A 57,671-nucleotide genomic window follows, 5' to 3' on the forward strand; every position below is an offset into this window, starting at 1 on the left:
TTTTTCTCCACTTTCGACCGAGATGATCGAACCGCCAAAAGAGCCAAACAACACCGCTCTTTCAACTCCTTCTGGCTTCGATGAACTGAAGCGCAACCGCTGCCGAAAACTGCGTAACTCTTTGTTTACCAAGGAGTTTTCCGTTTCGACTGCGCCGGAAGTGGGGCGAATTATAGACGTCCAGAATCTGCCGTCAACCTCTAATTACGCTTTTCTTGCAGAAGGGGGCTTTTTAGCTGTTAAACGTGGAATCCGGCGGATTACAGGCGGCAATCTCAGTACCAACAACAACGCACCTATAGATGCATAGATCGCCCACTCCTTCAAATCGGCACGAACGATCCACAACATATGCAGCAATCCGAGCCCGAGAACCACATAAACCAATCGATGCAGTTTCTTCCAGCGAGAACCTAAACGCCGCTGACTGTAGCGATTAGAGGTAACCGCCAATGCCAGCAAACAGAGAAATCCCAGCACCCCGACAATAATGTAGGGCCGCTTTCGCAACTCGATACCCAGTTGCGACCAATCAAAGCCAAGGATAAACGCGGTGTAACCGCTCAAATGCAGAACAACATAAGCGAAGCACCACAACCCCAACTGCCGCCGAACCGCTATCCATCCCGGCCAACCAGTGAGCTTCTGCAATGGCGTCATGCTTAATGTAATGAGCAGCAGCACAAGCGTCCCCTGCCCCAGACGGTCAATCAATACCTTGCCTGGATCAGGTCCCAGCACATCCGCCCAAGCCTGATACAACCAAAGCACTGGCCAAATCGCTGCAGTGATGAAGACGCCAATACGCCAAAACGGATATCGCATCAGTAATGCTTCCGCAAATCGAGCCCTGTATAGAGAGAAGCAACTTCATCCGAGTAGCCGTTGAACATTTGCGTGTCCCGCACATTGGGCTTGAACAGACCGCTCGGCAAACGCCTTTCCCGTGCCTGGGTCCAGCGCGGGTGATCGACTGTCGGGTTCACGTTCGCATAAAAGCCATACTCATCCGAGGCGATACTCTGCCAGGTAGTTTTCGGCTGCTCACTGACCAAGCTGATCCGCACGATGGATTTAATGCTCTTGAAGCCGTACTTCCAGGGCACCACCAGTCGCAGCGGCGCACCATTCTGATTCGGCAACTCACGCCCATACATGCCCACAGCAAGAATCGCCAATGGATTCATTGCTTCATCCAGACGCAACCCTTCTACATAAGGCCAGTCGATCAAGGCAAAGCCGGAACGCTGCCCGGGCATACTTTTGGGATCCTGCAAGGTTTCGAAGCGAATGAACTTGGCTTTGGACGTCGGCTCGACCTCCTTGAGCAACGCCGAAACAGGAAAACCGATCCACGGAATGACCATCGACCAGGCTTCCACACAGCGAAGACGATAGATGCGCTCTTCCAGTTGATAAGGCTTCATGAAGTCTTCCAGCGCATACCGCCCCGGCTTACCCACCTCCCCGTCCACCACCACGCTCCAGGGTTCGGTTTTCAGCGCACCGGCGTTGGCCGCGGGATCACCTTTATCGGTACCGAACTCATAGAAGTTGTTGTAGTGGGTCGCATCCTTGAAAGGTGTGATCGCCTCGTCTTTGACGTTGACCGCCTCCCATTTGGTAGAAGGAAGCTTTTCGGCAAACCAGGCGGGCGCCTTGCCAGGCTCGACATCAGCATAACGCGCAACATCATCGGCACTCGCCCAACGCGGCAGACTGCTCACCGCCAAACCTGCAACGGCGGCACCTAATACACTGCGGCGAGAAAGGTAGAGGGATTCAGGCGTGACGTCCGACTCATGACAGTCAGACGCTTTGGGGACTTTGATCAGCATGACAACTCCGCAGCTTTGGAGGACAGATGCACCCATAGACTGCGGAGTATGAGGGAAATTACATCACTCGGCTTTTTTGTGGCGACGAAGGCGCAACAGGTACTGCACCGGCCCGGAAGCCGCATAGGCAAGGAAGACCAGCAGCAGGATACGCGGCGGATCACTGAACACAACGGCGAATACCAATACCACCGCGAGAATCGCGACAAAGGGAACACGCCCTTTCAAGTCCAGCTCCTTGAAGCTGTTGTACTTGATGTTACTGACCATCAGCATCCCGGCGGCGGCAACCATCAGTGCAACCAGGAACGACATCTTGGAACCCTGAATGCCGTAATCGCTGAATGCCCAGACAATGCCCGCGACCACACCGGCGGCGGCCGGGCTGGCCAGGCCGATAAAGTAACGTTTGTCTGCGGTGCCGACTTGAGTGTTGAAACGCGCCAGACGTAACGCCGCCCCCGCTACATAGATGAAGGCGACCATCCAGCCGACCTTGCCCATGTCACCCAGGGCCCAGCCGAATGCCAGCAATGCCGGCGCCACACCAAAGGCAACCATGTCCGACAGCGAGTCGTACTCGGCACCGAAAGCGCTTTGGGTATTGGTCATACGGGCAACGCGACCGTCGAGGCCGTCGAGCACCATGGCGACGAAAATCGCGATCGCGGCAAACGCAAAATATTTGCTCGCGCCGATCACATCACCCGCACTCAAGGCACTCTGGGCGCTCATCGAGTTGATGATGGAATAGAACCCTGCGAAGAGGTTCGCAGTGGTGAACAGATTCGGCAGAAGATAGATACCACGATGCCGGACTTTACGACCTTCAGCGTCATGCCCTTCTTCGATGTGTTCATCGATGGGCAGAAGGCTTTCGGCGTCAGAAGCCTGCTTTGGCTCTTCGGGACGTTCGCTCATGGACATTTACCTTGCAACGGGGTGGAAAGTTTCGACAGGTGTCTGGGACAACGGTTCGGCCACAAACAATGCAGCTTTATACCAGAACCGACGGATCCAAACGAAAAAACGCGGCCTAGGCCGCGTTTTCCGTACAAGCTCGGGACTTAGTTCTTGGCTTTGTCGACGATCTTGTTGGCACCGATCCACGGCATCATGGAGCGCAGTTGCTCACCGATGATTTCGATACCGTGGGCGGCGTTGTTACGACGCTTGGCGGTCATCGAAGGATAGCCGGTGGCGCCCTCGCTGATGAACATCTTGGCGTATTCGCCGTCCTGAATACGTTTCAGGGCGTTGCGCATGGCCTGACGGGATTCGGCGTTGATCACTTCCGGACCGGTCACGTACTCGCCGTACTCAGCGTTGTTGGAGATCGAGTAGTTCATGTTGGCGATACCGCCTTCGTACATGAGGTCAACGATCAGCTTCAGTTCGTGCAGGCATTCGAAGTAGGCCATTTCCGGCGCGTAGCCAGCTTCAACCAGGGTTTCGAAACCGGCTTTTACCAGCTCAACGGTACCGCCGCACAGAACGGCTTGTTCGCCGAACAGGTCGGTTTCGGTCTCGTCCTTGAAGGTGGTTTCGATGATGCCGGTACGACCGCCACCAACGCCAGCAGCGTAGGACAGTGCAACGTTTTTGGCGTTGCCCGAAGCATCCTGGTAGATAGCGATCAGGTCAGGGATACCGCCGCCTTTGACGAACTCGGAACGCACGGTGTGGCCCGGAGCTTTCGGCGCGATCATGATCACGTCGAGGTCAGCACGTGGCACAACCTGGTTGTAGTGAATCGCGAAACCGTGGGAGAAGGCCAGGGTGGCGCCTTTCTTGATGTTCGGCTCGATTTCGTTCTTGTACAGGGCAGACTGGAACTCGTCCGGGGTCAGGATCATGACCAGGTCGGCAGCCGCTACGGCGGAAGCAACGTCGGTCACTTTCAGGCCGTGGGCTTCAGCTTTGGCAACAGTAGCCGAACCTTTACGCAGACCGACAGTAACATCAACGCCGGAGTCTTTCAGGTTGCACGCTTGAGCGTGGCCCTGGGAACCGTAACCGATGATGGCAACTTTCTTGCCCTGGATGATCGACAGGTCGCAGTCTTTATCGTAGAAAACTTTCATGAATTTCCCCTCTATATCTGGCCCTTCAGGCCATTCGCTAATTTGGTTTAGATGCTCAGTACTTTGTCGCCGCGGGCAATCCCGGTGACGCCACTGCGTACGGTTTCCAGAATCGAGGCAGTCCCGATCGATTGAATGAAGCTGTCGAGCTTGTCGCTGGTACCGGTCAATTGAACGGTATATACGCTAGCGCTGACATCAACGATCTGCCCACGATAAATATCGGTGGTGCGCTTGATCTCGGCGCGCTGGGCGCCGGTGGCCTTGACCTTGACCAGCATCAGTTCGCGCTCGATGTGAGCACTCTCCGACAGGTCGACCAGTTTTACCACTTCGATCAGCTTGTTCAGGTTCTTGGTGATCTGCTCGATGACTTCATCGTGCCCTACCGTGGTCAGCGTCAGACGCGACAGGGTCGGGTCTTCGGTTGGCGCCACGGTCAGGCTTTCGATGTTGTAGTTGCGCTGCGAGAACAGGCCGACTACACGAGACAAAGCGCCCGGTTCGTTTTCCAGAAGCAAGGAAATAATGTGCCGCATGATTAAGTACGCTCCGTCTTGCTCAGCCACATATCGCGCATGGAGCCGTCTTTGATCTGCATCGGGTAGACGTGCTCGCTGGTGTCGACCGAAATATCGATAACCACCAGGCGATCTTTCATGGCGAACGCCTCTTCCATCTTCGACTTCAAATCTTTCGATTCGGTGATGCGCACGCCAACGTGACCATAGGCCTCGGCCAGCTTGACGAAGTCAGGCAACGATTCCATGTAGGAGTGCGAGTGGCGGCTGCCATAACTCATGTCCTGCCACTGGCGAACCATACCCAGTACACCGTTATTCAGAATGACGATCTTCACCGGCAAACCGTATTGCAGGCAGGTCGACAGTTCCTGAATGTTCATCTGGATGCTGCCCTCGCCCGTTACGCAGGCGACGTCATCATCCGGGAAGCTCAGCTTGATGCCCATGGCCGCCGGAAAACCGAAGCCCATGGTGCCCAGGCCACCGGAGTTGATCCAGCGGTTTGGCTTGTTGAACGTGTAGTACTGCGCAGCGAACATTTGGTGCTGACCCACGTCGGAGGTCACAAAGGCGTCGCCCTTGGTCACTTCGCACAGGGTTTCGATCACGGTCTGCGGCTTGATCACGCTGCCGTCGCCCTTGTCATAAGGGAACAGGCCGCGATCACCGCGCCACTCATCGACTTGCTTCCACCAACTGGCAACGGACTCCTTGTTCGGGGTCTCGCCGATTTCCTTGAGGATCGCGACCATTTCGGTCAGGACACTTTCGACCGGACCGACGATAGGCACGTCTGCCTTGATGGTCTTGGAGATCGAAGCCGGGTCGATGTCGATGTGAATGATCTTGGCATTCGGACAGAACTTGGCCGGGCCGTTGATCACGCGATCGTCGAAGCGCGCGCCGACTGCAAGGATGACATCGGCATGGTGCATCGCCAGGTTGGCGGTGTAGCTGCCGTGCATGCCGAGCATGCCAATGAACTGACGGTCGGTGCCGGGGTAGGCACCCAAACCCATCAGGGTATTGGTCACTGGCAGGTTGAGCATCTTCGCCAGTTCGGTCAGCGGCGCAGAGCCACCACCGAGAATCACACCGCCGCCTGAATAAAGCACAGGACGCTTGGCCGCCAGGAGCATTTCGGCTGCCTTGCGGATTTGCCCGGAATGACCGCGAACGGCCGGGCTGTAGGAACGCAGCTTGGCTTTTTTCGGGAAGATGTATTCGAACTTCTCGGCCGGGTTGGTCATGTCTTTCGGGATATCGACAACGACCGGACCAGGACGACCGGATTGCGCCAGGTAGAACGCTTTCTTCATGACTTCCGGGATTTCCGACGCATGCTTGATCATGAAGCTGTGCTTCACGATTGGCCGGGAGATACCGATCATGTCGGTTTCCTGGAATGCATCGGTGCCTACCATGGTGCTAGGCACCTGGCCGGAAATGATCACCATCGGAATGGAGTCCATGTAGGCCGTGGCAATACCGGTGATGGCGTTGGTTGCACCCGGGCCGGAGGTTACCAGTACCACACCGGCTTTACCGGTGGCACGGGCATAGCCGTCAGCCATATGGGTCGCAGCCTGCTCGTGACGAACCAGGATGTGGGTCACTTCCGGTTCTTTGAACAGGGCATCATAGACATGAAGAAGAGCACCACCCGGGTACCCGTAGATATATTTGACGCCTTCGTCACGCAAAAAGCGGACGAGCATCTCACCGCCAGATAAAAGCTCCACGTTGTTCACCTCTAAAACGCCAGAATACCGCCCACATACAAGAGGACGGGTCTTAATAGGTTTACTTCTCGGCAGAGCATGAGCGACGGTGGTCGCCGACTACGTCAGCACTGACTGAGCAAGTATTGGGATCGTCCCAAGTGTTGCGGGCCTTTCCCACCCAGCGCGAGGTAACGCGTTGCGGGTGTAACAGGTCGGCGCGGATGTGCGCCTCATGATCTACCGAGTGGGTCTGCTTCTGGCAGTCCCTCTACAGCGGACTTTGGATTCTTCTGTTTCGCCCATCGCAAGTCAAGCCGTCAATGTGCTTTATTCGAACTAAGCGCATGAGAACGCAAGAAAAAACCTTTAAACCGCAACTGTGTTAGCTTCGATTGCGCACCCATGACAAGGAAATGGCATGCGAACGTTCTTCTTCACCGCCGGCTTGCTGATCAGCCTGAGCCCTTTGTGCATGGCGGGTCAGATCTATAAATGGGTCGATGCCCAGGGCGTTACCCATTTCGATGCGCAACCGCCCCCAGGCCAGGAGCCCACCCTCGTGGTGACGCCCGCCCCGCCCGTCGGCAAACCGAGCGCGCCGCCGCGCAGCAACGTCGTAGGCGATCAACGGGCCATCGACAACAAAGTGAAAAAGCAGGTCGCCGAGCAGCAAGACCAGCTAAGAGTATTCTGCGAACAGGCCCGAACGAACCTGGCTCAACTGCAGAATAATCCGCGACTACGGGAGGATGTCGACGGTGAGATGCGCCGCCTGACCGACCAACAACGTCAGGAGCGCATCACCGAAGCACAGAAACAGATTGCGAAAAACTGCATGTAGGAGCTGTCGAGTGAAACGAGGCTGCGATCTTTTGATTTTGCTTTTAAGAACAAGATTAAAAGATCACAGCCTCGTTTCACTCGACAGCTCCTACGGCTCCTACAACGGATTGGAGTTAGCGGGAGGCGGTGATCAACAGGTCGAACTCTTTGAGCAAGACCTGAAGCTGCCGATCCTTACCCTGGACGTTGCGGGTGGCGAAGACCATTTCGGCCATCTCCTGGATCCCCGACGCGTTGGGTAATGGCAGGTCTTGCTCCAGGATCAACTTCATTCTTGGCAGGAAGATCCATTGCAGCCATTGCTCGAAGTCCAGCGTATCCACCGAGAACGGCTCGACGCTGGATAGCGCTTCATCGGACGGTGCAACATCGTCCCACCAGCCCTGAACGCGCAGTTCGCGCTCGATCAGCAGCAACTGCTCGGCAATCTTCGGGAAGCGTGCATCCATCACAGCGAGACCTTGGCCTTCTGACGCGCCAACGCTGCACCGGCGGAGTCACCCTGCTTCTCACGAGCCTGAGCGATCAATTCCCACAGGCTGGCCTGAAGGGCCGGACGACCATTGGCGAACGTCAAACCACGACGAGCGAATTGTTCGGCCTGTGCCGCATCGCCTTGAGCCATACGTACCTGGGCCAGACGGTAAAGCACTTGTGGCTCACGCGGCGCGACACGCTGGGCGCGCTCGAGACTGGAAGACGCACCATTAAGGTCGCCACTGGCCTGTTGCTGCTGGGCAGTGGTCAACAACGCCAGGACCGGACCGTCCAGTTGCTCATCGGCAGACAGGCCGCCGGAGCTCGCCGAAGGAATCCCGCTCGGCGTCGATGGCATGCTGTAGCTGCCCTGATTGATCGGTGCCGACTGGACCGGCGAGGTATCGATCGGGCCCGGAGTGATCGGGCCTGGGGTAATCGGCGAAGTGCTGATCGGGGCCGAGGAAACAGCGCCACCTCCCGGCACCATCACGACGACGCCAGTATCACCTTGCGGGATTGCCTGAGTCTGGGCTTGTGCAGGACGTTTTACCGTCGACTGCCGGAAACCACCATTCGCCGAAATCCGTTCACTGTTGGAGACGGCGCTGCCGGAATCCACAACCGGGATCGAACCACGCTGTACGGTGGAGCAGCCGCTGAGCAAAGCCACGGCGGTCACTGCTGGAATCAACCACTTGTTCACTTGAAACCCTCTTTGCTTAATTCATCCAGCCCTTGACCCAATCCATCACCGATTCAGCAGGGCTTTCGCCACCGCAAGCGGGACCGGGAGGCGGTTCGCTGCCGCGAATATACGGCATCTGCACTGCGCCTGGGCAGCTGCCTTCAGAACCTTGCCCGGTGCGCGAATCGACCCAGGCCTGAACAATGTTGTCCGGCTGCGGCATGTCCAGCGGCAGCGGATCGGCCTTGCGCATGAAACTGGTCCACACCTGCAACGCACCGGTGGCACCGGTGAACGGCGTCTTGCCGTTATCATCGCGCCCCAGCCAGACGACTGCCAGCAGATCCTGACTGAAACCGGCGAACCAGCTGTCCCGCGAATCGTTACTGGTACCGGTCTTGCCGGCCAGGGTCAGGGTTTTTGGTAACACGTTGTAAACCGAACTGCCCGTACCTTCACGCATGACCCGTTGCATGGCGCTCTGGATCAGGTAAATAGACGCCGGATCGAATTGCTGCTGAATCTGGAACGGATAACGCTTGAGCGGTTCGCCCTCGGCAGTCAGCACGCTGCGAATCCCGCGCATCGGCGTATTGAACCCGCCGTTGGCCAACGTCTGGTACATGGTCGCCACTTCGATCGGGGTCATACCGCCGGCACCCAGCAACATCGACGGGAACGCCGGGAATTCCCGAGTCACACCCAGGCGCGCCAGGGTCTTCAAGACATTCGGTACGCCCACCGCCAAGCCAAGACGCGCGGTCGACAGGTTGTAGGAATGCGCCAAGCCTTGATACAGGAACACCGTACCGTGGGAACGGCGATCATAGTTCTGCGGTTTCCAGACCTGACCGTCCGCGCCTTTGACCGAGAAGTAGTCGTCCGACAGCCAACTGGTCAGCGTGTACTGGCTTGGCTTCTCGAGGGCTGTCAGATAAACCGCCGGCTTGATCAACGAGCCGATCGGTCGTACTGCGTCCAGCGCCCGGTTGAAGCCGGCAAAACTCGCCTGACGACTACCGATCATGGCCTGGACTTCGCCGGTTTCCGGGTTGGTCACGACCATGGCCGCCTCAACCTCATCGGAACCCTTGCGCCCGGACAGACGCTTGAACGTGTCATTGACCGAGGCTTCGGCCTTCATCTGCAGGATCGGGTCGAAACTGGTGAAGATCCGCAGACCTTCTTCGGTCAAGTCTTCGTCGCGGTAGTCTTCGCGCAACTGACGCTTAACCAGGTCGAGGAAGCCCGGGAAAGAGCTGTCGGCCAACTTGCCGCGAGTGGTCACACCCAGTGGCATTTTCTTCGCCGCCTCAACCTGTTCGGCGGTGGCAACGCCTTGTTCCGCCAGAACATCGAGCACCAGATTGCGTCGCTCCAGCGCCCGCTCAGGGTTGCGACGCGGGTTGTAATAGGACGGCCCCTTGACCATGCCCACCAACAAAGCGACTTGATGCAGTTTCAGCTCGGACAATGGCTGCCCGAAGAAGAACTGGCTGGCCAAGCCGAAACCGTGCACCGCGCGCTGACCATCCTGGCCGACGAACACTTCATTGAGGTAAGCCTCAAGAATTTCGCGCTTGTCGTAATGCAACTCAAGCAACAACGCCATCATGGCTTCGGTGAGCTTACGGGTCAGGCTGCGTTCGCTGGTGAGGTAGAAGTTCTTGACCAACTGTTGCGTCAGCGTACTGCCACCCTGGGTCATCTTGCCGCCCGAGGTGTTGACGTAGATGGCTCGGGCAATCGACTTCGGCGACACGCCCCAGTGGCTGTAGAAATCCCGGTCTTCTACGGCAACCAGGGTTTCGAGCAGATACGGCGGAACCTGATCGATTTTGATCAGGATGCGGTCTTCAAGGTTTTTCGGGTAAATCCCGCCAATCAGCAGCGGCTCCAGTCGCACCACAGAGAGCTTCGAACCGTTGGTCGCCGAGAGCTCGGCCACGTAATCGCCGGAGAAGCGCACGCGCACAGGCTGAGCTGTCTCCATGCCTTCATAGAACTGGAAGCCACGGGTATTCAAGTCGATGGTATTGCCATTGACCGCCGCCGCGCCAGGGCCGTTGCTGACGGCTTCGCGTCGGTAGCCCAAGGCATCGAGCTCGGTGAGGAAGTCTTCCTTGCTCAGCTTTTGGCCAGTGAACAGCTCAAGCGGGCGCGCGTACACCTTGGCCGGGATGGTCCAGCGCTTGCCGGAGAACTTCTCCTGGACCACAGCGTCGAGATAAACCGCGAACCCGGCAAGCACCACAAGGCCGACCAGACTGAGTTTAAGGGCCCAGCCCAGCCAGGGGCGCATGCCCTTGGAAGGTGGTTTTTTGGGGGTGCGGGGGGATCGAGTACGAGTCATGGCGGCGGATTATACGCACTTTATTCATACTCGACAGAAGCCCGCTGAGGTTTGCGTCGGGCAGACTTGCGGCCATAATGGCGGCCTTGAATTTTTCCCAGACTCTGAAGGATCGCCTGTGAGCCAGTCCCTGATCGCTGCCCTGCAAAACCCGGCCCTCTACCCGCATCCCGTAGAAGGGTTTCAGGTCATCGAAACCCATATTTCGTGGGTGCTGCTCACCGGCCCCTACGCTTATAAAGTGAAGAAGCCAGTGAATTTCGGCTTCCTCGACTTCACCAGCCTCGAGGCTCGCGAGCATTTCTGTGCTGAAGAGCTGCGCCTGAACCAGCGCCTGACCCATGATTTGTATCTGGAAGTGTTGCCGATCACTGGCAGCGCCGAGGCGCCGCAACTGGGTGGCGATGGCCCGGTTGTCGATTACGCCCTGAAAATGCGTCAGTTCCCACAAAGCCAATTGCTCAGCACCTTGCAAGCCAACGGCGAATTGACCACCACGCACATCGACGAGATGGCGGCGCAGATCGCTCAATTCCACCTCAGCGCGCCGAAAGTGCCTGCCGAACACGAAGCCGGCACGCCGGACAGCGTGATGGCGCCGGTACGGCAGAACTTCGAACAGATCCGCCCGTTCCTCAGCGACAAGGCCGATCTGCTGCAACTCGAGGCGCTGCAAGCCTGGGCCGAAAGCAGCTTCGAACGCCTCAAGCCGCTATTCGCCCAGCGCAAGGCCGACGGTTTCATTCGTGAATGCCACGGTGACATTCACTTGGGCAACGCTACCGTGATCGACGGCAAAGTGGTGATCTTCGACTGCATCGAGTTCAACGAACCGTTCCGCTTCACCGACGTTTACGCCGACACCGGCTTCCTGGCCATGGACCTGGAAGACCGTGACCTGAAGAGCCTGGCGCGCCGTTTCATCAGCCAATACCTGGAGCTGACCGGCGACTATCAGGGCCTTGAGCTGCTGAACTTCTATAAAGCCTACCGCGCACTGGTTCGCGCCAAGGTCAGCCTGTTCAGCATGCCGGCCGAGGCCGATCCGGTGCTGCGCGCCACCACCCTGCGTCAGTACCGCAACTACGCCAATCTGGCGGAAAGCTACAGCACCATTCCTTCGCGTTTCCTGGCGATTACCCACGGTGTTTCCGCTGTCGGTAAAAGCCACGTGGCCATGCGCCTGGTGGAAGCCCTCGGCGCCATTCGCCTGCGTTCCGACGTCGAGCGCAAGCGTATGTTCGGCGAGCAAACCGTACCGAACGACCCGCAGGCCGGCATTTATAGTGCTGACGCCAGCGCCGCCACCTACAGCCGTCTGCATGAAATCGCCGGTGTCATTTTGCATGCCGGTTTCCCGGTGGTGGTCGATGCCACCTACCTCAAGCGCGACCAACGCGACGGCGCGGCAAAAATCGCCGAAGCCACGGGCGCGCCGTTCCTCATCCTCGACTGCGACGCACCGCAAGCGGTAATCGAGAGCTGGCTGAAACAACGTCAGGCAGACAATAACGATCCGTCCGACGCCAATCTGGCCGTTATCGCCGCCCAGCAAGCCAGCCGCGAAGCCCTGACGCCAGCAGAAATTCTCTGCAGCAAACGCGTCCAGACCAATGAAAATGGCACGCTCGATACCGTCGTTGCGCAGATCCGCCAACGTCTGCCAGGCCTGTAAGAAACTATTTCAACCGTGAAGCCCTCACCGGCTTCACGGCTGTCAAATAGTGGCACTATACTGGCGCCATAAAACCATCAGGTGATGCGACATGAGCCAGCCGAAACTTCTCGACACCCCGCTTTATGCCTTGCTGCACAAAGACGACATCACAGGCTTTAACAACGAGCGCCCGAAAGATGGACCCATCGACATGGTCGGTGGCGACTTCCGTGGTCTCGATCTGCGTGAACTGAACGCCGACGGCGTCGACTTCACCGATGCCTATTTCCGTTCTGCCGACTTGCGCGGCATCGACTTTCGCAACGCTTCCCTGGAAGGGGCGAGCCTGGCCCACGCGCAGATCTCCGGCGCGTACTTCCCGCCAGAGCTGAGTGCCGATGAGATTCTGATGTCGATGAATTTCGGTACGCGACTGCGTTATCGCACCCGCTAAAAGCGACGTTCTACCAAGTCCGGCGCCCCTGCCTTGCGCTGGACTTGTACTTTTTTACCCCCCGAAACTCACACCTTCCGACCGCACTCGCAGCCTTTTCCCACCACTTCCAGAGCCCGCGTCTTAGAAGCTTTTGCGTCGAAACCGACCAAACAATCACGCTTTTCCTACTGATGGCTACACTGCTGAGAGGCTCGCCCACGCACCGTTCGGCTGTCGCAAGGAGGCTTGATGAATGATGAACTGCAACACCTGAAGAATCTTGGCAAGACGTCGGCGCAATGGCTGCATGCCGTGGGCATCCACAGTGCATCGGACTTGCGTCGGCTGGGAGCTGTGGATGCTTATCGGGCCGTGCGCACGCGCGGTTTTCGGGCTTCCAAGGTGTTGTTGTATGCGATCGAAGGCGCACTGATGGATGTTCACTGGAACGACATTCCCGCCGAACGCAAGGAAGCTTTGAACAAACAACTGGACGCCATCTCGTCACGCCACAAGATTTGAACGGGTAATTACGCTTACGCACACAGCCTGAAGAGCAATGATTGCAAGGCCTTCACCAAGGGAACTGGTGAGATCCACAGAAATTGAAAATCAGCGGTTGACTTGGTAATGAGAATCGCTATGATTATCACAACTGGTCGCGAGACTGGTCGATATTCTGAAAAGCCCTTGGTTCGGACTCTCAGATTATCTCCTCATCAGGCTAATCACGGTTATTTGACCCGGCTCTTGCCGGGTCTTTTTTTGCCTGTGGAAAACTCGCCAGGTTTTACTGCCCTGACTGCTTGCCGAACTGTTTACGCATTTGCGCGCAGTAATCCTGCGGTGGCGTGGCGGGCGTATACCAAACGTAATCGGCCATGGCCGGCGTGACCTCAGCACCCTGCTCCGCCAGCATCAATACCATCGGCGCTTCTGGCTCACCCAGATCCAGCACATGGATCGGCACCCCCACATCCTTACGCGCGTGGTACGCGCCGGCAAACAGCAGTGAAGGCGTTGGTGCGGCCAGTAATCGCCCGGCCATCCGCCGATCACGCTGCTGCTGGACGGCAAGCATCGCGGGCATTTGCGATGTGGGCAGCAAGCCGCAGTGGGAATCGCTGATTTGTGCCAGCAACTCATCCTTGACCACCGGCGCGTTAGAGAGCGAACCGCTCAATGCCGGGGGTTTGGCATAGAAAGTACGGACTTCAAGCGTATCCAGATTGGCCGCCAGCAACGGGTACGGCTGAGTCAGGGCAAAACCAACGATCGGCCCATACAGATTCCAGTCCCAACCCGGTTGCCAGGCCAACGCATTGGGCAAGTCAGCGGGTAGCGATGAAGAGTGCTTAACATGATCGACGCGCCCTTGTTGATCCGGCGTGAGCATTTCCAGCAGTAGACTGCCTTGGGGCCGCCGCTCACCCAGCGCCTGTAATAACCACAATTGCAGTTGATGGTGATCACGATTGTCATGCTGCTCGCCGACGATCAACCGCGAAGGCTTGGCCAACCGTGCAAGCAGTTCCTGCGCTGTCAGTGTTTGCCCGCTGCGCAGGTCCCGGATCTCGCCGCTGACGGGTGGCGGCACCACCGGCACATGCTGACAGGCACTCAGTAACAGCACAGCCAGGATCACCATCACACGCATGTTCTCACCTCAATGAAATGCTTAGCGGGCGATGATCAGCGGATGCCCACGCTCCGGGTGCGGCTGCACCAGTACTTCCAGCCCGAACACGGCCTTGAGCGGTTCCGGGCGCAATACCTGCTCCGGCGTATCCAGCGCCACGGGACGCCCACCCTCGAGCAGTAATAGACGATCACAATAGCGTGCCGCCAGGTTCAGATCATGCAGGATCACCAGCACCGCGGCACCACGATTGGCGAACTCGCGCACCGCTTGCAGAGTGGTGTGTTGGTGCAGCGGGTCGAGCATCGACGTCGGTTCGTCGAGCAACAACGTTTGCCCCGCCTCCCCCGGCCACAGCTGCGCCAGGACGCGTGCCAGGTGCACCCGCTGACGCTCACCACCGGACAATGCCAGATAACTACGACCACTCAGGTGCTGCGCATCGGCCGCGTGTAGTGCGGCGGCGACGATCTCGTCATCCCGGACCCGGCCGGTTTGATAAGGCAAACGCCCCATGCCGACCACTTCTTCGACGCGAAAGGCAAAGTCCAGGGTCGACACCTGCGGCAACACCGCCAAACGCTGGGCTCGCTGCGCCCGGGCCCAATGACTCAACTCGCGCTCGTCGAGCCAGACGCTGCCGTGGTCCGCCTGCAATTCGCCGCATAGGGCACCGAGCAATGTGCTTTTACCGGCACCATTGGGGCCCAGCACACCGAGGACTTCGCCCGGTTTGAGCTCAAGGGTAATGTCCGTGAGAACAATCTTTCGACCGCGCCGGATTTGCAGGTTTTGCGTTCGCAACATCAGGCACGCCCTCTGAGCAGAAGATACAGAAAGAACGGTGCGCCGATGAAGGCTGTGACGATCCCGATCGGCAACTCGGCCGGCGCCAAGGCCAGTCGTGCTACCAGATCGGCAAACAATAAGAGACTGGCCCCCGCCAATACCGACGCCGGCAACAACACCCGATGATCAGGGCCGGCCAACAACCGCACCAGATGCGGCACCACCAGGCCGACAAACCCGATCATCCCCGCTGCCGCGACCGCCGCGCCGACACCCAGCGCCGTGCAGAACACCAGTTCGCGCTTAAGCCTTTCGACATCAATACCCAGGTGACCGGCCTCTGACTCCCCCAGCAACAATGCATTCAAAGCCTTGGCCCGACGCGGCAGCCACAGCGCCACACCGGTGCTCACTAGCAACAACGGCCAAAGTCGCGAATAACTGGCGCCGTTAAGGCTGCCCAGGTTCCAGAACGTCAAGGTGCGCAGGGTCGCGTCATCCGCCAGATAGGTGAATAACCCTACCGCTGAACCGGCCAGGGCAGTCAATGCAATACCGGCCAGCAGCATGGTGGCGACGTTGGTCTGGCCATTGCGTCGCCCCAGTCGATAGACCAGCGCCGTTACACCCAGCCCACCGAGAAACGCGCACACCGATAACAGATAAGGCCCGAAGGATTCCTGCAGACCGCCGAACACCGAGCCGCCGACAATCGCGATGGCTGCGCCCAATGCCGCGCCGCTGGAGACTCCCACCAATCCCGGATCGGCCAAAGGGTTGCGAAACAGGCCCTGCATCGCCACGCCGGACAGCGCCAAAACGCCGCCCACCGCCAAGCCCAGCAAGGTTCGCGGCAAGCGAATCCGCCCGAGGATCAGTTCGGCCTGCTCCAACCCGTCAGGCGCGATGGGTAAACCCATCAGCCGCAACGCCGCGCGTAACGTGTCGAACAACGGCAAACTCACCGGACCCAACGCCAGCGACAACCAGATCGCCAGCAAACACAGCAGGCTCAGGCCAACGAATAATGCACGGGGTTTAACCAGAACGGTCATTGGCCGGTCGCACTCAGGCGCATAAACAGCTTCCTTGAAAAATTTTGCCGGGCATCGAGAGAACAGGCCAAGTATCCTCGGCATCCGGCAATCGCCCTGGGGGTGAGCGGCCATTTGATATTTGCTTGCATTTGAACGTCAAGCTTGGACATATCCGCTCACGAGCTGCGGGACTTGAGGATAGACATGAAGCTTCTTTGCACAGGCGTCGAATTGGCTGACGCCAGCAGTCGCGGTTTCGACGTTGATGGTCAAAAGCTCTTCGCCGTGCGCCGGGCCGGCCGGGTGTATGTGTATGAAAATCGCTGCCCGCACCGGGGCGTCGGACTGGAATGGAAACCCGACCAGTTTCTCGACCCCAGCAACAGCCTGATCCAGTGCGCCACCCATGGCGCACTGTTTCTGATCGAAGACGGCGAATGCGTCGCCGGCCCGTGCGCCGGGCAATCCCTGACCACCATCCCCTGTCGCGAAGACGAGCAAGGGATCTGGCTAACCGTTTAACAGCACCTCCAGGCGCCGATCGACCACCATCTCTTGATGGGTCAAGTGCACGCCATACGCCAGCACTTCGACCCCGCACGCCACCGCTTCGCGTAACGCAGCCGCGTAGGCCGAATCGATTTCTTCAGCAGGACGCACGGAGTCGACGCCGGTCAGGTTCACGCAATACAACTGCACGGCACGAATCCCGTCCCGGGCCAAATGCGCCAACTCCCGCAAATGCTTGGCCCCGCGCTGGGTCACTGCGTCAGGAAATGCCGCCACCAACGAGCCATCGAAGCCCAGGGTGACGCTTTTGACTTCTACATAGGCTGGCCCGCTCGGGTAGTCGAGACGGAAATCGATGCGGCTGCTCTCCTGACCGTAGGCCACTTCGCGCTTCAATTCGGTAAAGCCGTTCAGCTCGGTGATGACATTGGCCCGCAACGCCTCCTCAATCAAACCGTTGGCGCGCCCGGTGTTTACGCAGAACAACCGCCCCTGCGGGGTTTCGCCGACTTCCCAGGTGCCGGGCAATTTACGCTTGGGGTCGTTGGAACGACTGAACCAGACCTGCCCGCCTTCGACTTGGCAATTAAGCATCGAACCGGTGTTAGGGCAGTGAATGGTCAGCAACTCGCCGCTAACGGTTTCGATATCAGCGAGAAAACGTTTGTAGCGACGAATCAAGCGACCTTCTTCGAGGGGAGGATGAAAACGCATCAGCCTTGCCAGCTCCGCAAACCACGAGCGATCCGCTCAACCGCTTCCTGCAAACGTGGAAGACTTTGGGTGTAGGCAAACCGCACATGATGCCCGGCCTGATAACGACCGAAGTCCAGGCCCGGCGTAATCGCGACGTGCTCGGTTTCGAGGAAATGTCGGCAGAACGCAAAGGCATCGCCGCCGAACTTGCTGATATCGGCGTACAAGTAAAATGCACCCTCCGGCTCCACAGCGATACCGAAGCCCAATTCCCTCAGGGCTGGCAGCAGGAAATCACGACGTCGGCCGAACTCGGCGCGGCGCTCCTCGAAAATTTGAATAGTGGCGGGTTCGAAGCAAGCCAATGCGGCGTGCTGGGCCATGCTCGGCGCGCTGATGTAGAGGTTCTGGGCAAGCTTCTCCAGTTCACCGACCGCCGCTTCTGGCGCGACCAGCCAACCGAGACGCCAGCCGGTCATGCCAAAATACTTGGAAAAACTATTGAGGACGAAGGCGCTGTCATCGACTTCCAGCACGCTGGCCGCATCCGTGCCGTAAGTCAGGCCATGGTAGATCTCGTCGACCACCAAATGGCCGTGGCGGGCCTTGATCGCTGCAGAGAGCCCGGCCAATTCGTCGCGGGTCAGGATGGTCCCGGTCGGGTTGGCCGGCGATGCCACCAAGGCGCCGACGCTGTCGTGATCCCAGTGGCGCGCCACCAGGTCCGGGGTCAGCTGATAACGCACGTCCGGGCCGACCGGCACCAGTTGCGCCGCGCCTTCCACCAACCGCAGGAAGTGCCGGTTGCACGGGTAACCCGGGTCTGCCAGCAGCCAGTGTTTACCTGGGTCCACCAGCAAGGCGCTGGCCAACAGCAACGCGCCTGAACCGCCGGGCGTGATGAGAATTCGTTGCGGATCGATGTTCAGCCCGTAACGTTGCTGATAAAAGCCCGAAATGGCTTCACGCAGCTCAGGAATGCCGCGGGCAGCGGTGTAACGGGTCTTCCCCGCCGTCAGTGCGGCCTGGCCGGCCTGGATGATCGGCTCGGCGGTGGTGAAGTCCGGCTCGCCGATTTCCAGGTGAATCACGTCGTGCCCGGCTGCTTGCAACTCGTTGGCCCGCGCCAGCAGGGCCATGACGTGAAACGGTTCGATAGCGCGACTGCGCGCACTGTAGGACAGAGCCATTAGCCTTCCTTACAACGGGGAAAAGAATCGATTCTACCCAAGCGCAGGAACGAGCGAGAACCTAAAGCGGTCAGAGCCCATATAGCGCTGGTCTCAAACGGTTCAAGCGTATGCTCCAGGTTTGACTAAAATCAATAATTGATCAGGTCTCCAGAGCCACCAGGCAAGGCTTTGCAATCTTTTGCAAGCGCCACGGGCCGCGGGCTCGACATCCGGGAGTAGCGCGGTCCGATTTGATCTGGTAAGTTCGCCCGCTTGCAGCCGCAGGGCCGGCAGGTGTCGGTGATGGAGCAATCCTGCGCAATGGATTACAAGAGTAGAGGCGGTCCATTTCATGCCCACCCAAGCAAAGCAACAGCAGAACCAGTCGATCAGCGGCTTCGAACCCTACAAAGAAGTGAAGGGCGAAGAGTACATGGGCAAGCCCATGCGCGCTCACTTCACCAAGATCCTGAACAAGTGGAAACAGGACTTGATGCAGGAAGTCGACCGTACTGTTGATCACATGAAAGACGAAGCGGCCAACTTCCCTGATCCGGCAGACCGTGCCAGCCAGGAAGAGGAATTCAGCCTCGAATTGCGCGCCCGCGACCGCGAGCGCAAGCTGATCAAGAAAATCGACAAAACACTGCAATTGATCGAAGACGAAGAATACGGCTGGTGCGAGTCCTGCGGCGTCGAAATCGGCGTCAAGCGACTGGAAGCCCGCCCTACCGCCGACATGTGCGTTGACTGCAAGACCCTGGCGGAAATCAAGGAAAAGCAAGTCGGCAAGTAATCTTGGCGACTTGAACGAAGAACGGAGCGTGCGAACGCTCCGTTTTTTTGTTTCTGACATTTGCTGCGTCTTTAAAATCGCCTTCGCGAGCAAGCTTCGCTCCTACAAAGGCTAGAGCAATCTTCTGTAGGAGCTGAGCTTGCTCGCGAAGGCGGCTTCAAGCCATGCTCAAAACGATTGAACAGCCTGACATCGCCCTTATGACCGCCATCGCCTCCCCCGCCTACATCGGGCGTTTCGCCCCTACACCAAGCGGGCATCTGCACTTCGGTTCGCTGGTCGCAGCACTGGCCTCCTACCTCGACGCCCGTTCGGTCGGCGGCCGCTGGTTGGTGCGCATGGAAGATCTCGATCCGCCACGGGAAGAGCCCGGTGCTCAGGCAGCGATTCTCAAGGCGCTGGAAAGCTACGGGTTCGAGTGGGACGGCGACATGGTCCGACAGAGTGACCGGCACGCTGCCTATGACGAAGTCATCAATCGCCTGTTAAATCAGGGCCTGGCCTACGCTTGCACCTGCTCGCGCAAGCAACTGGAGCCATATCACGGCATCTATCCCGGGTTCTGCCGCAACGCAGGGCACGGCACCGAGAACGCCGCGATCCGCCTGCGTGTACCGGAACTGGAATACCACTTCATCGACCGGGTGCAGGGCGAGTTCCGTCAACATCTGGGGCGGGAGGTGGGTGATTTCGTGATCCGCCGCCGCGATGGGCTCTACGCCTATCAATTGGCAGTGGTGCTGGACGACGCCTGGCAAGGCATCACCGATATCGTGCGCGGCGCCGATCTGCTGGATTCCACGCCGCGCCAGCTCTATCTGCAAGAACTGCTGGGCCTGCCGCAACCGCGCTACCTGCACATCCCGCTGATTACCCAGCCTGACGGCCACAAACTCGGCAAATCCTATCGATCACCGCCGCTGACCGAAGATCAGGCCACGCCGCTGTTACTGCGCGCATTGCGGGCGCTGGGGCACAAACCTGCGACCGAACTGAATGACGCCACGCCACGGCAAGTGCTGAACTGGGGGATTACCCACTGGGATGCATCGCTGATCCCGCGCACACTGACGTTGCCTGAAGCGCAACTGCAGTGATGCCACTTGCAGTGGCGCGCCCATCCGTTACCATCGCCGCACGTTTTCGGGCACGCGCATAAAAAAGAGAGGCCGGGATGTACATCTATCGCTTGGTCCTGCTCCTGGTAGTGGGGATTTATCTGTTCTCCCCGGCCATCATGGATTGGTGGATCGACGCCACGGGCGCCTGGTATCGCCCTTATTTGCTCTGGCTGATTCTGATTGTCGTGACCTTCATCCTGCAGAGCCAAAAAGATGCCGATGAGCTTTAGCCTGACCCAGATGATCCTGATCAGCGCCGCGTACCTGGCGGTGCTGTTCGGCGTGGCCTGGATCAGCGAACGGGGGATGATCCCCCGGGCGATCATTCGCCACCCGCTGACGTACACCCTGTCGCTGGGCGTCTACGCCAGTGCCTGGGCGTTTTACGGCACGGTGGGCCTGGCCTATCAGTACGGCTACGGTTTTCTGTCCAGCTACCTCGGGGTTTCCGGAGCGTTTCTGCTGGCGCCAGTGCTTCTGTACCCGATCCTGAAAATCACCCGCACTTATCAACTCTCGTCCCTGGCCGACTTGTTCGCGTTTCGTTTCCGCAGCACTTGGGCCGGCGCACTGACGACAATTTTCATGCTGATCGGCGTCCTGCCGTTGCTGGCGCTGCAGATTCAGGCGGTGGCCGACTCCATCAGCATCCTCACCCGCGAGCCGGTGCAGCATCGCGTGGCCCTGAGCTTCTGCGCACTGATTACGCTGTTCACGATTTTCTTCGGCTCACGCCACATCGCTACCCGCGAGAAACATGAAGGCCTGGTGTTCGCGATTGCCTTCGAATCGGTGATCAAACTGATCGCGATTGGCGGCGTCGGTCTGTATGCGCTGTATGGCGTGTTTGATGGACCGCAACAGCTGGAACTGTGGCTGCTGCAAAACCAGACCGCCCTCGCCGCCCTGCACACACCATTGCAGGAAGGCCCGTGGCGCACGCTGCTGCTGGTGTTCTTCGCCTCGGCGATCGTGATGCCGCACATGTACCACATGACCTTTACCGAAAACCTCAACCCGCGCTCGCTGGTCAGTGCGAGCTGGGGTTTACCGCTGTTTCTGCTGTTGATGAGCCTCGCGGTGCCGCTGATTCTCTGGGCCGGCCTGAAACTCGGCGCCACGACCAATCCGGAATACTTCACCCTGGGCATCGGCATCGCCGCCAACAACAAAGCCCTGGCGCTATTGGCCTATGTCGGCGGATTGTCAGCGGCCAGCGGTTTGATCATCGTCACCACGCTGGCGCTCTCCGGGATGGCGCTGAACCATCTGGTGCTGCCGCTCTATCAGCCGCCGGCCGAAGGCAATATTTACCGTTGGCTGAAATGGACCCGCCGGGCGCTGATCGTCGCGATCATCATGGCCGGTTACGGCTTCTACCTGATGCTGGGTGCCGAGCAGGACCTGGCCAACCTCGGCATCGTCGCCTTCGTCGCGACGCTGCAGTTCCTGCCGGGGGTGCTGTCGGTGCTGTACTGGCCGACCGCCAACCGCCGCGGCTTCATCGCAGGCCTGTTGGCGGGGATTCTGGTATGGCTGGTGACCATGCTGCTGCCGCTGGTCGGCAATCTGCAGGGTTTCTACATTCCACTGCTTAACATGATTTACGTGCTGGACGACACCAGTTGGCACATGGCGGCAATCGCCTCGCTGGCTGCCAACGTGCTGATGTTCACGCTGATCTCGTTGTTCACCAACGCCAGCCCCGAAGAGGCCAGCGCCGCCGAAGCCTGCGCGGTGGACAACGTTCGTCGCCCGCAACGCCGCGAACTGCACGCGGCCTCGCCTCAGGAGTTTGCCACGCAGCTTGCAAAACCATTGGGCGCCAAGGCAGCGCAGAAAGAAGTCGAGCAGGCGCTGCGTGACCTTTATCTGCCGTTCGATGAGCGCCGTCCATACGCCTTGCGCCGTTTGCGTGACCGTATCGAAGCCAACCTCTCGGGCCTGATGGGGCCAAGCGTGGCGCAGGACATGGTCGAAACCTTCCTGCCCTACAAGGCTGGCGGCGAAAACTACGTCACCGAAGACATCCACTTCATCGAAAGCCGTCTTGAGGACTACCACTCGCGCCTCACCGGTCTTGCCGCCGAACTCGATGCCCTGCGCCGCTACCACCGCCAGACCTTGCAGGAATTGCCGATGGGCGTGTGCTCGCTGGCCAAGGATCAGGAAATCCTCATGTGGAACAAAGCCATGGAGGAGCTGACCGGGATTGCCGCGCAGCGTGTGGTCGGTTCGCGCCTTAGCACCATTGGCGATCCGTGGAGAGAACTGCTGCAAGGCTTCATCAATCTGCCGGACGAGCATTTGCACAAACAGCACCTGGCCCTCGACGGTCAGACGCGCTGGCTGAACCTGCACAAAGCGGCGATTGATGAACCGCTGGCGCCGGGTAACAGTGGCCTGGTGCTGCTGGTGGAAGATTTGACCGAAACCCAGATGCTCGAAGACAAACTGGTGCACTCCGAGCGTCTGGCCAGCATCGGTCGACTGGCGGCCGGCGTGGCCCATGAAATCGGCAACCCGATCACCGGCATTGCCTGTCTCGCGCAGAACTTGCGCGAAGAGCGTGAGGACGACACCGAACTCACGGAAATCAGCGGGCAGATCCTCGAGCAGACCAAACGCGTGTCACGCATCGTTCAGTCGCTGATGAGCTTCGCCCACGCCGGCAGTTATCAGCACAGTGACGAGCCCGTCTGTCTGGCGGAAGTGGCCCAGGATGCCATCGGCCTGCTGGCCTTGAACCGGCGCAATTTCGAAGTACAGTTCTACAACCTGTGCGATCCCGACCATTGGGTCGAAGGCGACCCGCAGCGGCTCGCCCAGGTATTGATCAACCTGCTCTCAAATGCCCGCGACGCCTCGCCTCCGGGCAGTGCGGTGCGAGTCAAAAGCGAAGCCGGCGAACACACGGTCGATCTGATCGTCGAAGACGAAGGCAGTGGTATTCCCTCGAGCATCATGGACCGACTGTTCGAACCTTTCTTCACCACCAAGGACCCTGGCGAAGGCACCGGTCTGGGCCTTGCACTGGTCTATTCCATCGTTGAAGAGCATTATGGACAAATCACCATCGACAGCCCGGCTGATGTTCAAAGCCAACGCGGCACCCGTATCCGGGTAACTTTGCCGCGTCATGTCGAAGCGACGTCCGCTGTGAACTGAGACCGTCGAGAGTATCGAATCAATGCCGCACATTTTGATCGTCGAAGACGAAACAATTATCCGCTCCGCCTTGCGCCGTCTGCTGGAACGTAACCAGTACCAGGTCAGCGAAGCCGGATCCGTGCAGGAAGCACAAGAGCGTTTCAGCATTCCCACATTTGACCTGATCGTCAGCGACCTGCGCCTGCCGGGCGCCCCCGGTACCGAGTTGATCAAACTTGGCCAGGGCACTCCGGTGCTGATCATGACCAGTTACGCCAGCCTGCGTTCGGCCGTCGACTCCATGAAGATGGGCGCGGTGGATTACATCGCCAAGCCTTTCGATCACGACGAAATGCTCCAGGCCGTCGCGCGAATCCTGCGTGACCGGCAATCGGCGCAAGCCAGCGGTGAACCGGTCGTCGGCAAAACGAGCAATGGTGCCGCGAAAAATGGTGTCGACAACAGCAACGGCGAAATCGGCATTATCGGCTCCTGCCCGCCGATGCAGGACCTGTACAGCAAGATCCGTAAAGTCGCACCGACCGATTCCAATGTCCTGATCCAGGGCGAGTCCGGTACCGGTAAAGAACTGGTCGCACGCGCCCTGCACAACCTGTCTAAACGCGCCAAGGCGCCGATGATTTCGGTGAACTGTGCGGCCATTCCAGAAAGCCTGATCGAGTCCGAACTGTTCGGCCACGAAAAAGGCGCCTTTACCGGCGCCAGTGCCGGGCGTGCCGGGTTGGTGGAAGCGGCGGACGGCGGCACCTTGTTCCTCGATGAAATCGGCGAATTGCCACTGGAAGCCCAGGCCCGCCTGCTGCGTGTGTTGCAGGAAGGTGAAATCCGCCGGGTTGGCTCGGTGCAGTCGCAGAAGGTCGATGTACGCCTGATTGCCGCGACGCACCGGGATCTCAAGAGCCTGGCGAAGATTGGTCAGTTCCGTGAAGACTTGTATTACCGCCTTCACGTAATCGCCCTGAAACTGCCGGCCTTGCGTGAGCGCGGCGCGGACGTCAATGAAATTGCCACTGCATTCCTCGCGCGGCAGAGCGCACGGGTCGGCCGTACCGATCTGAAGTTCGCCCTGGATGCCGAACAGGCCATTCGGCATTATTCCTGGCCGGGTAACGTTCGCGAGCTGGAAAATGCGGTCGAACGCGCGGTGATTCTGTGCGAAAGCCCGGAGATTTCCGCCGAGCTGCTGGGCATCGACATCGAACTGAGCGATCTGGATGACGACGACTTCATCGGCCTGGCGCCGCAGCAGGGCAACGGCGCCGGTAACACCAGCCACGAACCGACCGAAGATTTGTCCCTGGAAGACTACTTCCAGCATTTCGTTCTCGAGCATCAGGACCACATGACTGAAACCGAACTGGCCCGCAAACTCGGGGTCAGTCGCAAATGCCTGTGGGAGCGCCGTCAGCGCCTGGGCATTCCGCGGCGCAAGACCGGGGTAGCCAGCGAGAGCTGAACCGCACCTGTCGGATGTGCGGGTAACACATGACATTGTGAAAAAACTGTTACCTCAGCTTTTTCGCGTAACAGAAGCCGGGGCTTACGGTAACGAAGCCCCGGTTTTTTTGGGCCTCGAAAAACACCTTCAGCCCGCCTAACCCCTTGTTTTACTGGGCCTCGCAAAAGTTGGCACGCACCCTGCTATATGTTTGGTACAAGAACAATAACAAGCAATGTACAAGACAATAAAAATAAGACGAATCGACTCACGCACAATAAAAACAAGACGGCGAGAGGCGTAGCTAACTGATTCTTTTGGAGAGGCGTTGCATTTGGGGCTTGCCCCACGACCAGGCCGAGAATAATAAAAAACTGTCTCAAGACAGTGCCTGAACTGGTTGGATCGAACGATCACAGCAACACAGCGACCAAAGCAATCCGTTTGCTCTTGGCTCCCGATTGGGAGGGTCATGAAGGAAAACTTCATGGCGAGGGCGCTCAACAAAAACAAGAAGCCCGAAACCAATAATAAAAATAGAGCATGCAACTACTTCTTGGGGAGCTTCGGCTCCCCTTGTGGTTTCTGGCGTTTGGCGCTGGCACTGCCTTCGGCTTGTAGCAGCTGTCGAGCCTGCGAGGCTGCGTTCGACTGCGCAGCAGTCGCAAATACGGGCAACCGGTTCCTACTGACACGCCGCAATCTCTGGTCTTACGACGGCTTCGCCGCCGAACGCCGCCTCGCGCTGCTCGGCAGCTGCTACAAAAAACCGCCCCTTCAAGACATCCCCCGTCAAGCGCTTGCGCAGCTTCCTACACCATCCCCCGACTAAATGCTAGAATCCCCGCCCATCATGCGGTCATTCTTCGTTATGGCCGAACATTCCTTCAAACAGTGCATCCCATGCTGAAGAAGTTGTTCCAGTCATTCCGTTCTCCCAAGCGTCATACGCAACACATTCGCAGTACGCCTGAAGTGCTCAACAGCGGCCAACATTCGCTGCAAAAGGCACAATTCAGCCGTTACGCGGTGAATATCGTCGAACGCCTGCAGAACGCCGGTTACCAGGCTTACCTGGTCGGCGGCTGTGTGCGTGACATGCTGCTCGGCATCACGCCGAAAGATTTCGACGTCGCCACCAGCGCCACGCCTGAACAGGTACGCGCCGAATTCCGCAACGCGCGGATTATCGGTCGGCGTTTCAAACTGGTGCATATCCACTTTGGCCGCGAAATCATTGAAGTCGCGACCTTCCGCGCCAATCACCCGCAAAACGACGAAGACGAAGACAGCAACCAGTCGTCTCGTAACGAAAGCGGGCGCATTCTGCGCGACAACGTCTATGGCACTCTGGAAGAAGACGCGCAACGCCGCGACTTCACCATCAACGCCTTGTATTACGATCCGGTTAGCGAGCGCATTCTCGACTACGCCAACGGCGTACACGACATCCGCAATCACCTGATCCGCCTGATCGGCGATCCGAAGCAACGCTACCAGGAAGACCCGGTGCGGATGCTGCGGGCCGTGCGTTTCGCCGCCAAGCTGAATTTCGGCATCGAAAAACACAGCGCCACGCCCATTCGCGAACTGGCGCCGTTGTTGCGTGAGATCCCGTCGGCTCGTCTGTTCGAAGAAGTGCTCAAGTTGTTCCTCTCCGGCTATGCCGCGGACACCTTCGAAATGCTGGTCGACCTGCAGTTGTTCGATCCGCTGTTCCCGGCGAGTGCGGCAGCGTTGGAGTACAGCCCGACCTACACCCACACGCTGATAAGTGAAGCGCTGATCAACACGGACCTGCGAATCAAGCAGAACAAACCGGTCACCCCGGCGTTCCTGTTTGCCGCCCTGCTCTGGCCTGCCCTGCCGGCCCGTGTGTTGCGCCTACAAGAACGCGGCATGCCGCCGATTCCGGCGATGCAGGAAGCCGCTCACGAATTGATCGCCGAGCAGTGCCAGCGCATCGCCATTCCGAAACGCTTCACCATGCCGATCCGCGAGATCTGGGACATGCAGGAGCGCTTGCCACGGCGTAGCGGCAAACGCGCCGACCTGTTACTGGACAATCCGCGGTTCCGTGCCGGTTACGACTTCCTGCTGCTGCGTGAAAGCGCCGGTGAGCAGACCGATGGCCTGGGCGAATGGTGGACCGACTATCAGGACGCCAACGACAGCGAACGCCGGGACATGATCCGCGACCTCAGCGGCAAGGACGACGGTACCGGTGCTCCGCGCAAACGTCGCCGTAGCGGCGGTGCCAAGCGCAAGCGCGCGGCCGGCGCACCGAGCGCTACAGGCGAGTAAGCCATGGAACGTATCTACATCGGCATGGGCAGCAATCTGGCTGACCCCGCCGAACAGTTGCGCAGCGCTGTCGCAGCGCTGGCGCAATTGCCGCAAACCGAACTGATCGGGGTTTCCGGGTTTTATCAAAGCGACTCGCTGCTGCCCGGCCAACCGCGTTACACCAACGCGGTCGCCGCGCTCGACAGCAGCCTCGCGCCGCTGGACCTGCTGGATGCGCTGCAAGCTATCGAGAACGGCCAAGGCCGTGAACGCCTTGAACGCTGGGGCCCGCGCACGCTGGATCTGGACATCGTGCTGTTCGGCGATCGATGGATCGACGAACCTCGTCTCAAAGTTCCCCACTATCACCTGCAGGAACGGGCCTTTGTGCTCTATCCGCTGGCCGAGCTGGCACCGGCTGATCTGCGCCTGGCCGATGGCCGCACCCTCGCAGAATTACTCGCTGCCTGCCCGTTCGTCGGGTTGGAACGCCTCCCCCCTAATTGACAAAAATCCCCCTTGTGGGAGCGGGCTTGCTCGCGAAAGCGGTGTATCAGTTGGCATTTAGGTCGTCTGACACGCCGCATTCGCGAGCAAGCCCGCTCCCACATTGGTTTTTTGTCGGACAAACAATCTGCAAATCATCCCTGCCGACCTGCTGAATCGCATCAGTAACGCCGGTAACACCCCATGCGTAACAATGCGGTAACACACGCAATTGACTTCCCGGGTTCTCCTCACGACTATAGGCGTCCCGCTGCCGCCAACGCGGCGCCAAAGGGCGCAATCCAGGCCTTACAAGCACCACGAAAGAAGGTGCGCCTGTATAAATGACGAATCACGCGCGTTACTCGCAGTAGTTTCCATAGCGCCTGTAATGAGGATTTTTTTCATGCCAGCCATCACCCTGACCACGCTCCAGAGCCTCAAGCAGAAAGGTGAAAAGATCACCATGCTGACCTGCTATGACGCGACCTTCGCCCACGCCTGCAACGAGGCTGGGGTTGAAGTGCTGCTGGTGGGCGACTCACTCGGCATGGTTTTGCAGGGTCACGACAGTACCCTGCCGGTGACCACCGCCGAAATGGCCTACCACGTGGCAGCCGTCAAACGCGGCAACACTGATGCCCTGATCCTCGCCGACCTGCCCTTCATGGCCTACGCCACCCTCGAACAAACCATGACCAACAGCGCCCTGTTGATGCAGGCCGGTGCACACATGGTCAAGGTTGAAGGAGCATTGTGGCTCGCGGACTCGATCCGTCTGCTGGCCGAACGTGGCATCCCGGTGTGCGCACACATGGGGCTGACGCCGCAATCGGTCAACATCCTGGGTGGCTATAAAGTCCAGGGCCGCAACGAGAACCAGGCGCGGCAAATGCGTGCCGACGCGATTTCCCTGGAACAGGCGGGTGCGGCCATGCTGCTGCTCGAATGCGTGCCCAGCGAACTGGCCGAAGAAATCTCCCAGGCGGTGAAGATCCCGGTGATCGGCATCGGCGCCGGCAGTGGCACCGACGGCCAGGTGCTGGTCCTGCACGACATGCTGGGCTTGTCCATTACCGGCCGCGTGCCGAAATTCGTGAAGAATTTCATGACTGGCCAAACCAGCGTCCAGGCAGCCTTGAGCGCTTACGTCACTGAAGTCAAAGCGGCGACTTTCCCTGGCATCGAACACGGATTCTCTGCATGAACACCGTAAAAACCGTACGCGAACTGCGGGCCGCCGTGGCCCGCGCCCGTAGCGAAGGCAAACGTATCGGCTTCGTGCCGACCATGGGCAACCTGCACAGCGGGCATATCGCGCTCATTACCAAAGCCACCCAACGGGTGGATTTCGTGGTCGCGAGCATTTTCGTCAACCCGCTGCAGTTCGGCGCCGGCGAAGACCTCGACAAGTACCCGCGAACTCTGGCCGCCGATCAGGAGAAACTGCTTCAGGCCGGTTGCCATCTGCTGTTCGCACCCACCGTCGAAGAAATGTACCCCGATGGCATGGCCGGTCAGACCCGCGTCAGTGTTCCGCAACTGTCCGAAGGCCTGTGCGGCGCCAGCCGTCCGGGGCATTTCGAAGGGGTGGCGACCGTAGTCAGCAAGCTATTCAACATGGTCCAGCCGGACTTGGCGATCTTCGGCCAGAAAGACTTCCAGCAACTGGCGGTGATTCGCGCCCTGGTGCATGACTTGAACATGCCGATCCAGATTATCGGTGAGCCTACCGTACGTGCGGCCGACGGTCTGGCGCTGTCGTCGCGCAATGGTTTCCTCAACGAAGAACAGCGGGCCATCGCGCCGGTGGTCTATCGCACCCTGACCCATATTGCCGATGCAATTAAACAGGGCGAGCGCGATTACCCGACGTTGATCAACGAGCAGATCAAGCAACTCGAAGCCGCCGGTCTGCGAGTGGACTATCTGGAAATTCGTCATGCTCTGACCTTGCGTCCGGCGACGGCGGAAGATCGGGATCTGGTGATTCTGGTGGCGGCGTTCCTGGGCACGACGCGGTTGATCGACAACCTGCATTTGAACCTCGACGCGCCAGCCTGAGCACCGCAAAACCAATGTGGGAGCGGGCTTGCTCGCGAAGAGGCCATCACATTCAACATCATCGTTGACTGTCAGACCGCTTTCGCGAGCAAGCCCGCTCCCACATTAGATCTTCGTCATTCCAGACTGTATTGCTGCCTCCAAAGCCTTCGGGCAAACTGCCCGCCGTTCGATTCCGACCTGGGGAAACACTCATGCACGCCATCATGCTCAAGGCCAAGCTGCATCGCGCCGAAGTTACCCACGCTGTACTCGATTACGAAGGCTCTTGCGCCATCGACGGTGAATGGCTGGACCTGTCCGGCATCCGTGAGTACGAACAGATCCAGATCTACAACGTCGACAACGGCGAACGCTTTACCACCTACGCGATTCGTGGCGAAGAAGGTTCGCGCATGATTTCGGTCAACGGTGCCGCGGCGCACAAGGCCAAGGTCGGCGACCGCGTGATCATCTGCGCTTACGCCCACTACAACGAAGCCGAGCTGCTCAACTTCAAGCCGCGCATGCTCTACATGGCGCCGGGTAACGAGTTGAGCCACACCAGCAATGCCATTCCGGTTCAGGTCGCCTGATCGAGCCGACGCCCCTGTCAGCCTTCCGTTTGTCGGACCGCTCCCTGTTTAAATGTTAAAAAAGTACCGGGAGCAGGTCAGACAAAGTCAAGACAGATTGCAGCGCGAGGTTTACTGTATTCGCCCTGCGCCATGAAATCGTGTCGACGCAGTTGACCGGACGCCCACCCACAGCGCTCCGGGATTTTTTAGTGTTCAAAAGGCCGTTCAAGTAAAAAGGAAAACCGCAGCGATGGCGTATTACCGCACCCCTCACGACGTTACCGCTCTGCCCGCCTGGCAAGCGCTGAATGACCACCGCCAAGCCATGCAAGATTTCAGCATGCGCGAAGCCTTTAATGCCGATCCGCAGCGTTTTACTCAATTCACCCTTAGCAGCTGCGGCCTGTTTCTCGACTACTCGAAAAACCTGATCAACGCCGAGACCCGCAATCTGCTGGTGGGCCTGGCCAACGAAGTCGACCTCAAAGGCGCGATCAAAGCGCTGTTCGATGGCGAAATCGTCAACTCTTCCGAAGGCCGCCCCGCCCTGCACACCGCACTGCGCCGCCCGGTGGGCGACAAGCTGTCGGTCAACGGCGTCAACGTGATGCCCGATGTACACAAGGTGTTGAACCAGATCACCGACCTCGTGGGCCGCATCCACGATGGTTTGTGGCGCGGTTACACCGAGAAGCCGATCACTGACGTGGTCAACATCGGCATCGGTGGCTCGTTCCTCGGCCCTGAACTGGTGTCCGAAGCGCTGTTGTCCTACGCCCAGAAAGGCGTGCGCTGCCATTACCTGGCGAACATCGACGGCAGTGAATTCCACGAACTGACCATGAAGCTGCGCGCCGAGACCACGCTGTTCATCGTCTCGTCGAAATCCTTCAACACCCTCGAAACCCTGAAAAACGCCCAGGCCGCACGCGCCTGGTACCTGGCTCAGGGTGGTTCGGAAGCCGAGCTGTACCGTCACTTCATCGCCGTTTCCAGCAACAACGCGGCAGCGGTAGCGTTCGGTATTCGCGAAGAAAACATCTTCCCGATGTGGGATTGGGTTGGCGGGCGTTACTCGCTGTGGTCGGCTATCGGTTTGCCGATTGCATTGGCCATCGGCATGTCGAACTTCAAGGAACTGCTGTCCGGTGCCTACACCATGGACCAGCACTTCCAGAGCGCGCCATTCGAACAGAACATGCCGGTACTGCTGGCGTTGCTCGGCGTCTGGTACGGCAACTTCTGGGGCGCGCAAAGCCACGCGATCCTGCCGTACGACCACTACCTGCGCAACATCACCAAACACTTGCAACAGCTGGACATGGAATCCAACGGCAAGAGCGTACGCCAGGACGGCACGCCAGTGTCCACCGATACTGGCCCGGTGATCTGGGGCGGCGTCGGCTGCAACGGTCAGCACGCTTATCACCAGTTGCTGCACCAGGGCACTCAACTGATTCCGGCCGACTTTATCGTGCCGATCGTCAGCTTCAATCCGGTGTCCGACCACCACCAGTGGCTGTACGCCAACTGCCTGTCGCAAAGCCAGGCGCTGATGCTGGGCAAGACCCTGGGCGAGGCCGAAGCCGAACTGCGCGACAAGGGCTTGAGCGAAGAGGAAGTACAAAAAGTCGCGCCGCACAAGGTGATCCCGGGCAACCGTCCAAGCAACACCCTGGTGGTCGAACGTATCAGCCCGCGTCGTCTCGGCGCACTGGTGGCGATGTACGAACACAAAGTCTTCGTGCAAAGCGTGGTCTGGGGCATCAACGCCTTCGACCAGTGGGGCGTGGAACTGGGCAAGGAGCTGGGCAAAGGCGTCTACAACCGCCTGGTCGGCAGCGAAGAAACCCCGGCCGACGATGCCTCCACCCAAGGCTTGATCAACTACTTCCGCGGTCGTCACCGCGGGTGATTTGACGCCAGTCCCGTAGGAGCGAAGCTTGCTCGCGAAGAACGATGACTCGGTGTATTTGATACACCGAGGCGCCTGCTTCGCGAGCAAGCTCTGCTCCTACAGGTTGGTGTTTGTTCTCAGTATTGAACCCTTTCCCCACTCGGCGCATCTTTATTACTTGTTGCAACAAGAATAAGGAACCGTCATGTTCGATATCAGCACGTTCCCCAAAGCCGATGCCGTCCGCCGGGCTGCACAGTTAAGTCAAGACGACTACCAACGCCTGTACCGCCAATCCATCGAGCACCCAAGCTCCTTCTGGGCCGAACAGGCCACACGCTTTCTCGACTGGAGCGCGCCGTGGCAAACCGTCCAGCGTTACGACCTGAAAACCGGTGAAGCGAGCTGGTTCGCGGGTGGACAGATAAACGTCAGTTACAACTGCATCGACCGTCACCTGGAAAAACGCGGCGATCAAATCGCGATTATCTGGGAAGGCGATGACCCCGCCGAATCCACCCAGATCACCTACAAAAAACTCCATCACAACGTCTGCCGACTGGCCAACGTGCTCAAAGGCCGCGGCGTGAAGAAAGGCGACCGCGTGTGCATCTACATGCCGATGATCCCCGAAGCCGCCTACGCCATGCTCGCCTGCGCTCGAATCGGTGCGATTCATTCGGTGGTGTTCGGCGGCTTCTCTCCGGACTCGTTGCGTGACCGGATTCTCGACGCCGATTGCCGCACTGTGATCACTGCCGACGAAGGCGTGCGCGGTGGTAAATTCGTGCCGCTCAAACAGAACGTCGACGCGGCGCTGCAAAGCTGTCCCAACGTGAACACCGTGATCGTGGTCGAACGCACCCAAGGCCAGGTTAACTGGGTCGAGGATCGGGACATCTGGTACCACCAGGCTTTGCGCGACGCTGGCAACGACTGCCCGCCAGAGCCGATGGACGCCGAAGACCCGCTGTTCATCCTCTACACCTCCGGCAGCACCGGTAAACCCAAAGGCGTGCTGCACACCACTGGCGGCTACTTGCTGCAAGCCGCCATGACCTTCAAGTACGTGTTCGACTATCGCGACGGTGAAATCTTCTGGTGCACCGCCGATGTCGGCTGGGTCACCGGCCATAGCTACATTGTCTACGGGCCACTGGCCAACGGAGCGACCACGCTGATCTTCGAAGGCGTGCCGAGCTACCCCAGCACCTCGCGCTTCTGGCAGGTGATCGACAAGCACCATGTGAACATCTTCTACACCGCCCCGACTGCCCTGCGTGCACTGATGCGTGAAGGTCCCGAGCCGTTGAAGGAAACGTCCCGCGAGAGCCTGCGATTGCTCGGCACCGTCGGCGAGCCGATCAATCCGGAAGCCTGGGAGTGGTATTTCAATACAGTCGGCGAGCAGCGCTGCCCGATTGTCGATACCTGGTGGCAGACCGAAACCGGCGGCATCATGCTCAGCCCGCTGGTCAGCACCCAACGGGTCAAACCCGGTTGCGCCACGCAACCGATGTTCGGCGCGCAACCGGTATTGCTCGACGAACACGGCAAGGAAATCAAAGGCGCCGGCAGCGGCATACTGGCCATCAAGTCCAGCTGGCCGGCGCAGATCCGCAGCGTCTACGGCGACCCGAAACGAATGGTCGAAACCTACTTCAAGCCCTACCCCGGCTACTACTTCACCGGCGATGGCGCACGTCGCGACGAAGACGGCGATTACTGGATCACCGGCCGCATCGACGACGTGATCAACGTCTCCGGGCATCGCATCGGCACGGCCGAAGTGGAAAGCGCGCTGGTGCTGCACGACAGCATCGCCGAGGCCGCCGTGGTCGGTTACCCCCACGACGTCAAAGGCCAGGGCATCTATGCCTTTGTCACGCCCATGAATGGCACCGAACCCAATGACGAATTGAAGAAACAATTACTGGCGCATGTCAGCAAGGAAATCGGCAGCTTCGCCAAACCGGACTTGATCCAGTGGGCCCCGGCCCTGCCGAAAACCCGCTCGGGCAAGATCATGCGGCGAATTCTGCGCAAGATCGCCTGCAACGAACTGGACAGCCTGGGTGACACCTCGACCCTCGCCGACCCGAGCGTGGTGCAAGGGCTGATCGATCAACGCCTGAACCAATGAGCCCATGTTGTGAATTGGCCATCACATCCCTGTAGGAGCGAGGCTTGCCCGCGAAAGCGGTGTGTCAGGCGACATTGATGTTGACTGTCCCGCCGTCTTCGCGGGCAAGCCTCGCTCCTACAGGTACAGGTACAGGTTCTTCATCGTCCAAGCTGTTAAACTCCCGCGCCCCAATTCCCTCCTGCAAGGCGCCCAGCATGTCTTCCTTGAATCAGGCGCTGCGCGCCGCCCTCGATCATCGTCAGGACCTGCTTGCCGAGCTGCATCAGCAAGGCACCGATTGCTATCGCCTGTTCCATGGCAGCCAGGAAGGCGCCGGCGGCCTGACCATCGACCGCTACGGTCCGCAACTGTTGGTGCAAAGTTTTCATCAGGCGCTGGAGCGTGACGCTCTGCTGCAGTTGCACGAGATCGTCAATCAGCAGTTGGGCCTCGACACCCTGCTGGTCTACAACGACCGTTCCCGTGGTAACTCGCGCATCGACCGCGAAGACACCGTCTACCGCGCCGACGAAGCCGCCCTGCAAGATTTGATCGGCCACGAATGGGGACTGAACTACCGGGTCCGCGGGCGCCACGCTGGCCAGGACCCGTTGCTGTTTCTCGATTTGCGCAACGCTCGCGGCTGGGTCAAGGCGCACAGCAAAAACAAAAGTGTGCTGAACCTGTTTGCCTACACCTGTGGCGTCGGCCTCAGCGCCGCGGCGGGTGGTGCGAGCGAGGTGTGTAACCTGGACTTTGCCGAAGGCAATCTGGCGGTCGGTCGTGAGAACGGCTTGCTCAACCCGCAATTGCCGACGATGGAATTCATCCAGTCAGATTACTTTCCCGCGATTCGTCAATTGGCCGGTCTGCCGATCAGCCAGCGTCGCGGCCAGAAACTGCCGAGCTATCAACGTCTGGACCCGCGTCAGTACGACTTGGTGCTGCTTGATCCTCCGGCCTGGGCCAAGAGTGCGTTCGGCACGGTCGACCTGTTGCGCGACTACCAAAGCCTGCTCAAACCGGCACTGCTGACCACCGCCGACGATGGCGTACTGATCTGCTGCAACAACCTGGCGAAGGTCAGCATGGACGATTGGCGCGAGCAGGTTTTGCGCTGCGCAGAGAAGGCCGGGCGCCCGGTGCGCGAGTGGACAGCGCTGACACCGGGCAGCGATTTTCCGTCGATGGATCAGCAGCCGCCATTGAAAACGCTGATTCTGCAGCTCTGAAAATTCGCACCGATAATCAGATAAATCCTATAAAGCTTGGTTGCTTCGGAACCGCAAACGCATGCCATACTCCAAGGCACTCAGATTCCGACAGATGAAGCCGCACATGCCCAAAGGATTGATTCGCGCTATCGGCGCCTTGTTGACTGCCCTGGCTCTTTATAGCCTGCTGGGGTTTCTGATTTTGCCGGGCATCGCGTTGCGAATCGCCAACCAACAATTGGCCAACTACGCCACGACACCTGCGACGATTCAGCGGATCGAACTCAACCCCTTCAGCCTTGAAGTCACCCTTTGGGGCCTGGTCATTGGGGAGCCGGGCAAGGAACAGGTGGGCTTCGAACGTCTGTACGCTAACCTGCAGATCGATAGCCTCTGGACCAAGGCGCTGCACTTGTCCGATATCGAACTGGACAAACCCAAGACCGAAATCCTTTTCGGCAAGGACGGCAAACTCAACCTGCTCGGCCTGTTCAAAATCCCCGCCAGCGAACCGACCCCGGTCGATCCGGACGCCAAACCATTCCCGCTGCGCGTGGAGAGGATCAAACTGGCCGGCGGCTCCTTGCATTTCGAGGATGCACGGCCCAGCGAACCCATCGAGTTCCTCTACGATAAACTCGATTTCGAACTGAAAAACCTCAGCACCCTGCCCGAAGACAGCGCCGACATGACGTTGGTCGCCGTCGGCCCGGCAGGTGGACAGATCGACTGGACCGGTAATTTCAGCCTGATCCCGATCGCCTCCGAAGGTAAGCTGAAAATCACCGACGGCAAGATGAAATCCTTCTGGCCCTATGTGCGTGATGCTGTGCCACTCGCACTCGAAGATGGCGTCGTCAGCCTCAGCACCGACTACAAACTCAACCTGGCCAAGGAAACCGAACTGCTGTTGAGCAACGTTGCCGTCAGCGTCGCGCCTTTCGCTATCAAGACTCCGGACGGTCGACCGCTGGCGAAGCTCGAGCGACTGGACATCAGCGAAACCACCGTAGACCTGGCCAAACAGCAAGTGGTGGTCGGCAAGATCCGCAGCAAAAAACTGGAAACCTGGGCCGCCCTCGAAGCCGACGGGCAACTGGACTGGCAAAAACTGTTCGCCAGTCAGCCATCCAAAGCGGTCAACAAAGCCAATGCCGAGCCAGCCAGCACGCCGGCAGCAGCCGATTCGCCGAAGCCTGAACCGACCGCGCCGAGCAAGCCTTGGCAGGTGCTGCTCAAAGACGTGCAGCTACGTGACTATCAGGTACATCTGGCCGACCGCAAGGCACAACCGGAGGTCGCGCTGGAGGTGGGTCCGCTGAACCTGGACCTGCAAAATTTCGACAGCCTCAATGGCTCACCTTTCAACCTCAAGCTCGACACCGGCGTGGGCAAGCAAGGCAAGATCACAGCGGACGGCGTGGTCAATCTGGCCCCGATCAGCGCCAAACTGAACGTGCAGACGAAGGACATCGACCTGCGCGTCGCACAGTCCTACATCAACCCGTTCATTCGTCTCGAACTGCGCAGCGGCATGCTGGGCAGTGATCTGGCGGTCGACCTGAAAAGCACCGAACCGCTGGCGTTCAGCGTCACAGGCAAAGCCCAGGTCGATCAGCTGCATACCCTCGACACTCTGAAAACCCGCGACTTCCTCAAGTGGCAACAGTTGGTGCTCGAAGGCCTGAATTATCAACATGGCGACAGCCTGTCGATCGACAAGGTCAACCTGTTCCAGCCTTATGCACGCTTCATGATCAACGATGATCGCACCACCAACGTCGATGACCTGTTGATCCCGCAACCGGCCGACTCCGGCGCCACAACCACCACTGCGGCCAAACCGGCAGCCGGAAAAGAAAAACCGTTGGGTATCCACATTGGCGGCATTGCCATCAATGACGGTTCGGCAAACTTCGCCGACTTCAGCCTGACTCCGAACTTCGCCACCGCCGTTCAACAGCTCAACGGGAAGATCGGCACCATCGACAGCCGCCAGGCAAAACCGGCCAGCGTCGACATCAAAGGCAAGGTCGACCGCTATGCACCGGTGACCATCAAGGGCTCGGTCAATCCGTTCGACCCGATGGCCAGCCTGGACATCGCCACCAGTTTCAAACGGGTGGAACTGACCACCCTGACGCCCTACTCCGGCAAGTTCGCCGGTTACCGTATCCGCAAAGGCCGGCTCAATCTCGACCTGCACTACAAGATCACCAACGGCCAGCTCCTGGCTGAAAACAAAGTGGTGGTCGAGCAGTTGCAACTGGGTGAAAAGGTCGACAGTCCAGATGCCGTGAGCCTGCCGCTGAAGCTGGCGATTGCCTTGCTCAAGGATGTCGACGGCAAGATTTCCATCGAACTGCCAGTGAGCGGCGACCTGAACAACCCGCAGTTCAGTGTCATGCCGATTATCTGGCAGACCCTGCGCAACCTGATCGTGAAAGCGGCCGCAGCGCCATTCAAAATGATTGGCGGCCTGGTCAGCGGCGGTGGTTCGGAAGACTTGGGCAGCGTGGCGTTCGCACCGGGCTCAAGTGACCTGAGCAAAGATGCCGAAGCGGCGCTGGTCAAACTGTCCCAAGCGCTCAAGGAGCGTCCGGCCCTGCGACTGGAAATCGAAGGCACCGCCGCCAAGAGCAGCGATGGCCCGCTGATTGCCGAGCAACGCCTGGAGCGGGAATACCAGTACAACTACTACAAAATGCTCCAGCGTCGCGGTGATAAAGTACCGGCCCAAGCCTCGTTGCTGGACGTACCGGACAACGAGAAAGGCCCGCTGCTTGAAGGGATCTACCGCACACGCCTCAAGACCCAGCCGCCCGCCGAATGGAAGGATCTGGGCAAGGAAGAACGCAGCAAAAAAATGCGGGAAGGCGTGATCGCGTTCTGGAGTTCCAGCGAGGTGCTGTTGCGTCAACTGGGGCAAGAACGGGCCAGCAGCATCAAGGATTATCTGGTGGACAAGGGGCAATTGGCCGATGACCGCGTGTACTTCATCGACGCCAGCCTCGGCGAGGCAGAAAGCGATGGCCGTGTTATCACGCCCATGCATCTGGATGCCGAATGATGGGCGCACATTGGCTTCTGAGCCTGGCTCTGTTGCTGGTTGCCGGCCAGGCAGCGGCGGCCGAGACCTTGCGTTGTGGCAGTCAATTGATCAGCGTCGGGGACAGGTCCAGCGAAGTGCTGCAAAAATGCGGAGAGCCCGTTGCCCGCGACTTGCTGGGCTACAAGCGCAGCGCCAATCGACGGGAAGAATTTCAAGTCGAGGAATGGACCTACGGGCCCAACAGCGGGATGTACCAGTACCTGCGCTTTGAAGGCAACCGGTTGGTTCGAATCACCAGCAAGCGTGGGAATTAAATCCACCACAAACCAATGTGGGAGCGGGCTTGCTCGCGAATGCGGTGTGTCAGTCGGCATCAATGTTGACTGGCACACCGCATTCGCGAGCAAGCCCGCTCCCACAGTTGTTTTGCGTAGCCCGCAATAGAACAGGCCCCGACACGAATGCCGGGGCCTGTAATGGCCACATCCTTGTGGCCTTCGCATGAACTCTCAAGTTGCGGCAGACGTATGACTCGGCCCGTCTACCGCTCCTTCTCCCGGTCCAGGCGAGAAGCCTTGTTTTACTCGGATTTCAGGCCGTCAGCGGACACCGCTTTGACGCCTTTGATTTTCTTGGCGATAGCCACGGCGGTTGTTTTCTGAGCGTCTGTCAGAACGGTCATCGAAGACAGGGAAACAACGCCTTTGTTGGTTTCGACTTTGATGTCGGTGCCTGGAATGCCTTTTTCGGTGACCAGGTCTGCTTTGACTTTGGTGGTGATCCAGGTATCGGAAACATCCTCTTTCGCTTCAGTGACTTCACCGGCGGCCAGCATCATGGGCGCCTGAGTCGCTTGGGTGGTCTGTGCAAATGCAGCGTTGGCCATGGTCAGGGTCAACGCGGTAGCAGTAGCGGCAGCGATAGCGAACTTCTTCATACGAGTAACTCCTGTATTTCTGGAAAGTCTGCTGCGTGTCTTGTCAGCAGGGTTACAGGAAATAGTGCGAACGCTGTGCCAACGACCCGATAAAAAATAAATACTTATAAATCAATTAGTTAATAGAAAAGGTAATTTTCGAAATCATGCAAATTGCATGACTGCGAAATTATCTACATGCAACATGCGGGTTTTAACGCAGGCCTAAGGCCATGAATTTTCGGGGGTTTCTCGATTATCTGAATGACCCTAAAAATAGCGAACAAAAAAATGCCCCGCGTCGTGAAACGCGGGGCATTGGCAGGATGAATGAATCAGCTAGCGGGAGTGGGAGGGCAACCTTTAGGCGCGTATTCCGCGTCAACCGTAGTGGCGCAAGTCCAGCCACCGGCAAGTGTGCGCGAAAGCGTGACGGTTTTGCCGAGCACCGGCCCCGGTGCGTTGAGAATCGTGCAACCAATACTGCCCACACCGGAAGAGGCGGTACCCGTTGCCGTAATCGTGCAATTACCCGTGGTGGCGCTCGCCGCGCCGATCCCGGCGGGGGCGGCAATATCGGTGCCTTGATTGATAACGTCTTCGAAAGGCACCTTCAGTGCAGAGATTTCTGCAACCGCAGCAGTGACCTTCGCCCGCGCCTGGTACTTCGAATACTGCGGCAACGCAAACGTCGCCAGAATCCCGATGATCGCCACCACGATCAGCAGCTCGATCAGAGTAAAACCTTTTTGATTTTTCATAGACAGGCTCCATGCATGAGTCGAAATCTCATGATCTGAACAAGGCACAGCACAGGTCATGCCAAGCCGTGCGCGTCCCTGTCTGCTGGGCGCGAGATCGCGGCAAAGACCTTTCCTACTCCAAGGATCCGCACTATCTGACACTTTTTGTCACCTCACCCCGGCTGGTTTGGTTCCACTGCTTGACTAGGCTATAAGTCATTCACTGTCTGCGTCCGGTATCCCAATGAATGACATCGCCCTTAGCGGTCTGGCCAAGCAATTGGTACTGGCCGAGCTGATCACTGACCAAAGTGCGCAACAGGCGTATCAACAAGCCCAACGCAATCGAATTTCGCTGGTCAGCTATCTGGTGCAAAACAAACTGCTGAAAAGCTGGCAGGTCGCCGAGGTGGCCTCGGAGCATTTCGGCATGGCCCTGCTGGACCTCAACTGCCTGGACAAGGACACCCAACCCCGAGGGCTGGTCAGTGAGAAGCTGATCCGCCAGCACCACGCCCTGCCCCTCTGGCGGCGTGGTAACAAGCTGTTCGTGGGGATTTCCGATCCGACCAATCACCAGGCCATCAACGACATCCAGTTCAGCACCGGGCTGAGCACCGAAGCCATTCTGGTGGAAGAAGACAAGCTCAGCGACGCCATCGAAAAATTCTTCGACAACCATTCCACCGGCCTGGAAGACATGGCCGATGTCGACCTCGACGGGGTGGACATCGAGTCGGTCGATGAGCAGAAACAAGACGTCCTCGTGGGGCAAGACGCCGATGACGCGCCGGTGGTGCGCTTCGTCCACAAGATGCTGCTCGACGCGATCAAGAGCGGTTCTTCCGACCTGCATTTCGAGCCCTATGAAAAAATCTACCGCGTGCGCATGCGCACCGATGGCATGCTGCGGGAGGTCGCCAGGCCGCCGACACAACTGGCCAACCGCATTGCCTCGCGGCTGAAGGTCATGGCCAGTCTCGATATCTCCGAGCGGCGCAAACCTCAGGACGGGCGAATCAAGATGCGCCTGTCCAAAAGCAAGTCCATCGACTTCCGGGTCAACACACTGCCGACCTTGTGGGGCGAGAAAGTGGTAATCCGGATCCTCGACCCGTCCAGTGCCCAAATGGGCATCGATGCCCTCGGCTACGAGCCCGACCAGAAAGACCTCTACATGGCCGCGCTCAAGCAGCCACAGGGAATGATCCTGGTGACCGGCCCCACCGGTTCGGGCAAGACCGTGTCGCTCTATACCGGGCTGAACATCCTCAACACCGTCGACATCAATATTTCCACTGCCGAAGACCCGGTAGAAATCAACATCGAAGGCATCAACCAGGTCAACGTCAATCCCAGGCAGGGACTGGATTTCGCCCAGGCGCTGCGCTCGTTTCTGCGTCAGGACCCGGACGTGATCATGGTCGGCGAAATCCGCGACCTCGAAACCGCCGAAATCGCCATCAAGGCCGCCCAGACCGGGCACATGGTGCTTTCCACCCTGCACACCAACAGCGCCGCGCAAACCCTGACCCGCTTGCACAACATGGGGATTCAGGGGTTCAACATTGCTACCTCGGTCAGCCTGATCATCGCCCAGCGCCTGGCGCGCAAATTGTGCAGTCATTGCAAAAAACCCATCGAGATTCCCCGCGAGGCGTTGCTCAAAGAAGGCTTTCCCGAGGAACGCATCGGCTCGTTCACGATCTATGAACCGGTCGGTTGCGATCAGTGCAACAACGGTTACAAAGGGCGAGTAGGGATTTATGAAGTGGTAAAGAACACCCCAGACCTGCAACGGCTGATCATGGCCGAAGGCAATTCACTGGAAATCGACATCCAGATGCGTAAGGACGGCTTCAACGACCTGCGTACTTCGGGCCTGCTCAAGGCCATGCAAGGCATCACCAGCCTTGAAGAAATCAATCGGGTCACCAAGGACTGAACATGGCGGTCAAAGCAGCGAAAATCAGCGTATATGCCTGGGAAGGCACAGACAAAAAAGGCACAAAAATGACCGGCGAATTGACCGGCCAGAATCCCGCGCTGATCAAGGCCCAGTTACGCAAGCAAGGGATCAACCCGGGCAAGGTGCGGAAAAAAACCGCGTCCATTTTCAGTGCCGGCAAACGCATCAAGGCCCTGGACATTGCCCTGTTTACCCGACAGATGGCGACCATGATGAAAGCCGGCGTACCGCTGCTGCAATCGTTCGACATTATCGGCGAGGGCTTCGATAACCCGAGCATGCGCAAACTGGTGGAGGAGGTAAAACAGGAAGTCGCGGCCGGTAACAGCTTCGCCGCGGCCTTGCGCAAAAAGCCCCAGTATTTCGATGAGCTGTACTGCAATCTGGTGGATGCCGGCGAGCAGGCCGGTGCTCTGGATACCCTGCTGGAACGGGTGGCAACCTACAAGGAAAAGAGCGAAAGCCTCAAGGCCAAAATCAAGAAAGCCATGACCTACCCGCTGGCGGTGGTGTTCGTCGCTATCATTGTGACCGGGATTCTGCTGGTCAAGGTTGTGCCGCAGTTCGAGTCGGTGTTCTCGGGGTTCGGCGCCGAACTGCCAGCGTTCACCGTGATGGTCATCGGCTTGTCGGAGTTCCTGCAGGCCTGGTGGTGGATGGTGCTCGGCCTGTTGGGTGCGCTGGTTTTCGGCGTCCGCCATGCCTTTAAAAAGTCCCCGGGCTTTCGGGACCGAATGGACACCTGGCTGCTGAAACTGCCGTTGGTTGGCGCGCTCATGTACAAGTCCGCCGTGGCCCGTTACGCCCGCACCTTGTCGACGACGTTCGCCGCCGGCGTCCCACTGGTCGAAGCCCTGGATTCAGTGGCAGGCGCAACCGGCAACATCGTGTTCAAGCGAGCGGTATTACGCATCAGGCAGGATGTTTCCACCGGCATGCAGCTGAATTTTGCGATGCGCACCTCCGGTATATTTCCGAACATGGCGATCCAGATGACGGCCATTGGCGAAGAGTCTGGCGCACTGGATGACATGCTCGACAAGGTCGCGAGCTTCTATGAGGACGAAGTGGATAACATGGTCGATAACCTGACCAGTCTGATGGAGCCTTTCATCATGGTGGTGCTGGGGGTTATCGTCGGCGGCCTGGTGGTTGCGATGTACCTGCCCATCTTCCAACTTGGCTCAGCGATCTGATATGTCCTTGAACGAATTTCTGAGTCACAACTCGCTGGCCTTCGTGATCACCGCATGGGTGATCGGTTTGCTGATCGGCAGTTTTCTCAACGTGGTGGTCTGGCGCCTGCCGAAAATGCTTGAGCGTGAATGGCGCTTGCAAGCCCATGACGTCCTGGATTTGCCACCCGAAGCCCCCGGCCCGGCTTACAACCTGATACTGCCTCACTCCGAGTGCCCCGATTGTGGCCATCGGATTCGAGCGTGGGAAAACATTCCCGTGCTCAGTTATCTGTTTTTACGCGGGCGATGCTCGAACTGCGCGACGCCGATCAGTAAACGTTACCCGCTGACCGAACTGGCTTGCGGCGTGCTGTCAGCGTTCGTCGCCTGGCATTTCGGTTTCGGCTGGCAGGCCTGCATGGTGCTGGTCCTGAGCTGGGGCCTGTTGGCGATGAGCCTGATCGACGCCGAACACCAGCTGTTGCCGGATGTGCTGGTGCTGCCGTTGATATGGCTGGGATTGATCGTCAACAGTTTCGGGCTCTTCGTGTCACTGCATGACGCGCTCTGGGGCGCGGTGGCCGGCTATATGGCGCTTTGGACGGTGTTCTGGCTGTTCAAGCTGATCACCGGCAAGGACGGCATCGGCTACGGTGACTTCAAGCTATTGGCGATGCTCGGCGCCTGGGGCGGCTGGCAGATCCTGCCGCTGACCATCCTGCTGTCATCGCTACTGGGCGCCGTCTTCGGGGTGATTTTGCTGCGCCTGCGGGATGCGAAAACCTCGACTCCGCTGCCCTTTGGCCCCTATCTGGCCATTGCCGGCTGGATTGCCTTGCTCTGGGGTGGTCAAATAACCGGCTTCTATTGGCAGTTTGTCGGTTTGAAATGAATACCCCTGTGGAAAAACCCTGGATTCTCGGCCTGACCGGCGGCATCGGCAGCGGCAAAAGCGCGGCCGCCCAGCACTTCATCGATCTGGGCGTGCACGTGGTGGACGCCGATCATGCGGCTCGCTGGGTGGTAGAACCCGGTCGCCCGGCACTGGCGAAGATCGCCGAGCACTTTGGCCCCGGCGTGCTGCAAGCCGACGGCCAACTGGATCGCGCGGCGCTACGCAAGCTGATCTTCGAAGTGCCGGATGAACGCCGCTGGCTCGAAGCGCTGTTGCATCCGCTGATCGCCGAAGAAATCACTCACCATCTGGCCAAGGCACAATCGCCTTATGCGATTCTGGTTTCGCCGCTGCTGATCGAGTCCGGGCAGTACGCCATGACCCAACGGGTCCTGGTGATCGATGCCCCGGAACAGTTACAGATCGAACGCACCCTGCAGCGTGACCAGACCAGCGAACAGCAGGTCCAGGCGATCCTCAAGGCTCAGTCCAGCCGACAGGACCGCGTGAGCCATGCCGACGATGTGGTGGTCAACGACCGCGACCTCGCCTGGCTGCACAGCGAGGTCGAACGCCTGCATCATTTTTACCTTACTTTGCGTGGAGGCCAGTCATGAGCCAAACCCCAACCGTCGATTGCCCAACCTGTGGCGCCCCTGTCGAATGGAGCCCCGAAAGCAAGTTCCGGCCATTCTGTTCGGACCGTTGCAAACTGATCGACCTGGGCGCCTGGGCGTCGGAAGAACACAAGATCCCGGTGAGCCCGGATGCCGAAGACGAAATGTTCAGCGAAGACTTCGACCCGCGCCACTGATCCCGCCCCTCAGGGCCGCATAAAGCCATAGTCCTGGCCCTCGTCGAGGTTCTCGGCGAGAAACCGCAACTCATCGGCCAGGTCTTCTATATTGCGTACCGTCTTGCTCTGCTGCACCACCGCACTGAGCAAGGCGCGCAGGCTCAATCCCGGATCGAAGCCCACCTCTTGCGCCACATCCAGACTCTGACGCAACTCCTGCCGGGCCCACTCATACACACTCATGCCATTGCTCCTGAAGGTTTTCCAGAGCATGGATTCGGCAACGCTTTTTGGATTTGATGTGGATCAAGATTTGGGATCGTCGTCTTTCCAGGGCGCCGAAAGGTAGCGGGTGCGATTGAACGTCTCCAGCCATTCGGGGCAGAACACCACCAATGCGCTGACCACCATGCCGTTGATAAACGCTTCCGGGAAAATCAGTAGCCACAGGTAGCCGACAAAATCTGTCAGCCAGTACGGCATGGCGAAACGTTCGTCGTACCACAGCAGCGTGAGCGCCAGGATCAGGCACAACAGGGCCGACAACGCAGCGGCAAAAAAACCGGAACAGAAAATGTACACAAAGGGATTACGCGGCTGCGCGCGCTCCACCAGGATGGCGCAGCACTCGGTGACCAGCACCGGCAGCAGAATCAGCAGCGCGCCATTGACCCCCATGGCCGCCATGTCCTGCCGTCCGAGTAGCACCAATCCCGTTTGCGCGACCAACCCGCCGACAATCGCCAACGGCCAATCCAGCAGTAACGTCACCGCCGTCATGCCGATGAAGTGATAGGACACGCCGGTGTCGAAGTCCCGTCGCACCAACCAGAGCATGAACAGCGCGAACACCGTGCCGAACAACAGATGCTGGCGGCGGTTGTCGCTGAACAGTTCGACCCAGGGGGCTCGACAGACAGCCCAGATCACTGCCGGCACGTAGATAAGCCAGCCAACTGTAAGGCTTTGTGGTGATAGCAGTTCGGCGCCGATCATGGGCGTGCCTTCTTCGGCGCCTGGGCCCATAAAAGCAAAAGACTGAGCAGCAACACTGTTCTATATTTCACGCGTCTCTCCCGTCGTGATAGCTCTCAGTCTATACCGGCGATTCTGAATGGCCGTATCGCGCGTCTACCCCGACGAATAGAAAATCCGAGGGAGTGAAAAAAGTTACGCAAACTTTACGAGACAAAACGACAAGCCGATCGATACTGCGCGGCGCTAATAAGACAGGCATTATTTATGTCCATTGCGGTATTGCGGTTTATCGGTTTCATCCTGGGTATTTTTTTGATCACACTGGCAGTGAGCATGGCGATACCGCTGCTCACGCTGGTGATCTATGAACGCAACGATGAGATGTCAGCCTTTCTGTGGTCAATCCTGATCACTGTGGTGTCCGGGCTGCTGCTGATTAACAAGGGACGTCCTGAAAACGCTCAGTTGCGTCCCCGCGATATGTACATGCTGACGACCGCCAGCTGGGTGGTCGTCTGCATGTTTGCCGCATTGCCCATGGTCTTTATCCAGAACATCAGCTACACCGACGCTTTTTTTGAAACGATGTCCGGCATCACCACCACCGGGTCGACCATTCTGACCGGTCTGGACACCGCCTCCCCCGGATTGCTGATCTGGCGTTCAATGCTGCATTGGCTGGGCGGGATCGGCTTCATCGGCATGGCCGTGGCCATCCTGCCGCTATTGCGGGTCGGGGGGATGCGGCTGTTTCAGACCGAATCATCCGACTGGTCAGAGAAGGTCACACCCCGCTCCCATGTCGCCGCCAAATATATTCTCGGGCTGTATGTCGGGCTTACCGCTGTTTCCACGCTGGCCCTGTGGATAGCCGGAATGACGCCGTTCGAAGCCGTCAATCATGCAATGGCGTTGATTTCCACAGGAGGATTTTCCACCTCCGATGCGTCTCTGGCGCACTGGACGCAACCGGCCATTCATTGGGTGTCAGTGGTTGTCATGATTCTGGGCAGCCTGCCTTTTACGCTGTATGTGAGCATGGTGCGCGGAAATAAACAGGCCTTGTTCAACGATCATCAGGTACGCGGCTTCATTGGTTTTTTGCTCATCACCTGGCTGCTGTTCGGCACCTGGCTGTGCTTGAACAGCGAGTACGGCTGGTGGGACGCGTTCCGGATCGTGGCGGTCAACGTGACGTCGGTGGTCACGACGACCGGCGTGGCGCTAGGGGATTACACGTTATGGGGCAGCTTCTCCGTGTTGCTGTTTTTTTATCTGACCTTTGTCGGCGGCTGCTCCGGTTCCACTGCCGGCGGTCTTAAAATCTTCCGTTTTCAAGTGGCTGGCGCCCTGCTCATGGGCAGCCTGAAACAATTGATTCATCCTCGCGCCGTCATCCAGAAGAAATACAACAATCGCCCCATCGATGAAGATATCGCCCGCTCACTCCTGACGTTTTCATTCTTTTTCACCATCACCATCGGGGCGATCGCCATGGGGTTGGCGCTCATCGGCCTGGACTGGACCACGGCATTGAGTGGCGCGGCCACCGCCGTCTGTAACGTGGGGCCTGGCCTTGGTTCGATCATTGGCCCGGCAGGTAACTTCTCGACACTGCCCGATTCGGCCAAATGGCTGCTGACCATTGGCATGCTGCTGGGAAGACTGGAGATCCTCACCGTTCTGGTGCTGTTCATCCCGGTTTTCTGGAAGTACTAGGGGGCGTTCTCAATGAGTTTCCCCGCCGCGCCGGGAATCAATTGAGAACGCCCCCTACCCCAACGACCAATGGTAATTTATTGCCTAGACTCCTCTTGTCCACCGTGCAAATGCGTTTCAAACATGAACGGCACGAGAACTAAAACAAGAGGAACGTCCAAATGCTCAAATCATTGTGGAGCGCGGTCGCCTGCACACTCGCGCTGGGCGCGTCTAGCCTGGCGCTGGCGGCTGATCCAGTCGTTATCAAGTTTTCTCACGTGGTTGCCGAACAAACGCCTAAAGGCCAAGGCGCCCTGCTGTTCAAGAAACTCGTCGAAGAACGCCTGTCCGGCAAGGTCAAGGTAGAGGTTTATCCAAACTCTTCGCTGTTTGGTGATGGCAAGGAAATGGAGGCGCTGCTGTCGGGCGATGTGCAGATGATTGCGCCGTCGCTGGCCAAATTCGAGCAATACACACCCAAGCTGCAATTGTTCGATCTGCCCTTCCTGTTCAACGACATCTCGGCAGTCGACCGCTTCCAGCGAAGCCCTGAAGGCCAGGGGCTTCTCAAGTCCATGGAAAGCAAAAACATCACCGGTCTGGCCTATTGGCACAACGGCATGAAGCAGTTGTCCGCCAATAAGGCGCTGCGTAAACCGGGCGATGCCCGTGGTTTGAAATTCCGCGTGCAGGCTTCGGCCGTGCTTGAAGAGCAATTCAAGGCGGTGCGCGCCAACCCTCGCAAAATGAGCTTCGCCGAGGTATATCAGGGCTTGCAGACCGGTGTCGTCAATGGCGCGGAAAACCCTTACTCGAATATCTACAGCCAGAAAATGCACGAAGTGCAAAAGTTCATCACTGAATCCGACCATGGCTTGCTCGATTACATGTTGATCACCAACACCAAGTTCTGGAGTGGCCTGCCGCCGGATATAAAAACCGAACTGGACAAGATCATCGTCGAGGTCACCACTCAGGTGAACAAAGACGCAGAGAAACTGAACCAGGATGCCAAACAGAACATCATCAACGCCAAAACCACTGAAATCATCACCCTGACCCCAGAGCAACGTGGCGAGTGGCGCGAAGCAATGAAACCGGTCTGGAAGAAGTTTGAAGGTGATATCGGTGCCGACCTGATCAAGGCCGCCGAAGCCGCCAACCAGGCTCAGTAATCTGCCGGCGGGCGCCGCCTGAAAGGGCGGCCCCTGTTTCATCGTCGTCACTCGATCGGGAGATGCCACTCATGAATGCCTTACGGCGAATCTGGGATCACTTCGAAGAAGGTTTTATCGTCTTCCTGCTGGCGGCAATGACGCTGGTAACGTTCGTCTACGTCATCCTTAACAATCTCTATAGCGTTTTCTACAGCCTCGCCGATCAGTGGCAGAGCGCCAGCGAACCCTTATTGGCCATTGGCGACAGTGTCATGGGAATGGCCCAGGCCATGACGTGGAGCATATCGCTGACCAAGGCCTTGTTCGCCTGGTTGATCTTTTTTGGCTTGTCCTATGGTGTGCGCACGGCCGGGCATATCGGTGTCGATGCCTTGGTGAAACTGGCCAGCAAACCGGTTCAGCGAATCATTGGCATCATTGCCTGCCTCTGCAGTCTGGTTTATGCGGGCCTGCTCAGCATCGCCAGTTTCGAATGGATTCAGACGCTGTTCATTGCCGACATCGGTGCCGAGGACCTCGGTCATTACGGCATCATGCAATGGCACATCGGGCTGATTGTGCCCGTGGGTTTTGCCTTGGTGTTCATCCGCTTTGCCGAGATCCTGGTGCGCATCGTGCAAAATCGTCAAACGGGCCTGGGCCTGGCCGACGAGGCTGCGGAGGTGCTGAAACTGACCGAGCACGAGGATGACAAGAAATGACTATTCTTTTCCTCTTCGTTGCCCTGTTCGCGTTGATGTTTATCGGTGTACCGATCGCCATTTCCCTTGGCCTGGCCGGTTCGCTGACGATCATCTTTTTCAGCCCTGACTCCGTGCGCTCACTGGCCATCAAGCTGTTCGAGACCTCCGAGCACTACACGTTGCTGGCCATCCCGTTCTTTTTGCTGGCCGGCGCCTTCATGACCACGGGCGGGGTGGCGCGGCGCTTGATCGACTTTGCCAACGCGTGCGTTGGGCATATTCGCGGCGGTCTGGCCATTGCGGCGGTACTGGCGTGCATGCTGTTCGCCGCATTGTCCGGCTCAAGCCCCGCAACGGTAGCTGCCGTGGGCTCCATCGCCATTGCCGGGATGGTCCGCTCCGGTTATCCACAGGCGTTCGGTGCCGGGATTGTGTGCAACGCCGGCACCCTGGGGATTCTTATTCCTCCTTCTATTGTGATGGTGGTGTATGCCGCAGCGACGGAAACCTCGGTCGGCAAGCTGTTCATGGCCGGCGTGGTGCCAGGCCTGCTGCTGGGTACAGCGCTGATGGTGGCCATCTACGTCGTCGCCGTGAGGAAAAACTTGCCTGCCATGCCACGGGCGACTGTTCGTGAATGGTTGAGTGCGGCACGCAAGGCCATTTGGGGCTTGCTGCTCATGTTCATCATCCTGGGCGGCATCTACTCCGGAATGTTCACCCCGACCGAGGCGGCGGCCGTGGCAGCGGTCTATGCGGCGTTCATTGCGCTGTTCGTCTACAAGGATATGTCGTTTCGCGAGATACCGAAGGTACTGCTCGAATCTGCCAAGCTGAGCATCATGCTGATGTTCATCATCGCCAACGCCATGCTCTTCGCCCACGTACTGACCACCGAGCAATTACCTCAACAAATCACCGCCTGGGTCATCGGCGCGGGCCTGACACCGGTGACATTCCTGCTCGTGGTGAACATCGTGTTGTTGGTGGCTGGCGCCTTCATGGAGCCCTCGGCAATCGTCCTGATCCTGGCGCCGATCATGTTCCCGATTGCCATGAAGTTGGGAATCGACCCGATTCATTTGGGAATCATTATGGTGGTGAACCTGGAGATCGGTCTGATTACGCCGCCCGTGGGCCTGAACCTGTTTGTCACATCGGCGGTGACCGGCATGTCACTGACCGCCACCATTCGTGCAGCAATGCCTTGGCTGATCATCCTGCTGCTGTTCCTGGTATTGATTACCTATGTCCCGTGGATTTCTCTGGTTCTGCCGAACTCGCTGGGGATGACGTAAACGAGCAACCAGGCCCCAACATTGCGCTGGAAGGTCTTGGCCGGGTGGACGGCATGCGCCATGGAGCATGTCGACCATCAGGGCCAGACCCATCGCGTAACGTACGAAGCCATGGGTGACTGCACCCGGGCTCATAACAGCTTCCACGTGTAGCTGAGGATCAGGCGGTTTTCGTCGATATCGCTGCGGTAGTTGGAACGCGCCATCACATTGCGAACACGGATGCCGAGGCCTTTGAGACTGCCGCTCTGCAGCACATAACCGATATCCAGATCGCGCTCGCGGTCCTTGCCTTCAAAGCCCTTGCCGGTGTCGACGTTATTGCCGGTGATGTAACGCACGGTGCTGGTCAGGCCGGGCATGCCGAGGGCCGCGAAGTCGTAGTCGTAACGCGCTTGCCAGGAGCGTTCATCGGTGTAGGCGAACTCGTAGGTCGGCACCTCGTTGCCCAGCGGTGAGATGTTGGCAAACACCCGCGGGAAGGCGCTGTCGCCGAACATGCCCTGATAGCCGACATAAAACGTGTGGCCGCCGCGCTTGGCTGACAGCAACGAGAAGAACGCCTGATTGTCGATATTGCCCAGCAACTTTTTACCGTCTTCGTGCGAATCGTAATAGCCAAGGTTGGCGCCCAGGATCCAGTCTCCCAACGGCTCGCTGTGCTTGAAGCCGAGAAAGCGCTGGTTGTAGATATCTTCCAATTGCCCGAACCAGGCACTCAGCGAACTGCGCTTGTCATTGAAGGCGTAGTCGGCGCCAGCAAAGTTGAAACCATCGCTGCTGACCTGACGCTGCGGAACATGACCGAGCATGGCTTGCATCTTTTCGTCGCCGGCCTCGTTGCGCAGGCTGGTTGAATTCAAGTGGCCGCCTTGCAAGGTCAGGCCATCGATTTCATTGGAGCTGATGCTTGCGCCCTGATAGCTGGGCGGCAGCAGCCGGATATCGCTGAAGGCCAGCACCGGCACGTTGGGTTGCAACTCCCCCACTTTCAGCTCGGTCTTGGAGTAACGCATCTTCAGCGCACCTTCCAGACGGCTGTAATCATCTGCCGCGCGACCATCACCGTGCACCGGCAGCAAACCGGTATTGACCCGGTCCGGGCTGCTGTCGAGTTTGAGGCCGAGCAGGCCGATGACATCCACACCAAAACCGACCGGGCCCTGGGTATAACCGGATTTGACGTTGAGGATGAAGCCTTGCGCCCACTCTTCGGCCTTCGACTGTTGATTGGCCCCGACGATGTCGGAAAAGTCCCGACTGAAGTAGTAGTTACGCGCCTGCAAGGTGGCCGTGGTGTCTTCGATGAAGCCGCCCTCGGCGGCCATCACGCCACTGGAAAAACCCGAGACGACCGCCAGGGACAACACTGAACCGGTTGCTGGAAAAATCTGTTTCATCGCTGTTCTCTTATTGTTATTGATCGACAGGTTGAAGTGCTCCACCCGTGGCGGATTCGCCGCGAGGGATGGTGAAAACGGATAAGGGATCGGGTTTCGATTAACTACTCGATCAGCGCGCCACCTCCTGCGCAGGGGCCGCTTGAATCGCCGGCGCGGGACGCCGGGCACTCAACAGCACGTGCGTGACCATGCCGAAAATCAGCCCCCAAAAAGCGGCGGACAAACCAAACAGCGACATGCCCGAGGCGGTGGTGAGAAAGGTCACCAACGCGGCTTCGCGATCACTCGGCACGGCCATTGCGCCGGCCAACGCCCCGGCTATCGCGGCGAACAGCGCCAGCCCGGCCAGGGCTGCGATCAGTTCCTTGGGGAACGCCGAAAACAACGAAACCAGCGTGGCACCGAAGATCCCCAGCACCAGGTAACACAGCCCGCCCACGACCCCGGCCACATAGCGTTTGCGCGGATCTTCATGGGCCTCGCGACCGGTACAAATGGCGGCGGTAATCGCCGCCAGATTCAACCCGTGACAACCGAACGGTGCCAACAGCGCAGTGCCCAACGCGCTGCTGGCGATGATCGGGCCGGCCGGCGTTGGGTAGCCGCTGGCACGCAGCACCGCCATGCCGGGAACAAACTGGCCGGTCAGCGCCACCATCACCAGCGGCAAGGCGACATTCAGCATTGCACTCAAGCTGAACGCGGGGGTGATCCACACCGGCGTGGCCAAACCGATCACCAGCGCTTCGCGGTGCAAATCACCGGCAAGAAACGCCATCGAACAGCCCACCAGCAGCACCATCAACACCGCATAGCGCGGCATCACCCGCTTGCAGATCAGGTACGTGGCAAACATCGCCAGCACCAGCAATGGCTTGCCTTGCAACGAGACGAACAACCCCGTGCCGAAGCTGAACAGAATCCCCGCCAGCATCGCCGCCGCAATCGCCGCGGGCAGTTTGCCGATGATCCGGTCAAACGCCCCCGACACGCCGACCAGGAAAATGATCAGGCTGCTGACCAGGTAAGCGCCCACCGCCTCCGGCATGGAGATTCCCGGCAACAGTGCCACCAGCAACGCAGAGCCCGGTGCCGACCACGCGATGATCACCGGGACGCGGTAACGCAGGCTCAAACCGATACCGAGCACGGCGCTGCCGATGGAAATCGCCCAGACCCAGGACGACAACACTTCCCGCGAGAGGTGCGCGGTCTCGGCGGCCTGAAAGATGATCACCAAGGGGCCTGCGTAGGAAATCACCGTGGCGATAAATCCAGCGACGGCAGCAGACAGGGAAAAGTCCTGAAATAACGCTTTCATGAAACCTCGCCGCAAGACTCGTCAGGCGATCCGTGGCACAGGCCCGGCCGCTCTTGTTCGGAAAAAAGTGCGGGTGACCAGGCAGGCGACACGGCATGACGCCGTGCCGACCGCTGCCTGGCTCAAGCGCTAGTCGGCGCCAGCGTCTGGGTGGCACCTTTGGCGCTGCGCTGACTGCTGATGGCGAACACGGTCATGGCGAGGGCGGCCACCGCACCCGGCAAGGCAAACGCCATGAAGTTCAGTTGCAGTGGCAGGCTGATCCCCAACAAGGCACCGCCCAGCAGTGGGCCGACGATGGCGCCGTTGCGGCCGATGCCCGACGCCCAGCCCAAACCGGTGGAGCGAATGGTCATGGAGTAGAACTGCGCGGCGCAGGCGTACAGCAGAATCTGCGAGCCGATGGTGGTGGCGCCGGCAAGGGCGATCAGCAGGTACAACACCGGCATCGGACTGTTGAAGCCCAGCAAGGTGATCGATACCGCAGCCACGACGAAGAACACCGCCAACACGCGCGGCAGGTTGAGCTTATCGCCCAGCATTCCGCCGCCGACCGCGCCGAAAATGGCGCCGAAGTTGAGCACCAGCAGGAACGACAGACTCGAGCCCAGGCTGTAACCGGCGTTGGCCATCAGTTTCGGTAGCCAGGAACTCAAGGCGTAGACCATCAGCAAGCAGCAGAAAAATGCCAGCCACAGCATCAGCGTGCGCAACGCACGCCCCTCGCGGAACAGTTGCAACACCGGGGTGCCAGAGCCCTTCACTTCGCTCATGTGCAACTGATCGCTGGCAAGTGCAACGTAAGCCGGGTCAACCCGCTCCAGAACGTTGCGCGCCTCTTGATTGCGCCCCTGACGCAGCATGAAACCCACCGATTCAGGCAGGAAGTACATGATCAACGGCAACAACAGCAACGGCAGCACCGCCACGTAAAACACCGACTGCCAGCCGAAACTCGGGATCAGCACGATGCCGAGCCCCGCCGAGAGCATGCCGCCCACCGAGTAACCACTGAACATGATCGCCACCAGCGTGCTGCGGATTTTCTTCGGCGCGTACTCGTTCATCAGCGCCACGACATTGGGCATCACCCCGCCAATGCCCAACCCGGCAACGAACCGGCAGAGGCCAAACTCGGTGGGGTTACGGGCAAATCCATTGAGCACGGTAAAACCGCTGAAGAGCATCACGCACAGGGTGATGGCTTTCTTGCGGCCAATCTTGTCCGACAGCGGGCCGAAAAACAGCGCGCCGAACATCATCCCGAACAGTGCATAACTTCCCAGCGCGCCAGCTTGCAGGGGACTGAGCCCCCACTCTTTCATCAGCATCGGCAACACCACGCCGTAGATCACCAAATCGTATCCGTCGAAGATGATGATCAGGGCGCACCAGAACAGCACCATCCAGTGAAAGCGGTTGAATCGAGCGTTGTCGATCACCTCATGTACGTTGATCTTGCGCATGGCATCTATCTCTTGTTGTTGTTTTTTTAAGAGTCGGTAACGCGGCTAACGTCCGTACAGCCGAGGGTAGAGACGCCGGGCACGAGGCAATAGCCGCTTTGCGCAGATCGCTATCCGTTTTGTGCAAGGCCCTGTAGCAACCCTGTAGAGGGTTGATTCATGGACTAGACTCACGCGGTTGGTGATGAAGTTGAACGTCAAGAGCAGAGGGCCGTCCACGACTGACGCCAGGTTTGCTCGAAGCAATGCGCGATCTGCAAGCTGATAGCTGCACCTGCAGGGGTCTATCTATCGGCAGTCAGCGACTGGCATAGGTGAGGCTTGGGTCATGGCAAAGGACAAGAAGAAAACCCCTGTTAAAAGCAACTCCGCTGAACCCTTGAAACTGAAGAACAAAGACTATCTTGAGCAGTTACGCCGACTGCATGTCGAACTGGTCAAGTTGCAGGAATGGGTGAAAGAAAAGGGCATCAAGATCTGTATCGTCTTCGAGGGGCGCGATGGCGCCGGCAAGGGTGGGACAATCAAGGCGCTCACTGAGAGGGTGAGCCCGCGTGTCTTTCGGGTGGTGGCGCTACCTGCACCGACCGATCGCGAGAAGAGCCAGATGTATATACAGCGCTACCTGGCGCACATGCCCGCGGCTGGCGAAGTGGTGATCTTCGATCGCAGTTGGTACAACCGCGCAGGGGTCGAGCGTGTGATGGGATTTTGTACCGATGATCAGGTGACCCGTTTCCTGGCCCTGGCCCCCCTCATGGAACGCATGATGGTCGACTCGGGCGTCATGCTGTTCAAGTATTGGCTGGAAGTCAGCGAAGAGGAGCAGACTCGCCGGCTCGAGGCGCGGATCAAGGATGGCCGCAAAACCTGGAAACTGACGCCTATGGATCTCAAGTCATACAGCCGCTGGTATGACTACTCGCGCGCACGTGACGACATGTTCAAGTGGACCGACACCGATCATGCTCCGTGGCTTGTGGCCAACTCGAACGACAAGAAGCGGGCCCGCCTCAACATCATCTCTGATTTGCTCAGCCGTATTCCGTACAAGAATGTACCGCGCGAGAAGGTGATTTTGCCCAAACGGCAGAAATCAGGCGGCTATCGTGAACCGGATTATCCGTTGCGGCGAATTCCGGAAAAGTTCTGACCGGCACGTTCAAGCGGATCTGCGCTGTACACCAAAGGGCCACAGTCCTATGAGCCATTCGGATGCTTCGCCTCCCGTCCCGGAACCGGGCCGCATTGCCCATCGCAACACCGGCGGCGACACCGGTTGGAGTCGCTGGCTTCCCGGACTACGCACGCTGCGCGGTTACAAAATAACCTGGTTGCGGCACGACCTCGTGGCCGGACTGGTGCTGACCACGATGTTGGTGCCTGTCGGCATCGCCTACGCGGTGGCATCGGGCGTACCCGGCATCTATGGCCTTTACGCGACCATCGTTCCGCTGCTCGCTTATGCGCTGTTCGGACCCAGCCGGATTCTGGTGCTGGGGCCGGATTCCTCGCTGGCTGCCGTCATTCTCGCCGTCGTGCTGCCACTGTCCGGCGGTGATCCGCATCGTGCCATCGCCCTTGCGAGCATGATGGCGATCGTATCGGGGGTGGTGTGCATCCTGGCCGGCATAGCGCGCTTGGGCTTTGTCACGGAGCTTCTTTCCAAACCGATCCGCTACGGGTACATGAACGGGATCGCGCTGACGGTATTGATCAGCCAACTGCCCAAGTTTTTCGGTTTTTCGATTGAATCCGACGGCCCGCTGAGAAACCTGTGGGCGATCGCTACGGCGGTAATGGAGGGGAAAACCAACTGGACCGCCTTCATGGTCGGCGCAGGCACCTTGGCCGTGATTCTGCTGCTCAAGGGCAACAAGCGCGTGCCGGGCATTCTGATCGCCGTGGCGGGAGCGACCGTCGCCGTGGCTGTGCTGGACCTTGCCGCGCGCACTGGAATATCGGTCCTCGGCTCGCTTCCACAAGGCTTGCCTGCGTTCGCCATCCCCTGGATCACCCGCGACGACATCGTCCCCGTCCTGATCGGTGGTTGCGCCGTTGCCCTGGTTTCGTTCGCCGATACCAGCGTGCTCTCGCGTGTCTATGCGGCGCGGACCCGCACCTATGTGGACCCGAACCAGGAAATGGTGGGCCTCGGTGTCGCCAACCTGGCCGCCGGATTTTTTCAGGGTTTTGCGATCAGCAGCAGTTCGTCACGTACGCCCGTGGCCGAGGCCGCAGGCGCCAAAACCCAGTTGACCGGAGTCATCGGCGCGCTTGCTGTTGCCTTACTGCTGGTGATGGCACCGGACCTGTTGAAGGATTTGCCTACCAGCGCACTGGCTGCGGTGGTGATCGCCTCCGCCATCGGCCTGATTGAGGTCACCGACCTGCGACGCATTTATCGAATTCAGCGTTGGGAGTTCTGGTTGTCAATCGTCTGCACCGTCGGCGTGGCCGTGCTGGGTGCGA

General features: G+C 58.8%; 53 protein-coding genes (1 of these 53 running past the window's edge). 32 read left to right on the top strand and 21 right to left on the bottom strand.

What is annotated here, in order from left to right:
* Positions 1-204 precede the first annotated feature (204 nt).
* The 6 genes from msrQ to KW837_RS23310 form a co-directional block, all read right to left on the bottom strand.
* Positions 205-825 carry a protein-methionine-sulfoxide reductase heme-binding subunit MsrQ gene (gene msrQ, locus KW837_RS23285; RefSeq protein ID WP_218398762.1) on the bottom strand — a complete coding sequence of 207 codons (621 nt, stop codon included), beginning with the start codon at positions 823-825 and terminating at the stop codon, positions 205-207.
* Positions 825-1,838 carry a protein-methionine-sulfoxide reductase catalytic subunit MsrP gene (gene msrP, locus KW837_RS23290; protein WP_218398763.1) on the bottom strand — a complete coding sequence of 338 codons (1,014 nt, stop codon included), beginning with the start codon at positions 1,836-1,838 and terminating at the stop codon, positions 825-827. The genes msrQ and msrP overlap by 1 nt, the downstream gene beginning before the upstream one ends.
* 63 nt (positions 1,839-1,901) lie before the next feature.
* Entirely contained in the window at positions 1,902-2,759 is an 858-nt protein-coding gene (pssA, locus tag KW837_RS23295; RefSeq protein WP_123497220.1) for a CDP-diacylglycerol--serine O-phosphatidyltransferase, read from the bottom strand.
* Positions 2,760-2,905: 146 nt separating this feature from the next.
* Positions 2,906-3,922: a ketol-acid reductoisomerase gene (ilvC, locus tag KW837_RS23300; RefSeq protein ID WP_003185459.1), complete on the bottom strand. Its 1,017-nt coding sequence runs from the start codon at positions 3,920-3,922 to the stop codon at positions 2,906-2,908.
* 47 nt (positions 3,923-3,969) lie between these two features.
* Positions 3,970-4,461 (bottom strand): acetolactate synthase small subunit, encoded by a 492-nt coding sequence (gene ilvN / locus KW837_RS23305; protein ID WP_003176102.1) that lies wholly within the window; start codon positions 4,459-4,461, stop codon positions 3,970-3,972.
* A 2-nt stretch (positions 4,462-4,463) separates the two neighbouring features.
* A complete protein-coding gene (locus tag KW837_RS23310; protein ID WP_123497228.1) occupies positions 4,464-6,188 on the bottom strand; it encodes an acetolactate synthase 3 large subunit in 1,725 nt (574 codons plus the stop codon).
* Positions 6,189-6,588: 400 nt separating this feature from the next.
* On the opposite strand from KW837_RS23310, the gene KW837_RS23315 reads away from it, so the two are divergent.
* On the top strand, positions 6,589-7,011 hold the full coding sequence (locus KW837_RS23315) for a DUF4124 domain-containing protein (RefSeq protein ID WP_218398764.1): 423 nt from the start codon (positions 6,589-6,591) through the stop codon (positions 7,009-7,011).
* Between the two features lie 115 nt (positions 7,012-7,126).
* Here the strand turns inward: KW837_RS23315 and KW837_RS23320 are convergent, their stop codons facing one another.
* The 3 genes from KW837_RS23320 to mrcB are packed head-to-tail and all read right to left on the bottom strand — an operon-like array spanning position 7,127 to position 10,531.
* On the bottom strand, positions 7,127-7,462 hold the full coding sequence (locus KW837_RS23320) for a YqcC family protein (RefSeq protein ID WP_218398765.1): 336 nt from the start codon (positions 7,460-7,462) through the stop codon (positions 7,127-7,129).
* Positions 7,462-8,196, bottom strand: coding sequence for a M48 family metallopeptidase (locus tag KW837_RS23325; RefSeq protein ID WP_123497214.1), 735 nt, complete (start codon positions 8,194-8,196; stop codon positions 7,462-7,464). Before KW837_RS23325 ends, KW837_RS23320 begins: the two co-directional genes overlap by 1 nt.
* A gap of 16 nt (positions 8,197-8,212) precedes the next feature.
* Positions 8,213-10,531, bottom strand: coding sequence for a penicillin-binding protein 1B (gene mrcB / locus KW837_RS23330; RefSeq protein WP_218398766.1), 2,319 nt, complete (start codon positions 10,529-10,531; stop codon positions 8,213-8,215).
* A 118-nt stretch (positions 10,532-10,649) separates the two neighbouring features.
* Between mrcB and KW837_RS23335 the strand changes: the two genes are divergently transcribed.
* From KW837_RS23335 to KW837_RS23345, 3 genes are all read left to right on the top strand, one after another.
* Positions 10,650-12,206 (top strand): bifunctional aminoglycoside phosphotransferase/ATP-binding protein, encoded by a 1,557-nt coding sequence (locus KW837_RS23335; protein ID WP_218398767.1) that lies wholly within the window; start codon positions 10,650-10,652, stop codon positions 12,204-12,206.
* A gap of 91 nt (positions 12,207-12,297) precedes the next feature.
* Positions 12,298-12,642, top strand: a complete 345-nt coding sequence (locus tag KW837_RS23340) for a pentapeptide repeat-containing protein (protein WP_008015079.1) — start codon at positions 12,298-12,300, stop codon at positions 12,640-12,642.
* Between the two features lie 231 nt (positions 12,643-12,873).
* Entirely contained in the window at positions 12,874-13,146 is a 273-nt protein-coding gene (locus KW837_RS23345) for a TfoX/Sxy family protein (protein ID WP_007902045.1), read from the top strand.
* 268 nt (positions 13,147-13,414) lie between these two features.
* Here the strand turns inward: KW837_RS23345 and KW837_RS23350 are convergent, their stop codons facing one another.
* The 3 genes from KW837_RS23350 to KW837_RS23360 are packed head-to-tail and all read right to left on the bottom strand — an operon-like array spanning position 13,415 to position 16,053.
* On the bottom strand, positions 13,415-14,281 hold the full coding sequence (locus KW837_RS23350; RefSeq protein WP_218398768.1) for a ChaN family lipoprotein: 867 nt from the start codon (positions 14,279-14,281) through the stop codon (positions 13,415-13,417).
* Between the two features lie 21 nt (positions 14,282-14,302).
* A complete protein-coding gene (locus KW837_RS23355) occupies positions 14,303-15,070 on the bottom strand; it encodes a heme ABC transporter ATP-binding protein (RefSeq protein WP_218398769.1) in 768 nt (255 codons plus the stop codon).
* A complete protein-coding gene (locus KW837_RS23360; RefSeq protein ID WP_218398908.1) occupies positions 15,070-16,053 on the bottom strand; it encodes an iron ABC transporter permease in 984 nt (327 codons plus the stop codon). The genes KW837_RS23355 and KW837_RS23360 overlap by 1 nt, the downstream gene beginning before the upstream one ends.
* A gap of 240 nt (positions 16,054-16,293) precedes the next feature.
* Here KW837_RS23360 and KW837_RS23365 point away from each other — a divergent pair, with 240 nt between their 5' ends.
* Positions 16,294-16,611: a Rieske (2Fe-2S) protein gene (locus KW837_RS23365; RefSeq protein WP_218398770.1), complete on the top strand. Its 318-nt coding sequence runs from the start codon at positions 16,294-16,296 to the stop codon at positions 16,609-16,611.
* On the opposite strand, the gene sfsA is transcribed toward KW837_RS23365, so the two are convergent.
* Both sfsA and KW837_RS23375 read right to left on the bottom strand, forming a co-directional pair.
* Complete coding sequence (gene sfsA, locus KW837_RS23370) at positions 16,600-17,313, bottom strand: DNA/RNA nuclease SfsA (protein ID WP_218398771.1); 714 nt, start codon at positions 17,311-17,313, stop codon at positions 16,600-16,602. The two genes, KW837_RS23365 and sfsA, sit on opposite strands and share 12 nt — an antisense overlap.
* A complete protein-coding gene (locus tag KW837_RS23375; RefSeq protein ID WP_052967680.1) occupies positions 17,313-18,485 on the bottom strand; it encodes a pyridoxal phosphate-dependent aminotransferase in 1,173 nt (390 codons plus the stop codon). Before KW837_RS23375 ends, sfsA begins: the two co-directional genes overlap by 1 nt.
* 334 nt (positions 18,486-18,819) lie before the next feature.
* Here KW837_RS23375 and dksA point away from each other — a divergent pair, with 334 nt between their 5' ends.
* The 16 genes from dksA to KW837_RS23455 all read left to right on the top strand — a co-directional run bounded on the left by dksA (position 18,820) and on the right by KW837_RS23455 (position 38,988).
* On the top strand, positions 18,820-19,263 hold the full coding sequence (gene dksA / locus KW837_RS23380) for an RNA polymerase-binding protein DksA (protein ID WP_030130357.1): 444 nt from the start codon (positions 18,820-18,822) through the stop codon (positions 19,261-19,263).
* Between the two features lie 200 nt (positions 19,264-19,463).
* Positions 19,464-20,360, top strand: a complete 897-nt coding sequence (gluQRS, locus tag KW837_RS23385; protein WP_218398909.1) for a tRNA glutamyl-Q(34) synthetase GluQRS — start codon at positions 19,464-19,466, stop codon at positions 20,358-20,360.
* 77 nt (positions 20,361-20,437) lie between these two features.
* Positions 20,438-20,614 (top strand): hypothetical protein, encoded by a 177-nt coding sequence (locus tag KW837_RS23390; RefSeq protein WP_003176118.1) that lies wholly within the window; start codon positions 20,438-20,440, stop codon positions 20,612-20,614.
* Positions 20,598-23,552 carry a sensor histidine kinase gene (locus KW837_RS23395; protein ID WP_192345425.1) on the top strand — a complete coding sequence of 985 codons (2,955 nt, stop codon included), beginning with the start codon at positions 20,598-20,600 and terminating at the stop codon, positions 23,550-23,552. The genes KW837_RS23390 and KW837_RS23395 overlap by 17 nt, the downstream gene beginning before the upstream one ends.
* Positions 23,553-23,574: 22 nt before the next feature.
* Positions 23,575-25,011 (top strand): sigma-54 dependent transcriptional regulator, encoded by a 1,437-nt coding sequence (locus KW837_RS23400; protein WP_008068513.1) that lies wholly within the window; start codon positions 23,575-23,577, stop codon positions 25,009-25,011.
* A 454-nt stretch (positions 25,012-25,465) separates the two neighbouring features.
* A complete protein-coding gene (locus KW837_RS23405; RefSeq protein WP_256348939.1) occupies positions 25,466-25,825 on the top strand; it encodes a hypothetical protein in 360 nt (119 codons plus the stop codon).
* Between the two features lie 71 nt (positions 25,826-25,896).
* Entirely contained in the window at positions 25,897-27,297 is a 1,401-nt protein-coding gene (locus KW837_RS23410) for a polynucleotide adenylyltransferase PcnB (protein WP_123497189.1), read from the top strand.
* A gap of 3 nt (positions 27,298-27,300) precedes the next feature.
* Positions 27,301-27,786 (top strand): 2-amino-4-hydroxy-6-hydroxymethyldihydropteridine diphosphokinase, encoded by a 486-nt coding sequence (folK, locus tag KW837_RS23415; protein WP_218398772.1) that lies wholly within the window; start codon positions 27,301-27,303, stop codon positions 27,784-27,786.
* Between the two features lie 385 nt (positions 27,787-28,171).
* A complete protein-coding gene (panB, locus tag KW837_RS23420) occupies positions 28,172-28,972 on the top strand; it encodes a 3-methyl-2-oxobutanoate hydroxymethyltransferase (protein WP_008068507.1) in 801 nt (266 codons plus the stop codon).
* Positions 28,969-29,829 carry a pantoate--beta-alanine ligase gene (gene panC, locus KW837_RS23425; RefSeq protein WP_192345421.1) on the top strand — a complete coding sequence of 287 codons (861 nt, stop codon included), beginning with the start codon at positions 28,969-28,971 and terminating at the stop codon, positions 29,827-29,829. The genes panB and panC overlap by 4 nt, the downstream gene beginning before the upstream one ends.
* A gap of 194 nt (positions 29,830-30,023) precedes the next feature.
* Positions 30,024-30,404 carry an aspartate 1-decarboxylase gene (gene panD, locus KW837_RS23430; protein WP_123497181.1) on the top strand — a complete coding sequence of 127 codons (381 nt, stop codon included), beginning with the start codon at positions 30,024-30,026 and terminating at the stop codon, positions 30,402-30,404.
* Between the two features lie 232 nt (positions 30,405-30,636).
* Positions 30,637-32,301, top strand: a complete 1,665-nt coding sequence (pgi, locus tag KW837_RS23435) for a glucose-6-phosphate isomerase (protein WP_008015103.1) — start codon at positions 30,637-30,639, stop codon at positions 32,299-32,301.
* 187 nt (positions 32,302-32,488) lie between these two features.
* Entirely contained in the window at positions 32,489-34,426 is a 1,938-nt protein-coding gene (gene acs, locus KW837_RS23440; protein WP_218398773.1) for an acetate--CoA ligase, read from the top strand.
* A 197-nt stretch (positions 34,427-34,623) separates the two neighbouring features.
* Positions 34,624-35,640 (top strand): class I SAM-dependent rRNA methyltransferase, encoded by a 1,017-nt coding sequence (locus tag KW837_RS23445; RefSeq protein WP_008068494.1) that lies wholly within the window; start codon positions 34,624-34,626, stop codon positions 35,638-35,640.
* Between the two features lie 61 nt (positions 35,641-35,701).
* On the top strand, positions 35,702-38,692 hold the full coding sequence (locus tag KW837_RS23450; RefSeq protein ID WP_218398774.1) for a DUF748 domain-containing protein: 2,991 nt from the start codon (positions 35,702-35,704) through the stop codon (positions 38,690-38,692).
* Positions 38,692-38,988 (top strand): DUF2845 domain-containing protein, encoded by a 297-nt coding sequence (locus KW837_RS23455; protein ID WP_218398911.1) that lies wholly within the window; start codon positions 38,692-38,694, stop codon positions 38,986-38,988. The genes KW837_RS23450 and KW837_RS23455 overlap by 1 nt, the downstream gene beginning before the upstream one ends.
* A 266-nt stretch (positions 38,989-39,254) precedes the next feature.
* Here the strand turns inward: KW837_RS23455 and KW837_RS23460 are convergent, their stop codons facing one another.
* Both KW837_RS23460 and KW837_RS23465 read right to left on the bottom strand, forming a co-directional pair.
* Positions 39,255-39,611: a BON domain-containing protein gene (locus KW837_RS23460; RefSeq protein ID WP_007901973.1), complete on the bottom strand. Its 357-nt coding sequence runs from the start codon at positions 39,609-39,611 to the stop codon at positions 39,255-39,257.
* Positions 39,612-39,925: 314 nt separating this feature from the next.
* A complete protein-coding gene (locus KW837_RS23465; protein WP_218398775.1) occupies positions 39,926-40,351 on the bottom strand; it encodes a pilin in 426 nt (141 codons plus the stop codon).
* A gap of 226 nt (positions 40,352-40,577) precedes the next feature.
* Here KW837_RS23465 and pilB point away from each other — a divergent pair, with 226 nt between their 5' ends.
* From pilB to yacG, 5 genes are read left to right on the top strand one after another with little or no spacing between them, the layout of a single operon-like run.
* A complete protein-coding gene (gene pilB / locus KW837_RS23470; protein WP_218398776.1) occupies positions 40,578-42,278 on the top strand; it encodes a type IV-A pilus assembly ATPase PilB in 1,701 nt (566 codons plus the stop codon).
* Positions 42,279-42,280: 2 nt separating this feature from the next.
* A complete protein-coding gene (locus KW837_RS23475; RefSeq protein WP_218398777.1) occupies positions 42,281-43,498 on the top strand; it encodes a type II secretion system F family protein in 1,218 nt (405 codons plus the stop codon).
* A gap of 1 nt (position 43,499) precedes the next feature.
* Positions 43,500-44,372, top strand: coding sequence for an A24 family peptidase (locus KW837_RS23480; protein WP_218398778.1), 873 nt, complete (start codon positions 43,500-43,502; stop codon positions 44,370-44,372).
* Positions 44,369-44,992, top strand: coding sequence for a dephospho-CoA kinase (gene coaE / locus KW837_RS23485; protein WP_123497164.1), 624 nt, complete (start codon positions 44,369-44,371; stop codon positions 44,990-44,992). Before KW837_RS23480 ends, coaE begins: the two co-directional genes overlap by 4 nt.
* Positions 44,989-45,189, top strand: a complete 201-nt coding sequence (yacG, locus tag KW837_RS23490; protein ID WP_218398779.1) for a DNA gyrase inhibitor YacG — start codon at positions 44,989-44,991, stop codon at positions 45,187-45,189. Before coaE ends, yacG begins: the two co-directional genes overlap by 4 nt.
* A 9-nt stretch (positions 45,190-45,198) precedes the next feature.
* Here yacG and KW837_RS23495 read toward each other — a convergent pair whose 3' ends face one another.
* Complete coding sequence (locus KW837_RS23495; protein ID WP_218398780.1) at positions 45,199-45,414, bottom strand: hypothetical protein; 216 nt, start codon at positions 45,412-45,414, stop codon at positions 45,199-45,201.
* A gap of 63 nt (positions 45,415-45,477) precedes the next feature.
* Positions 45,478-46,167: an energy-coupling factor ABC transporter permease gene (locus tag KW837_RS23500; RefSeq protein WP_218398781.1), complete on the bottom strand. Its 690-nt coding sequence runs from the start codon at positions 46,165-46,167 to the stop codon at positions 45,478-45,480.
* 246 nt (positions 46,168-46,413) lie between these two features.
* Here KW837_RS23500 and KW837_RS23505 point away from each other — a divergent pair, with 246 nt between their 5' ends.
* The 4 genes from KW837_RS23505 to dctM all read left to right on the top strand — a co-directional run bounded on the left by KW837_RS23505 (position 46,414) and on the right by dctM (position 51,009).
* Positions 46,414-47,868, top strand: coding sequence for a TrkH family potassium uptake protein (locus tag KW837_RS23505; protein ID WP_218398782.1), 1,455 nt, complete (start codon positions 46,414-46,416; stop codon positions 47,866-47,868).
* A 161-nt stretch (positions 47,869-48,029) separates the two neighbouring features.
* Positions 48,030-49,025: a TRAP transporter substrate-binding protein gene (locus tag KW837_RS23510; protein WP_218398783.1), complete on the top strand. Its 996-nt coding sequence runs from the start codon at positions 48,030-48,032 to the stop codon at positions 49,023-49,025.
* A 71-nt stretch (positions 49,026-49,096) separates the two neighbouring features.
* Complete coding sequence (locus tag KW837_RS23515) at positions 49,097-49,729, top strand: TRAP transporter small permease (protein ID WP_218398784.1); 633 nt, start codon at positions 49,097-49,099, stop codon at positions 49,727-49,729.
* Entirely contained in the window at positions 49,726-51,009 is a 1,284-nt protein-coding gene (gene dctM / locus KW837_RS23520) for a C4-dicarboxylate TRAP transporter large permease protein DctM (protein WP_218398785.1), read from the top strand. Before KW837_RS23515 ends, dctM begins: the two co-directional genes overlap by 4 nt.
* A gap of 131 nt (positions 51,010-51,140) precedes the next feature.
* Here the strand turns inward: dctM and KW837_RS23530 are convergent, their stop codons facing one another.
* From KW837_RS23530 to KW837_RS23540, 3 genes are all read right to left on the bottom strand, one after another.
* Positions 51,141-52,409, bottom strand: a complete 1,269-nt coding sequence (locus tag KW837_RS23530) for an OprD family porin (RefSeq protein WP_218398786.1) — start codon at positions 52,407-52,409, stop codon at positions 51,141-51,143.
* 112 nt (positions 52,410-52,521) lie between these two features.
* Positions 52,522-53,733, bottom strand: a complete 1,212-nt coding sequence (locus KW837_RS23535) for a benzoate/H(+) symporter BenE family transporter (RefSeq protein WP_063342494.1) — start codon at positions 53,731-53,733, stop codon at positions 52,522-52,524.
* A gap of 122 nt (positions 53,734-53,855) precedes the next feature.
* Entirely contained in the window at positions 53,856-55,199 is a 1,344-nt protein-coding gene (locus KW837_RS23540) for an MFS transporter (protein WP_218398787.1), read from the bottom strand.
* Between the two features lie 328 nt (positions 55,200-55,527).
* On the opposite strand from KW837_RS23540, the gene ppk2 reads away from it, so the two are divergent.
* Both ppk2 and KW837_RS23550 read left to right on the top strand, forming a co-directional pair.
* Positions 55,528-56,352 carry a polyphosphate kinase 2 gene (gene ppk2 / locus KW837_RS23545; protein WP_218398788.1) on the top strand — a complete coding sequence of 275 codons (825 nt, stop codon included), beginning with the start codon at positions 55,528-55,530 and terminating at the stop codon, positions 56,350-56,352.
* Positions 56,353-56,401: 49 nt separating this feature from the next.
* Positions 56,402-57,671, top strand: partial view of a SulP family inorganic anion transporter gene (locus tag KW837_RS23550; protein WP_218398789.1) — the 5' portion only. The gene runs 518 nt beyond the window's last position; only the first 1,270 of its 1,788 coding nucleotides appear in the window; the start codon lies at positions 56,402-56,404; the stop codon falls past the right edge of the window.

The organism is Pseudomonas sp. PDM24, from assembly GCF_019218905.1.
Taxonomy (GTDB): Bacteria; Pseudomonadota; Gammaproteobacteria; order Pseudomonadales; family Pseudomonadaceae; genus Aquipseudomonas.

Bases quoted from the DNA above. Each gene is read 5' to 3' on its own strand.
- msrQ (WP_218398762.1), bottom strand. From the start codon at position 825: ATGCGATATCCGTTTTGGCGTATTGGCGTCTTCATCACTGCAGCGATT.
- msrP (WP_218398763.1), bottom strand. From the start codon at position 1,838: ATGCTGATCAAAGTCCCCAAAGCGTCTGACTGTCATGAGTCGGACGTC.
- pssA (WP_123497220.1), bottom strand. From the start codon at position 2,759: ATGAGCGAACGTCCCGAAGAGCCAAAGCAGGCTTCTGACGCCGAAAGC.
- ilvC (WP_003185459.1), bottom strand. From the start codon at position 3,922: ATGAAAGTTTTCTACGATAAAGACTGCGACCTGTCGATCATCCAGGGC.
- ilvN (WP_003176102.1), bottom strand. From the start codon at position 4,461: ATGCGGCACATTATTTCCTTGCTTCTGGAAAACGAACCGGGCGCTTTG.
- KW837_RS23315 (WP_218398764.1), top strand. From the start codon at position 6,589: ATGCGAACGTTCTTCTTCACCGCCGGCTTGCTGATCAGCCTGAGCCCT.
- KW837_RS23320 (WP_218398765.1), bottom strand. From the start codon at position 7,462: ATGGATGCACGCTTCCCGAAGATTGCCGAGCAGTTGCTGCTGATCGAG.
- mrcB (WP_218398766.1), bottom strand. From the start codon at position 10,531: ATGACTCGTACTCGATCCCCCCGCACCCCCAAAAAACCACCTTCCAAG.
- KW837_RS23340 (WP_008015079.1), top strand. From the start codon at position 12,298: ATGAGCCAGCCGAAACTTCTCGACACCCCGCTTTATGCCTTGCTGCAC.
- KW837_RS23345 (WP_007902045.1), top strand. From the start codon at position 12,874: ATGAATGATGAACTGCAACACCTGAAGAATCTTGGCAAGACGTCGGCG.
- KW837_RS23350 (WP_218398768.1), bottom strand. From the start codon at position 14,281: ATGCGTGTGATGGTGATCCTGGCTGTGCTGTTACTGAGTGCCTGTCAG.
- KW837_RS23355 (WP_218398769.1), bottom strand. From the start codon at position 15,070: ATGTTGCGAACGCAAAACCTGCAAATCCGGCGCGGTCGAAAGATTGTT.
- KW837_RS23365 (WP_218398770.1), top strand. From the start codon at position 16,294: ATGAAGCTTCTTTGCACAGGCGTCGAATTGGCTGACGCCAGCAGTCGC.
- sfsA (WP_218398771.1), bottom strand. From the start codon at position 17,313: ATGCGTTTTCATCCTCCCCTCGAAGAAGGTCGCTTGATTCGTCGCTAC.
- KW837_RS23375 (WP_052967680.1), bottom strand. From the start codon at position 18,485: ATGGCTCTGTCCTACAGTGCGCGCAGTCGCGCTATCGAACCGTTTCAC.
- dksA (WP_030130357.1), top strand. From the start codon at position 18,820: ATGCCCACCCAAGCAAAGCAACAGCAGAACCAGTCGATCAGCGGCTTC.
- gluQRS (WP_218398909.1), top strand. From the start codon at position 19,464: ATGACCGCCATCGCCTCCCCCGCCTACATCGGGCGTTTCGCCCCTACA.
- KW837_RS23390 (WP_003176118.1), top strand. From the start codon at position 20,438: ATGTACATCTATCGCTTGGTCCTGCTCCTGGTAGTGGGGATTTATCTG.
- KW837_RS23395 (WP_192345425.1), top strand. From the start codon at position 20,598: ATGCCGATGAGCTTTAGCCTGACCCAGATGATCCTGATCAGCGCCGCG.
- KW837_RS23400 (WP_008068513.1), top strand. From the start codon at position 23,575: ATGCCGCACATTTTGATCGTCGAAGACGAAACAATTATCCGCTCCGCC.
- KW837_RS23405 (WP_256348939.1), top strand. From the start codon at position 25,466: ATGAAGGAAAACTTCATGGCGAGGGCGCTCAACAAAAACAAGAAGCCC.
- KW837_RS23410 (WP_123497189.1), top strand. From the start codon at position 25,897: ATGCTGAAGAAGTTGTTCCAGTCATTCCGTTCTCCCAAGCGTCATACG.
- folK (WP_218398772.1), top strand. From the start codon at position 27,301: ATGGAACGTATCTACATCGGCATGGGCAGCAATCTGGCTGACCCCGCC.
- panB (WP_008068507.1), top strand. From the start codon at position 28,172: ATGCCAGCCATCACCCTGACCACGCTCCAGAGCCTCAAGCAGAAAGGT.
- panC (WP_192345421.1), top strand. From the start codon at position 28,969: ATGAACACCGTAAAAACCGTACGCGAACTGCGGGCCGCCGTGGCCCGC.
- panD (WP_123497181.1), top strand. From the start codon at position 30,024: ATGCACGCCATCATGCTCAAGGCCAAGCTGCATCGCGCCGAAGTTACC.
- pgi (WP_008015103.1), top strand. From the start codon at position 30,637: ATGGCGTATTACCGCACCCCTCACGACGTTACCGCTCTGCCCGCCTGG.
- acs (WP_218398773.1), top strand. From the start codon at position 32,489: ATGTTCGATATCAGCACGTTCCCCAAAGCCGATGCCGTCCGCCGGGCT.
- KW837_RS23445 (WP_008068494.1), top strand. From the start codon at position 34,624: ATGTCTTCCTTGAATCAGGCGCTGCGCGCCGCCCTCGATCATCGTCAG.
- KW837_RS23450 (WP_218398774.1), top strand. From the start codon at position 35,702: ATGCCATACTCCAAGGCACTCAGATTCCGACAGATGAAGCCGCACATG.
- KW837_RS23455 (WP_218398911.1), top strand. From the start codon at position 38,692: ATGGGCGCACATTGGCTTCTGAGCCTGGCTCTGTTGCTGGTTGCCGGC.
- KW837_RS23460 (WP_007901973.1), bottom strand. From the start codon at position 39,611: ATGAAGAAGTTCGCTATCGCTGCCGCTACTGCTACCGCGTTGACCCTG.
- KW837_RS23465 (WP_218398775.1), bottom strand. From the start codon at position 40,351: ATGAAAAATCAAAAAGGTTTTACTCTGATCGAGCTGCTGATCGTGGTG.
- pilB (WP_218398776.1), top strand. From the start codon at position 40,578: ATGAATGACATCGCCCTTAGCGGTCTGGCCAAGCAATTGGTACTGGCC.
- KW837_RS23475 (WP_218398777.1), top strand. From the start codon at position 42,281: ATGGCGGTCAAAGCAGCGAAAATCAGCGTATATGCCTGGGAAGGCACA.
- KW837_RS23480 (WP_218398778.1), top strand. From the start codon at position 43,500: ATGTCCTTGAACGAATTTCTGAGTCACAACTCGCTGGCCTTCGTGATC.
- coaE (WP_123497164.1), top strand. From the start codon at position 44,369: ATGAATACCCCTGTGGAAAAACCCTGGATTCTCGGCCTGACCGGCGGC.
- yacG (WP_218398779.1), top strand. From the start codon at position 44,989: ATGAGCCAAACCCCAACCGTCGATTGCCCAACCTGTGGCGCCCCTGTC.
- KW837_RS23495 (WP_218398780.1), bottom strand. From the start codon at position 45,414: ATGAGTGTGTATGAGTGGGCCCGGCAGGAGTTGCGTCAGAGTCTGGAT.
- KW837_RS23500 (WP_218398781.1), bottom strand. From the start codon at position 46,167: ATGATCGGCGCCGAACTGCTATCACCACAAAGCCTTACAGTTGGCTGG.
- KW837_RS23505 (WP_218398782.1), top strand. From the start codon at position 46,414: ATGTCCATTGCGGTATTGCGGTTTATCGGTTTCATCCTGGGTATTTTT.
- KW837_RS23510 (WP_218398783.1), top strand. From the start codon at position 48,030: ATGCTCAAATCATTGTGGAGCGCGGTCGCCTGCACACTCGCGCTGGGC.
- KW837_RS23515 (WP_218398784.1), top strand. From the start codon at position 49,097: ATGAATGCCTTACGGCGAATCTGGGATCACTTCGAAGAAGGTTTTATC.
- dctM (WP_218398785.1), top strand. From the start codon at position 49,726: ATGACTATTCTTTTCCTCTTCGTTGCCCTGTTCGCGTTGATGTTTATC.
- KW837_RS23530 (WP_218398786.1), bottom strand. From the start codon at position 52,409: ATGAAACAGATTTTTCCAGCAACCGGTTCAGTGTTGTCCCTGGCGGTC.
- KW837_RS23535 (WP_063342494.1), bottom strand. From the start codon at position 53,733: ATGAAAGCGTTATTTCAGGACTTTTCCCTGTCTGCTGCCGTCGCTGGA.
- KW837_RS23540 (WP_218398787.1), bottom strand. From the start codon at position 55,199: ATGCGCAAGATCAACGTACATGAGGTGATCGACAACGCTCGATTCAAC.
- ppk2 (WP_218398788.1), top strand. From the start codon at position 55,528: ATGGCAAAGGACAAGAAGAAAACCCCTGTTAAAAGCAACTCCGCTGAA.